This window comes from Telluria antibiotica, from assembly GCF_011682055.1.
Lineage (GTDB): Bacteria > Pseudomonadota > Gammaproteobacteria > Burkholderiales > Burkholderiaceae_D > Telluria > Telluria antibiotica.
Map to the genome: position 1 here is coordinate 1 of NZ_JAAQOM010000007.1, position 57153 is coordinate 57153.

A 57153-nucleotide genomic window follows, 5' to 3' on the forward strand; every position below is an offset into this window, starting at 1 on the left:
TGGATCAAGGCTCTCAAGAAATTCGGTCTGATCGACCAACCTGCCTGAGTCGCGAGCTGCACAATTTTTGATGGCCTACCCCGGCCAGGCATCCGCACGTCTTTTGGATACGTTCTTTCACGTTACGTACTGGAAACTGAAATCGCGTTCGGACTTCCGCGTGGGCACGGGGTGCCCACCCTACGTACTGGAAACTAAAATCGCCTTCCGAATTCCGCGTGGGCACGGGGTGCCCACCCTACGCACTTCGCGCCGGTCGTAGGGTGGGCTCCCCGAGCCCACGCGCGACGTTCGCCATTCGTTGGCGCCAGGTCAGTCCAGCGCCGCCAGCATCGCGAACGGATAGATCCCTCGCCGATGCCCATCGCTGAACGTGAGGTTCAGCCCATACGCACCGACCGGCTCGATGTCCGCCAGGCGCATCGTCGCGTCGACGGCGACTTCGCCCACGTTCCGGCGCAACGCGCGACATGCCGAGCACGGACACACCGCGCGCAGCCGCGCATGCGTAACGCGCGCCTCGCGCCCGTCCGGCCAGCGCAGCGCCAGCACGCCCTGCGCCGCGTGGTTCTCGATGGCTTCCGGGAGCGCCGTCATGCTGCCGTCCCGATCTGCTGGATGGCGAGGCGCACGGACTTGCGCACCTCGGGGTCGGCATCGCTTTCCGCCGCACGCAGCGCGGGCAGGGCGGCGGCAGATCCGATCTCGCCCAGCGCCAGCGCCGCTTCCTTTCTGAGGTTGCTGATCGCGTGCGTGAGCGCCGCCGTCAGGCCGGGCAGCGCATCCCGGCTGCGCAGGCGGCCCAGGCTGCGCGCGGCGCGCAGGCGCACCTGCCAGTAGGCGTCGTCCAGCGCAGCGATCAACGCGGGTGCCGCGTCGGCGAGGCGCAGCTTGCCGAGCGTGGTCGCGGCTTCTTCGCGCACCTGCCAGGCCGTGTCGGACAACGCGGCCAGCAGCGCGGCCAGAACGGCCGGCACCCCGTCCGCGAAACCCAACGCGCCGGCCGCGGCACGCCTTACCTCGGGCTCGGGGTCGTGGACGGCCAGCCGCTTCAGCGCGTCGACGGCATCGAGGCGTTTCAGGTAGCCCAGCACGGCGACGGCTTCGCGCCGCACCAGCGGCTCGGCATCGCCGAGCGCGGCCAGCGCGGGCGCAAAGCTGCCCGGCACGCGCAGCTCGCGCACGCCGCGCAGCGCGGCCGCGCGCGCGAAGGAGTCGCCGGACGCGACGAATGGCAGCAGTTCCTGCGCCGATTCGGGCAGCTTGAGTTCGGAGAGGCTGCGCGCGGCGGCGGCGCGCACGCCGGCGTCGTCGTCCGCCAGCAGGCGCGCGAGGCCGCGCACGATGTCCGGCGATTCGAACGCTTCCAGCGCCTGGGCGACTGCCGCGCGTACGGTCGCGGCATCGTCGTCCAGCGCGGCCAACAGCAGCGGCACGTGGTCATCGCCGTCCAGGTCGGCCAGGGCGAGCACGGCGATGCGGCGCACGGTCGCGTCATCGTCGTGGAGACGCTCGGCCAGCTCGGCGAGGTCGGGGTCGTCGTAAAGATCGGTCGTCACGGTGTGTCCTTGCATGGCAGGTTTCAGGGAGGGCCCAGTGGACTCAGGCGCGCCAGCGGCGTGATGCTGGCCTGCGGGTGCAGCAGGTCCAGGCAGTGCCGCTTCAGGCGCGTGAAGTGGCTCGAGGTCATGAGGTCCGGATGGCGTGGACGCGCGAAGTCGAGGCGGATCTCGTCGATGACGCGGCCCGGGCGGGGGCTCATCACGAGGATGCGGTCGGCGAGGAACAGCGCCTCGTCGATGTCGTGCGTGATGAAGACGATCGTCGTGTTCACGCGCGTCCACACGTCCAGCAGGAGTTCCTGCATTTTCAGGCGCGTCTGCGCGTCGAGGGCGCCGAACGGTTCGTCCATCAGCATCACGCGCGGATGGTTGATGAGGACGCGCGCGATCTCCACGCGCTGCTGCATCCCGCCGGACAGCTGGACCGGGTAGCGGTCCTCGAAGCCGGCGAGGCCCACGAGGCCCAGCAGCGCGCGCGCCCGCTCGCGCCGTTCGCGCCGGGGGACGCCCTGCATCTTGAGGCCGAACGCGACGTTGTCCAGCACTTTCTTCCACGGGAACAGCGTGTGCTGCTGGAAGACGAGGCCGCGGTCCGGATGGGGGCCGGCGACGGGGACGCCGTCGACGTGGATGCTGCCGCGGCTCGGCGTCCAGTGGCCGGCGAGGGCGCCCAGCAGCGTGGACTTGCCGCAGCCCGATGGCCCCAGCACGCAGACGAATTCGCCGGGCGCGATGGACAGCGAGACGTCCTGCACGGCGTCGAACGCCTGGGCGCCTTCGCCGAGGCGGATGCGCAGGTTGTCGATGTCGATGGCGCCGCCCTGCGTGAGGCGCGCGTGCTCGAACGAGGTGGTCTGGTTCATCGCTTGTTCCTTTGCATGTGGTACCAGGGCATGGCGAGGTCGCCGATCTTTTTCACGAGCGCGCTGCTGCCCATGCCGATGACGCCGATGAACAGCATGCCGACGACGATGTCCGGATAGTTCTGGATCGTGTACGCGGCCCACGTGTAGTAGCCGATGCCGAACTGGCCCGAGATCATTTCCGCCGTCACGAGGCAGAACCACGCGGTGCCCATGCCGATCGACAGGCCAGTGACGATGCTGGGCGCGGCGGCCGGCAGGATCACTTCCGAAAAGATGGTCCAGCGGCCTGCGCCGAGGCTGCGCGACGACGCGACGAGGCGCGGGTCGGCGCCTTCCACGCCGTGGATCGTGTTCAGCAGGATGGGGAACAGCGCGCCGATGAACGTGATGAACACCATCGACAGCTCGGACGAGGGGAACATCAGTATCGCCAGCGGGATCCACGCGACGGCCGGGATCGGGCGCAGCATTTCCAGCGGCGGCAGCAGCATGTCTTCGAGCCGGCGCGAGCGGCCGATGACGAGGCCGAGGCCGATGCCGACGATGCCCGCGGCCACGAAGCCGGCGAACACGCGCCCCACGCTGGCCTTCAGGTGCAGCGCCAGCTTCGGAGACTCCAGCAGCGTGGCGGCCGCGTCGAGGACGTCCTGCGGCGACGGCACGTTCTGGAACGTGACGAGGCCCAGGTCGAGGTGGTGCGAAGCGGCCCACTGCCACGACGCCACGCAGGCGACGAGCGACAGCGCGCGCAGCAGCAGGCGGCCCGCGCGGCGCAGCAGGGCCGGGTCAAGGGGGCGGGTGGCGGTGGCGTCCATGGTCAGATCGGCTTGCCCGCTTTGAGCGTGTCGAAATCGACCACCTTACCGTTGACCTTGGCCGCCTGCGTCTGCGCATCCGCCTTCAGCAAATAGGCGCTGACGTCCTTGCCGTTGCTCGCGACGACGAACCACGCGTCGCCGGCCAGCAGCTTCAGGCCCGAGCCCTGGTCGTGGGCATACACCGTACGTACCTTCTTGCCCGCTTGTTCCAGCTTGCGCAGTTCGGCGATGGCCGTCGCCGCCGTCGCATAGTGGCGCACGAGCGGTTCGCCCTGCACCCAGATCTGCGTGAGGTGGCGGAAGTCGGCGATCGGTTTGCCGGTGACCGCATCCTTCGCTTTCAAGGGCAGCTTGTCGTAGTTCTTCAACTGCCGGTCGTAGTCCAGGCCCGCCTGCTTGAACGCGATGCGGATGTAGGTATCGTCGATGAAGCTGTCGACGTCGATGTCGGATTCCGTCCGCTTCAGCAGGCGCAGGGTCTCGATCGACGTTTTCACGGCCTGGCGGTATTCCGGCTTCCACGTGAAGTCGCGCGTCTGCAGGCCGAGCGGGCCGTGGAACAGGTAGTTCACTTCCGCCTCGATGCCGGTGACCTTCGCGATCAGCTCACTGTATTTTTCCGGCTCGGCCGCGATCAGGCGGTCCGCCTCGATGGCCGCGCGCAGGTAGGCGACGACGATCTCCGGGTACTTCTTCGCATAGTCCGCTTCGACGAGGCTGCCGTGCAGCGTGGGCGCCTGGGCTTGCGAACCGTCGTAGATCTTGCGGGCGAAGCCGCGGTGCGGGAACAGTTCCGCGAACGGGACGAAGTCGGCGTGCGCATCGACCTTGCTGCCCTGCAGGGCGGAGCCGGCCACTTCCGGCGCTTGCGTCGTGATGGTCACGTCCTTCTCGGGATCCCAGCCCTGCGCTTTCACCGCGCGCAGCAGCATGCCGTGGGCGGTGGAGGCGAACGGCACGGAGATCGTCTTGCCCTTCAATTCCGCCAGCGATTGCACGGGCGAGTTCTTCGGCACGACGATGCCGTTGCCGGAACCGAGCACGCTGCCCGACAGGACGTTGATGAAGAGGCTCTTCCTGCCCGCCTTGGCGTGCGCGGCGCCGTTGAAGGAACCGGGGAAGTCGGCCATCGCGCCGAGGTCCAGCTTGCCGGCCACCATCTCGTTCGTCAGCGGCGCGCCCGAGGTGAAATTCTTCCACTCGATGTCGTACTTGACGTCCTTGTACTTGCCGTCGTGCGGCAGGTATTTTTCGAGCAGGTGCAATTCGCGGATCAAGAGACCGCCGGTGGCGCAGTTGATGGTCGTGTCCTGGGTGCCGATGGCGACGCGGATCGTTTCGGCGGCGTGGGTGCCGCCTACCGCGAGCAGCAGGGAAAGGCCAAGCAGTGTGTGTTTCATTCTTCTTTTTCTCCAGAGTTAGCGCAGCAAATACGGGATGTCGACATGGACGGCACCGGTCGGGCAGTCCTTTTCGCACGGCATGCAGTACCAGCATTCGTCGAATTTCATGTAGGCCTTGCCCTTGACCATGTCGATGGCCAGTACGTCCAGCGGGCAGACGTCCACGCACACGGTGCAGCCCTTGTGTGCGATGCATTTGTCGTCGTCGACGGTGACGGGGACGCTGGTGATGTTGATGGTGGTCGGCATGGGTTCTCCTGGTCAGGCCGCGAGGGCCTCGGTCTTGTGCACGCGCAGGCGGCGGTAGGCGTCCTTCTCGCTGTCGTCGAGCGGGACGATGTACGGGGCGATCGGGCGTTTGAAGCAGGTCATCTGCCCATCCTGCTTTTGCAGCTGCACGTGCACGAACCAGTCCGCATCGTTGCGCAGTGGGTAATCGACGCGGTTGTGGTACAGGCCCCAGCGGCTCTCCGTGCGGTAGAGCGAGGCGCGCGCGGCCATCTCGGCGCAGTCGCGGATCGCGTGGATCTCCATTGCGCGCATCAACTCGTGCGGGTTGCGTGCCTGCAGGCGATCGAGGTCGGCGCGGATCGTCTCGAAGCGCTGCAGCCCGATCTCCATCTTCTTCGTGACCTTCGGCGGCTGCAGGTAATCGTTGACCATGCGGCGCAGCTTGTACTCGACCTGGTTCGGCGGCAGGCCGTCCTTGCGCGCCAGCGGCGCCCACACGCGCTCGCGCTCGAGGGCGACCTGGGCCTCGTCGACAGCGGGCAGCGCGCGCGCCGCGCAATACGCGGCCGCGCTCTCTCCGGCCAGGCGGCCGTAGACGAAAGCGCCCAGCATGTAGTTGTGCGGGACGCAGGCGAGGTCGCCGGCCGCGTGCAGGCCGGCCACCGTCGTGCGCGCATGCTCGTCGACCCACACGCCGGACGCCGAGTGGCCGCTGCACAGGCCGATCTCCGAGATGTGCATCTCGACCATCTGCGCGCGGTAATCCGTGCCGCGGCCCTCGTGGAAGCGGCCGCGGCTCGGGCGCTCGTTCGTGTGCAGGATCGTCTCGATGGTCTGGATCGTTTCCTCGGCCAGGTGGTTCATCTTGAGGAACACGGGGCCGTTGCCGCCCTGGAGTTCGTCATGGAACTCCTGCATCATCTGGCCGCTCCAGTAATCGCATTCGATGAAGCGCTCGCCCTTCGCATTCGTCGTGTGGCCGCCGAACGGGCCCGTGACGTAGGCGCATGCAGGGCCGTTGTAATCCTTGATCAACGGGTTGATCTGGAAGCACTCGATGCCGGACAGCTCGGCGCCCGCGTGATAGGCCATGCTGTAGCCATCGCCCGCATTGGTCGGGTTCTCGTACGTGCCGAACAGGTAACCGGAGGCCGGCAGGCCGAGGCGGCCCGCCGCACCCGTCGCCAGCACGACGGCCTTCGCGCGGATCACGTGGAAGTCGCCCGTGCGGCAGTCGAAGGCCAGCGCGCCCGCAATGGCGCCGTCTTCCGCCGTGAGCAGACGCGTGGCGACGAGGCGGTTCGTGATCTCGACGCGGGTGCGCTTCAGCCGGCGGTACAGCACCTTCTTGATGTCGTGGCCCTCGGGCATCGGCAGCACGTACGTGCCCATGTGGTGGACCTTGCGCATCGCGTAGTCGCCCGTCTCGTCCTTCTCGAACTTGACGCCCCAGCTGTCCAGCTCCTCGATCATCGCGTAGCTGTTTTGCGCATACGCCATCACGGTGGCCTGGTTGACGATGCCGTCGTTGGCGATGGTGATCTCCTTGACGTACTGCTCGGGCGTCGCGAAGCCCGGCACGACGGCGTTGTTGAGGCCATCCATGCCCATCGAGATGGCGCCGCTGCGCTTCACGTTGGCCTTCTCCAGCAGCAGCACGCGCAGCTGCGGATTCGCTTCCTTGGCTTTGACGGCCGCCATCGGGCCGGCCGTGCCGCCGCCGATCACGAGCACGTCGACGGTTTGAATATGCGTTTCCATATCGGGTTCCTGGTTCGATGAAAGTTCAGGGATGGCGCGGCAGGCGCAGCGCGTATTGAAACGCTTCGCCGCGGACGTACAGGTATTCGAAGTCGAGGGGCACGCCGTCCGCCGTCCACGTCAGGCGCTCGATGCGCAGCAGCGCGGCGCCCCGTTCGACGCGCAGCGCGTCGGCCAGTGCGGCATCGGCGTTGACCGCATCGATCCGGATGTCGGCGTGGCCCAGCGCGATGCCGTAGTCGGCTTCCAGGATCAGGAAGATGTCGCGTTCGGCCAGGTTCTCGCCGCGCAGGCGCTCGCCGATCGTCGTCGGCACGTACGTGATCTCGAACGACACGGGTGCGTGGTCGAGCCGGCGCACCCGGTGGATTTCCGTCACGGACGCACGCGGCGCCAGGTGCAGGCGCGCGGCCACGTCAGGCGGCGCGTCCACTTGTGCGTGCTTCACGACGCGGTTGACGATCCGGTGGCCCTTGCGTGCCATCGCTTCGCCGAAGCCCTCCAGCCGCGCCAGTTCCTGGCTGGGACGCTGCGCCGCGACGAACGTGCCCTTGCCGGGCACCTTGACGATCACGCCTTCCTTCTGCAGGTCGCCCAGCGCCTGGCGCACGGTGATGCGGCTGACTTTCAGCAGCGCGCCGATCTCGTGCTCGGACGGCAGGCGCGCCTGCGGGGCGTAGGTGCCGTCGGCGATGCGTTCGCGCAGGCGCTCGCGCACTTGCGAATACAGCGGGACGGCGGTTGGTTCGATGGCGCGCAACAGGGTCATGGTGTGGTTTCTCCCGTCATGACAAGTCATGATTGCGACGATGGTATCGACGCGCCGGAGCACCTGGAACGAATGGTTTCGTGCTTGGACATGCGGAAAACGCCTGAGTCGGCGGCTGCATATCGATATGCGCGGGATGCGCTAGACTGTGCGGTTTTCAGGGACTCCTACACACGATGGATCCGCTCATCGTTCTGCTGCACGGCCTGGGCCAGGTGCCGGCCGACATGGCGCCGCTGGCAGATAGGGTCGCCGCGCGCGCCCCGCGTGCGCGCGTGGCGGTGCCGGCCGCGACCGACGCCTGCGACCGCGGCGGCGCGGGTTTCCAGTGGTTTTCCGTGGACGGCATCACGGACGACAACCGGGCGGACCGGCTGCGCGCGGCGCTGCCCGCGTTCGTCTCGGCGATCGAGGCACTGCAGCGCGCGCACGGCGCGGCGCCCGAGACGACGGTGCTGGCCGGTTTTTCTCAGGGCGCCGCGATGGCGCTGGCCGCGTGCGAGGAGACCTTCCTCGCGCGCCACGTCGTCGCCATCGCCGGCCGCTGCGCGCCGCCTCGTGCGTGGGCGCACCCCACGGCCGTCACGTTCGTCCACGGCCGCATGGACTGGACCGTGCGCGTGCAGCACAGCGAACGGGCGTTCGAGCGCCTCGCCGCGCTGGGGGCCGACGTGCGTCTGGACGTCGTGCCGCGCGCCGTCCACCTGCTGGCATCGCCGTTGCTGGAACGCGCATGCGACGCCGTGTGCGTACCGCTACCATGACATTATGGCAATGTTAATGACTTGTACTCATCATTTTCGTTTCCAAGCCGCTCAAGTTCGCGTAAATTAGGGTTCTTGCTGAAGGGGAACCACACATGCACGAGCGCGGCGCCAGTGTGCGCGAACTCATCGCCGAGAACGAGGCCTTGCGCCGCCAGTTAGCCAGCCTGATGGACCAGGCCGAGGGTAACCACGCCATCATGATGCGGCACCAGGCGTTCGACCTGGAAATCGTCGGCGCGAGCACATTCCAGGAACTGATCGGCACGATCTTCCGGCTGCTGCCGGTGGTGTCCGACCTGGACGCCGTCACCCTGTCGCTCGTCGACACGGGCGCCGACATCTACACCGTCATGCACAAGCTGGGCGTGGATTTCGAGGCGTTCCCGAACCTGCTGTTCCACGAGAGCTTTGAAGTGCTCGGGTTCGACGTGTCCGGCACCCGGGCGCCGAAGCCGCGCCTCGTGCCGTTCGACGCGGCCACGCAGCGCCATGCGTTTCCCCATCCGCCCGCGGGCCTCGCCAGCGTGGCGATGGTGCCGCTGCTGCGGAATAAGCGGCTGATCGGGAGCCTGAACCTGGGCAGCCGCGATCCGGGCCGCTTCACGCCGCTGCTCGGCACGGACTTCGTCGAGCACATGGCGTCGATCATCGCGATCTGCCTGGAAAACGTGATCAGCAACGAGATGCTGAAGTACATCGGCCTCACCGATGCGCTTACGGGCGTCTACAACCGCCGCTACATGGACCGCCGCCTCGTCGAGGAAATCTCGCGGGCGCGGCGCCAGTCGTACCGGCTGTCGTGCATGTACATCGACATCGACTGGTTCAAGCAGGTGAACGACACGTATGGCCACCTGGCCGGCGACGACGTGCTGCGCGAGGTCGCGGCGCGCATCAAGACGGAGCTGCGCATGACGGATGCGCTGGGCCGTTTCGGCGGCGAGGAATTTGTCGTGCTGCTGATCGACGCCGACCTGGAGAGCGCCAGCATGGTCGCGCAGCGCATCCGCGCCAGCGTGGCCGAGCGGCCGTTCCTGCTGCAGGAGGGGCAGACCCTGGCCGTATCGGTGTCGATCGGCGTGGCGACCCTCGACGATTTCGAGCGCGACCATGCGATCGAGGGCGTGGCGCAGCAGCTCGTCGCGCAGGCCGACCAGGCGTTATACCAAGCGAAAGAGGGCGGACGTAACAGAGTGGTTGCGATGACGTAGGGTGGGCACCCGTGCCCACCCTACCGCAATAACCGGCCTTCGGCGCGGGTCACCGCGTTTCCGGTCCCGCGCAAAACGACCACATCCCCCGCCCGCAGGACCGTCTCCGCCGTCGGCTCGATCCGATCGGTCCCGCGCCGCACGGCCGTGACTTCGGCCCCCACCTCGTCCAGTTCCAGATCCGCGATGCTGCGCCCCACGGCGCCCGCGTCGTCGCGCAGCGACACCGAGTGCAGCCGCACGTAGCTGTGTTCCGTGCCGTCGGCAACGTCGCTGGCGCCGTGGAAGAAACCGCGCAGCGACGCGTAGCGCTCGTCGCGCGCGGCCTGCACGCGGTGCACGACGCGGCGCAGCGGCACGCCCATCACGACGAGCGCGTGCGACGCGAGCATCAGGCTCGATTCCAGCGCCTCCGGCACGACCTCGGTGGCGCCGGCCTTCTTCAGCACGTCGAGCTCGCGGTCATCATGCGCGCGCACGATCACGGGCAGCTTCGGCGCCAGCTCGTGCACGAGGTGCAGCACCTTGACGGCCAGGCGTGTATCGGCGAACGTGATCACGAGCGCGCTGGCGCGGTTGATACCGGCCGCGATCAGCGCTTCGCGCCGCGTGCAGTCGCCATACGACACGTTGATGCCCGCGGTGCGCGCTTCCTGCACGCGCTCGGGGTCGAGGTCGAGCGCGTACCACGGCAGCTTTTCTTCCGACAGCAGGGTGGCGAGCGACTGGCCGCTGCGGCCGAAGCCGGCGATGATCACGTGCTTCTGCGTGGTCATCGTGCGGCTCGCGATCTGCGTCAGCTGCAGCGACTGCAGCATCCATTCGTTCGCCGCGATCTTCATCACGAACTTGTCCATGTTGGCGATGACGAACGGTGCGGCCAGCATCGACAGCACCATCGACGCGAGCACCAGCTGGATCAGGAACGGATCGATCAGCTTCGAGCCCGACGCGAGGTTCAGCAGCACGAAGCCGAATTCGCCCGCCTGCGCGAGCGAGAGGCCCGTGCGCATGGCGACGCCGTCGGACGATCCGAACGCTTTCGCCAGCAGGGCGATCAGCACGAATTTCAACAGCACGGGTAGAAGAAGCAGCATCAGCACGAGCGCCCAGTTCGCGAACACGAGCTTCACGTTCAGGAGCATGCCGATCGTGATGAAGAAGAGGCCCAGCAGCACGTCGCGGAACGGCTTGATGTCCTCTTCCACCTGGTGCTTATAGGGCGTCTCGGAGATCAGCATGCCGGCCACGAACGCGCCCAGCGCCATCGACAGGCCCGCGTGTTCCGTGATCCACGCGGCGCCCAGGGTCACGAGCAGCAGGTTCAGCATGAAGAGTTCCTGCGAGCGGCGCTTGACGACGACGTTGAACCACTTGCGCATCACCTTCTGGCCGAAGAACAGCAGCAGCGCCAGCACGGCCGCCGCCTTCACGCCGGCCCACGCGAGCGTCATCGCGAGTTCCTCGGCGGGCTTGGCCAGCGACGGGATCAGGATCAGCAACGGGACGACGGCGAGGTCCTGGAACAGCAGGATGCCGATGATGCGGCGGCCATGCTCGCTTTCCAGTTCCAGCCGCTCCGTCAGCAGCTTCGAGACGATGGCCGTCGACGACATCGCGAGCGCCCCGCCCAGGCCCAGCGCCGCCTGCCAGCCGATGTGCAGGGGCGGCGGCAGGTAGCGCGTCAGCAGCGACGCCAGCACGGTGATGGCGATCGTGAGCACGACCTGCGCGAGCCCGAGGCCGAACACGATGCGGCGCATGGCGCGCAGCTGGGCCAGCGAGAATTCCAGCCCGATCGAGAACATGAGGAAGACGACGCCGAATTCGGCCAGGCCCTGCGTCGTGGTACCGTTGTCTGCGAGGTTCAGCGCGTTCGGACCGATCAGCACACCCACCGCCAGGTAGCCCAGCATGGGCGGCAAGTGCAGCATGCGGAACGCGACGACGCCGAGGACGGCGCTGCCCAGCAGGAGGAGGGTGAGTTCGAGGCCTGAGGTCATGCGGAGCGACGGCGAGGTCCCGGAAATATGTTGTTTGTTACGTCTGGCAAGTTTTTTGCTTTCTCAATTCGGATATACTTTGCCTATGAGTGTAACCGATGAAAAAATAATGCTGACAAGTTTTAACGACGCCCAGGCGCGCCGGGCGCTGGATCTGGCCCGCGAGGCGCTGGACGTGGAAGGCGAGGCGATCCGCAAGCTGTCCGCGCGCCTCGGCCGCGACGACAGCGTGCCGCGCGCCGTCGCGCTGATGATGGCGTGCAAGGGCCGCGTCGTCGTGTCGGGCATGGGCAAGTCGGGCCACATCGGCCGCAAGATCGCGGCGACCCTGGCCTCGACCGGCACCCCCGCGCTGTTCCTGCACCCGGGCGAAGCGGCGCACGGCGACCTCGGCATGGTGACCGCGCAGGACGTGTTGATCGCCATCTCGTATTCCGGCGAAAGCAGCGAACTGGCCATCGTGATCCCGGCCGTCAAGCGCATGGGCGTGCCCGTGATCGCCATGACGGGCAAGCCGGAATCGAGCCTCGCCCTCGCGGCCGACGTGCACCTGGACGTCTCCGTCGAGAAGGAAGCCTGCCCGCTGAACCTGGCGCCGACCGCCAGCACCACCGCGACCCTCGCACTGGGCGATGCGCTGGCCGTCGCGCTGCTCGAGCTGCGCGGCTTCAAGTCGGACGATTTCGCGCGCTCGCACCCGGGCGGCGCGCTCGGTCGGCGCCTGCTCACGCACGTGCGCGACGTGATGCGCAGCGGCGATGCCGTGCCGCAAGTGAAACCGGACGCGCTCCTCACCGACGCGCTGCTGGAAATCTCGCACAAGGGCATGGGCATGACGGCCATCGTCGACGATGCCGGCCGTCCCGTCGGCGTGTTCACAGACGGCGACCTGCGCCGCCTGATCGAGAAAGTCCAGGATTTCAGCAAGCTCGCGATCCGCGACGTGATGCACGCGAACCCGCGCCGCGTCCATCCGGAACAACTGGCGGTGGATGCCGTCGCCGTGATGGAAGAATTCCGCATCAACCAGATGCTCGTCGTGGACGCCAACGACGTGCTGGTGGGCGCGCTGCACATCCACGACCTCACGCGCGCCAAGGTGATCTGATGGTGACTCCGCTCGCACACATGGAGCGCGCCGCGCGCGTGAAGGTCATGATCTTCGACGTCGACGGCGTGCTTACGGACGGCAGCCTGACCTACGGCCCGGACGGCGAAGTCACGAAGACGTTCTACGTGCTGGACGGCCTCGGCATCCAGTTGCTGAACAAGACGGGCGTGCAGACCGCGATCATCAGCGCGCGCACGTCGCCCATCGTCATCAAGCGCGCCGCCGACCTCGGGATCACGCACGTGTTCCAGGGCCAGCACGACAAGCGCCTCGCGTTCGCCGACCTGCTGGCGAAGACGGGCGTGACGGCGGAAGAATGCGGCTACATCGGCGACGACGTCATCGACCTGCCGCTGTTCACCCGCGTGGGCTTTGCCGTGACGGTGCCGAGCGGCCATCCGGAAGTGCAGTACCGCGCCCATTACGTGACGAAGAACCCGGGCGGCCGTGGCGCCGTGCGCGAAGTCTGCGACATGGTGATGCGCGCCCGCGGCACCTACGAACAGGCGCTCGCGCCTTACTTCGGATAACAGAGATATGGCTCCCGCAAGCTACAAGCGTACCGCGCACCGCTGGCGCCTGCTGCTCCTGATGCTGTTCGCCGTGTTCTGCGCGTTCGGCAGCTTCTGGCTCGTGCAGGTGATGCAGGGCGAGGACAGCACGCCGGGCGCCGGTGCGGGCAACGAGCCGGACTACATCATCGACAACTTCAGCTGGGTGCGCATGTCGGAAGGGGGCAAGCCGCGCTACGTCATTTCGGGCGACCGCCTGACGCACCGCCCGGCCGACAACACGGCCCTCGTCGAGAAGCCGGTCGTGCAGAACCTCACCACCGACCATCCGCCGATGACGATGACGGCGGAGCACGCGCTCGTCAGCCAGAACCGGAACCAGATCGACCTGACGGGCAACGTCGACATCCAGCGCCCCGCCGGCAAGGATTCGCAGCCGCTGCGTATCCGCACGGAGGCGCTGACCGTGCTGCCGGACGAGGACATCGTCAAGACGGACAAGCCCATCGACATGAAGCTGGGTGCGTCGTCCGTCAACGGTGTCGGCATGCTCGCCAATAACGCCACGCAGCAAGTGCACCTGGGCGGACGCGGCCAGATCATCTATCCGCCGCGCGCCTCGCGCTGATGCGCCCTCAATAACAAGGACGAGATCCATGAAAAAATACCTTGCCGTCGCCATCCTGTCGCTCGCCTCGCTGTCCGCGTGGGCCGAGCGCGCGGATTCGCTGAAGCAGGCCATCATCAAGTTCGACACGCTGGACGTGGACGAGGTCAACCAGACGCGCATCCTGACCGGCAACGTCGTGCTCACGCGCGGCACCCTGACGCTGAAGTCGGACAAGGCCGTGCTGAAGGAATCGCCGGAAGGCTATATGAGCGTCGTGCTGACGGCGAACGCGGGCAAGACCGCGAGCTTCCGCCAGAAGCGCGACGGCGGCCCGGACCTGTGGGTCGAAGGCCAGGCCGAACGCATCGAATACGACGAGCGCACGGAAATCGTGAAGCTGTTCTCGAACGCCATCGTCAGGCAGCTCGAGAACGGCCGCCTGTCGAGCGAAGTCGATGGCGCCTTCATCTCCTACGACAACCGCACCGAGGTCGCGAACGTGCGCAACGACGCGAGCGGCCAGACCAAGCCGGGCCAGGGCCGCAACACCCTGATCATCGCGCCGCGCCGCACGACGGCGCCTGCGGGCGGTGCCGCACCGGCAGCACCTGCCGCTCCAGCCGCCGCCGCACCGGCGGGCAAGCAATGAGGGAGGCCGGCACGATGGACGCAAGCACCCAAGCCGCCCCCGCCGAATGCGGCGGCAGCACGCTGGTCGTCAAGGGACTGCAGAAGAGCTACGGCAAGCGCCTCGTGGTGCGCGACGTCTCGCTGCAGGTCGCCTGCGGCGAAGTCGTCGGCCTGCTGGGCCCGAACGGCGCCGGCAAGACGACGTCGTTCTACATGATCGTCGGCCTCGTGCCGTCGGACGCGGGCAACATCGACATCAACGGCAACGACGTCACGAGCCTGCCGATCCACCGGCGCGCGCTGCTCGGACTGTCGTACCTGCCGCAGGAAGCGTCCGTGTTCCGCAAGCTGACGGTGGAAGAGAACATCCGCGCCGTGCTGGAGCTGCAGCGCGAGAACGGCAAGCCGCTGACGAAGGCGCGCATCGCCGAGCGCCTCGATGAGCTGCTGGCCGAGCTGCAGATCGAGAAGCTGCGCGAGAACCCCGCGCTGTCGCTGTCGGGCGGCGAGCGCCGTCGCGTGGAGATCGCTCGCGCGCTCGCGACGAACCCGCGCTTCGTGCTGCTGGACGAGCCGTTCGCCGGCGTCGACCCGATCGCCGTGATCGAGATCCAGCGCATCGTGCGCTTCCTGAAGGAGCGCGGCATCGGCGTGCTGATCACGGACCATAACGTGCGCGAGACGCTGGGCATCTGCGACCGCGCCTACATCATCAACCAGGGCGCGGTGCTCGCGTCGGGCCGGCCCGACGACATCATCGCCAATGAATCGGTCCGCCGCGTCTACCTGGGCGAACACTTCCGAATGTAGTCATGAAACAGACGCTGCAACTCAAGACTTCACAGCACCTCGCACTGACGCCACAGCTGCAGCAGTCGATCCGTCTGCTGCAGCTGTCCACGCTCGAGCTCCACCAGGAAATCGAGCAGGTGCTGAGCGAGAACCCGCTGCTCGAACGGCTCGACGATCCGCTCGACCGCTCGGTGCGCCTGCTGGCCGACGGCGCCATCAACAGCGCGCCGTCTTCGCAGGCGGGCGAGGCGCCCGCGGCGCAGGGCTCGGGCGAGGAGGGCGGTGCGCCCGCCGAGAACGGCAATGGCGACGCGGCCAGCGATGCCGGTGGCGACAGCGGCGCCGAGGGCGGCGGCGACGGCGAGGCCGGCGACTGGGGCGAAGGCAGCCGTAGCGGCAGCAGCGGCGGCGACGACGAGGATGGCCGTCCGCAGTTGGAAGCGAGCCCCGTCACCTTGCGCGAGCACCTGATGGAGCAGGTGCGCATGACGTGCTGCGCCGCGCGCGACTGCGCGCTCGTGGAGCTGGTCGTCGACGCGCTGGACGACAACGGCTACCTGGAAGAGCCGCTGGAAGACATCCACGCGCGCATGCCGGAAGAACTCGAGATCGAGTTCGAGGAATTGCGCACGGCGCTGGCCCTCGTGCAAAGCATGGACCCGCCCGGCGTGGGCGCGCGCAGCGCGGCCGAATGCCTCGCCTTGCAGATCCGCCGCATGCCCGGCGTGCCGCTCGTCACGCGACGCATGGCGCTGACGATCGTCGAAAAATACCTGACGTGGTTCGCGCAGCGCGAGTTCAACAAGCTCAAAAAGGCGCTCGACTGCGACGACGAAGACTTGCGCGAAGCCCAGGCCGTGATCCGCCAGTGCAACCCGCATCCGGGCGCGGAGTTCGCGTCGGACGTGTCCGATTTCGTCGTGCCCGACGTGATCGTGCGGCGCGCCAAGGACGGCTGGAGTGTGCAGCTGAATCCGGAAGTGATGCCGCGCCTGCGCGTGAACAGCCTGTACGCGTCGCTGATGAAGCAGGGGAAATCGGAAAGCCAGCTGGGGGCGCAGTTGCAGGAAGCCAAGTGGCTCATCAAGAACATGCGCCAGCGCTTCGACACGATCCTGCGCGTGGCCCAGGCAATTGTCGATCGCCAGCGCAACTTTTTTTCCCATGGCGCAGTGGCGATGCGGCCCCTTGTTTTACGTGAGATAGCTGATACACTAGGTCTACACGAGAGCACTATTTCTCGGGTCACAACTCAGAAATACATGCTGACCCCGCACGGCATGTTCGAGTTGAAGTATTTCTTCGGGAGTCACGTTGCCACCGAAGCGGGAGGCGAAGCATCGTCGACGGCAATACGGGCTCTCATCGTACAACTCACAGGAGCAGAAGACCCCAAGAACCCTTTATCCGACAGCAAGATCGCGGAGATGCTAGGGGAACAGGGAATGGTTATCGCGCGGCGCACGGTCGCCAAGTACCGTGAGGCGCTGAAGATTCCTCCCGTCAGTCTCCGCAAATCACTGTAGCAAGCTCTTGCAACAACACTGCCCCAGTGCGCTGGATGCGCGCACGGTGGCATGCATCTTCAAAGGAGTGTGTATGAATCTCACAATCAGCGGACATCATCTCGATGTAACCCCAGCAATTCGAGAGTACGTACAGAACAAGCTTGAACGCATCACCCGCCATTTCGATCAAGTGATCGATTCCCATGTCATCCTCTGCATCGACAATCTCACCGAGAAAGAAAAACGCCAGAAAGCGGAGATCAACCTGCGCGTCGCAGGCAAGATCGTCCATGTCGCCAGTGCCGCGCACGATCTGTACGCCGCGATCGACATGCTGATGGATCGCCTCGATCGCCAGGTCGTCAAGTACAAGCAAATGCTCAAGGATCATGACAACGCGTGTATCAAGCGCATGTCCGAAGGGTCCGAAGGAGGAGAGGAAGCTGCCGTCGCGGCGTAAGCCACGCGTGCCGCAGCACCAAGGAGTGAAGGGCGCATTGGCGCCCTTTTCGTTTTTCTGGGCGTTATACAATGCGGTTCTCATTATTCAAACAACAAGAGACATGACCGACTACGTACGCACGCGGGTTGCCAACCGCACCGGCATCATCACCCTGGACCGCCCGAAGGCCCTGAACTCGCTGTCGCTGGACATGGTCCGCGCGCTGACGGGCACGCTGCTCGATTGGCGCGACGACGCGGGCATCGATGCCGTCGTCATCACGAGCACGAGCGAGAAGGCGCTGTGCGCCGGCGGCGACATCCGCTTCTTCCACGAGGCCGGCCGCGCCACGCCGCAGACGGGCAGCCCGCTGCTGGAAGATTTCTTCACCGAGGAATACGCGCTCAATCATTTGATTCATTTTTATCCGAAGCCGTACATCGCGCTGATGGACGGCGTCGTGATGGGTGGCGGCATGGGCATCGCGCAGGGTGGGCCCGGCTGCGGCCTGCGCATCGTGACGGAACGCTCGAAGATCGCCATGCCCGAGGTGAACATCGGCCTGTTCCCGGACGTGGGCGGTAGCCACTTCCTGTCGCATGCGCCGGGCCGTCTCGGCCACTATCTCGGTGTGACCGGCGTGACCATCGGCGCCGCGGATGCGATCTACGTGGGCCTCGCCGACGTATTCGTCCCGGCCGCGCAGCTGGACGCGCTGCGCACCCTGATCGATGCGACGCCGGGTGCCGGGCTGCCTGCCGCGATCCGCGCGTTCGCCGCATCGTTTGCGCCCGAAGCCGGCGAACTCGCGGCGCAGCGCGAGACGATCGACCGCCACTTCGGCGCGGATTCCGTCGCGGCCGTGATGGCGTCGCTGGAAGCGGATCCGAGCCCGTTCGCGCAGAAGACGCTGGCCACGCTGCGCCAGCGCTCGCCGCTGATGATGTCAGTGACGCGCGAGATGCTGGTGCGCGGCGAGAACCTCGGCGTGGCGGACTGCCTGCGCATGGAGCGCTCGCTCGTGCGCCGCACGTTCGAGCATGGCGAAGTGCTGGAGGGTGTGCGCGCGCTCGTCATCGACAAGGACAATGCGCCGCGCTGGGATCCGCCGCAGCTCGCCGACGTCACGCCGGAGATGGTCGCGTCGTTCTTCGCGCCCGTGTGGCCGGCGCACGCGCATCCGCTGCGCGACTTGCGCGACGCGTGATCGGGGCTAATGGCGGGCTTGGGGAATCCACCCTCCGCGATGTCAAACGTAGGGTGGGCACCCCGTGCCCACCGATGCCTGCATTGTGTTGACCATCAGGGCTGTTCGCGGTGCCTGACGACGACCCGTTCCGTGTCGCCGAAATACGCGCCGAGACGCTCCGCCATGTAGACGGACCGGTGCTGCCCGCCCGTGCAGCCGACGGCCACCGTCAGATAGCTGCGGTTGTCCTTCTTGAACGACGGCAGCCACTTGGCGATGAACGCGCGGATGTCGGACAGCAGCTCGGCCGCCTGCGGTTGCGCGTCGAGGAAGGCGATCACGGGGGCGTCCTTGCCGTTCAGCGGGCGCAGCGTCTGGTCGTAATAGGGGTTCGGCAAGGCGCGTACGTCGAACACGAAGTCGGCGTCGAGCGGCACGCCGCGCTTGAACGCGAACGATTCGAAATACAGCGTCAGCGGCGCGTACGTGACTTCGGCCAGTTCCTTGACCCACGCGCGCAGCTTGTTGGCCGACAGTTCGGACGTGTCGATCACGTGGCCCATCTTCTCGATCGGGCCGAGGCGGTCGCGTTCTTCCGAAATGCATTCGATCAGGGTGCGGCGCGACGCCGGATTCTCGCCGGGCCGCAGCTCGTGCGACAGCGGATGGCTGCGGCGCGTCTCGGAAAAGCGCGCGACGAGCGAGTGCGTGCTCGCGGTCAGGAAGATCACCTTGACCTGGTGGCCTTCCTCGCGCAGCGTGGCCACCGTCGTCGGCAGTTCGGCCAGCGATTCGGCACTGCGCGCGTCGACGGCGACGGCGATGCGCTTGGTCTCGCCGCCGTCCATGGTGCCGACGAGGGCCGGCAGCAGCGGGGGCGGCAGGTTGTCGACGCAGTAGTAGCCTGCGTCTTCGAGGACGTTCAGGGCGACGGATTTACCGGAGCCCGAGATACCGGTGATGAGTAGGATGCGCATGCGCCGATGATAGCATCGGCACGTATTTGCCGCATCGCACAAGCCTTACGGTTGAGGTATTTGCAACAGCCGCGTCAGTCGCTGCTCATGGCTTGACGCTGCCGTTCCATGAACTCCTGCAGCGTATCGATCCCGCGCAGCTGCAGGATCGTATTGCGCACTGCAGCTTCCAGCAGCACGGCGATATTGCGGCCGGCCGCGACGGGAATGACGACCTTGCGGATCGGCAGGCCCAGCACGTCCTCGGTGGGGAAGTGGAACGGCAGGCGTTCCACTTCTTCGTCCAGCGCGCCGCGCTTGACGAGGTGGACGATCAGTTTCAGACGCATCTTGCGGCGCACCGCCGTCTCGCCGAAGATCGCCTTGATGTCGAGGAGGCCCAGGCCGCGCACTTCCAGCAGGTTCTGCAGCAGCGGCGGGCAGCGGCCCTCGATCATGTTCGGGGCGATGCGCGAAAACTCCACGGCGTCGTCGGCGACGAGGCCGTGCGAGCGCGAAATCAGTTCCAGGCCCAGCTCGCTCTTGCCGAGGCCGGAATCGCCCGTGATCAGCACGCCCACGCCCAGCACGTCCATGAACACGCCGTGCATGATGACGCGCTGCGCCAGCTTCTTCGACAGGTACACGCGCAGGTAGTCGATCACCTGCGCGGCCGGCAGCGGCGTCGAGAACAGCGGGATGTTCTGCTCGTCGCAGATGGCGAGGATGTCGGGCGGCGTGTCGAGGCCTTGCGCGATGAACAGCGCCGGCGGGCCGCCGGCGATCAGTTCGGAAATCACATGGCTGCGCGAGCCCGATTTCAGGCGTTGGTAATAATTCAGTTCCTGGTGGCCGAACACCTGCATGCGGCCCGGGTGGATCAGGTTCAGGTGGCCGACCTGGTCCGCGGCGGAGACGGCATCACCCGAGATCTGGCGTTCGCCGCCCGGGAATCCGGCAAACCAGCCCAGTTGCAGGCTGTCGCGGTTGTCGTCGTACAGCCGTTGGATGGTCAGCGGGGTTTGCAGCATGGTCGCTTTCGCAGGTCAGCCGAGGGCTTGCAGGCTGGGCTGCCAGTTGATGATGCGTTCGTAGACCGACTTCGGATCGGTGTCCGTCGCCAGCGCCGTGCGGATCGCTTCGTCCGAGAACAGTTCCGCGATCTCCGACAGGATCTCGAGGTGCTGTTGCGTGACGTGGTCCGGGATCAGGAGGAAGAACAGCAGCTTGACCGGCTGCCCGTCCGGCGATTCGAACGGAATCGGCTCGGCCAGGCGCACGAACGCGGCCAGCGGTGCCTTCAGGCTCTTGCTGCCCTTGATGCGGCCGTGCGGCACGGCGACGCCGTGGCCGAGCCCGGTGGACCCGAGGCGCTCGCGCGCGAACAGGTTGTCCGACACGGTGGAGCGGGCGATGCCGCAGTTGTTCTCGAAGATCAGGCCGGCCTGCTCGAAGGCGCGCTTCTTGCTCGACACTTCGAGGTCGAGCTGCACGTTCTCGAGCGAGAGGATTTTGCTTAGATTAGTCATAACACGCTTCTATTGCGGGGCACCCTCAGGTGCTTGCGAGCGGGAATTATAGGCCGGTTTTATGGCCGTGTAATTCGATTTCGCATGTCGGTGGCGCTCGTCAGATTTCGCCCGCCAATGCGGTGCGATCGGGCCGTGCAGCCGGCTACCAGGCATGCGCAATTTCCGCTATGAAATCCCGAGTTTCACGCATGAAACATCCCCCCGGGGCCTCTTTTGCCGATTTTTCTAGCGCTAAGTTATCGCTTCGCATATCCAGCGGCGCTGCCGCGGATGTCGCCGGAAACGTACAGTGTAGATGGGGACAAACGGCAAAAAATCACCCATCCGCACCATTCATTGACGTGCAGCACGCAAATTCGGTGGTTTGCCCGTGCTGAAATTGGCGCGCCATGGGTTGATGTCCAGGCCGCCGCGACGGGTGTAGCGGGCGTAAACGGCGAGCTTGTGAGGCTTGCACTGCCGCAAGATGTCCGTGAAGATGCGCTCGACGCATTGCTCGTGGAATTCGTTGTGCTCGCGGAACCCGATCAGGTAGCGCAGCAGGCTTTCCTGGTCGATCTGCGGACCGGCGTAGCGGATCTGCACGCTGCCCCAGTCCGGCTGGCCGGTGACGAGGCAGTTCGACTTGAGCAGGTGCGACACGAGGGTTTCCTCGACCGCCGCTTCGTCGTGGTTGGCCTTGAGCAGTTCCGGCGAAGGACTGTAGTTGTCGATGTCGACGTCGAGGCGGTCGATCAGCAGGCCGTCCAGCTCGCCCATCTTCAGCGTGCCGAAGTCCTCGGGCAAGGTGAGCGTCGCATGCACGGGCGCGCCGAACGCGGTCGACAAGTCCTCACGCAGCAGCGCGAGCAGGGCATCGGTGTTGGCGAGGCGCGTCTGGTTGAACGAGTTCAGGTACAGCTTGAAGGACTTCGATTCGACGATGTTGGGCGAATCGGCGGGCACGGTGAACGTGGCGATGGCGACTTGCGGCTTGCCGCGCAGGTTCAGCCACGACAGTTCGTAGGCGTTCCAGATATCGACCCCGAAGAAGGGCAGGGTGCCCGTCAGGCCGAGTTCGTCGCGCTTTTGCACGCGCGGGATGGGAAACAGCAGCTCCGGTGCGTACTCGGTCTGGTAGGCCGAGTTTTTGCCGAGAGGCGATTGTTCAGGGGTATTGGTCATGGTGTTTTCTCGATGCCGGCCATGCGACGCGGGGTGGCCGCGCGCATCCCGTGAGGGTAAGTCGATGCCGGTCCGGCGGCGGCAAGGCGGCGTATCGTACACCTTTCCCGCGATCGTTGCGCGCACCGTTAATGGATGCGTTGCGGGTCATGGCGGCCAACGAATGATTCGTAGGGTGGGCTCCCCGAGCCCACGCGGAAGCCAACGCTATGTTGGCGTCACGCGTGGGCACGTGATTCATGCCCCCGGTATCAATCACCCCACCCTGCGCGCTTATGATCCGCAGCGGACGGGTCAGAGGAACAGCTTGTAGACGGGATTCGCGCTCTCGTCCCAATAGCGATAACCGAGCGTCGCGAGGAACTGGCGGAATTCGTCCATCTCGCCGGACGGCACCTGGAGCCCGACGAGGATGCGGCCCACGTCGCCGCCCTGGTTCCGGTAGTGGAACAGCGAGATGTTCCAGTTCGGCGCCATGCTGTCCAGGAAGCGCATCAGCGCGCCCGGGCGTTCCGGGAATTCGAAGCGGTACAGGAGTTCGTCGTGCGCGAGCCCGCTCTTGCCGCCGACGAGGTGGCGCACGTGCTGCTTCGCCAGTTCGTCGTGCGTGAGGTCGAGCGTCTTGAAGCCGTGCTCCTCGAACGTGCGCGCGACGGTGCCCGACTCGCTGCGGCTGCCGATCTGCACGCCGACGAAGACGTGGGCTTCGGCCTCGTCGCTGATGCGGTAGTTGAACTCGGTGACGTTGCGCGGGCCGATCAGCGAACAGAAACGCTTGAAGCTGCCGCGCTGCTCGGGGATCGTCACGGCGAACACGGCTTCGCGCGCCTCGCCCAGTTCGGCGCGTTCGGCGACGAAGCGCAGGCGGTCGAAGTTCATGTTGGCGCCGCACGCGACAGCGACGAGCGTCTCGCCGCGCACCGGATTCTTCGTCATTTGCGAACGCTCCACGTACGCCTTCGCGCCCGCGATGGCCAGCGCGCCCGACGGCTCGACGATGCTGCGCGTGTCCGTGAACACGTCCTTGATGGCGGCGCACAGCGCATCGTTGTCGACGATGATGATCTCGTCGACCAGTTGCTGGCACAGGCGGAACGTCTCGGCGCCGACGAGGCGCACGGCGGTGCCGTCCGCGAACAGGCCGACGTCGGAGAGGGTCACGCGCTCACCGGCCTTCAGGCTGCGCGCCATCGCGTCCGAATCGTTCGTCTGCACGCCGATGATCTTGATGTCGGGACGGATCTGCTTCACGTACGCGGCCACGCCGCTGATCAGGCCACCGCCGCCGATCGCGAGGAAGATCGCGTGGATCGGCGCCGAATGCTGGCGCAGGATCTCGACGCCGATCGTGCCCTGGCCGGCGATGACGTCCGGATCGTCGAACGGGTGCACGAACGCGAGCTTCTGTTCCTTCTCCAGCATCTGCGCATGGTTGAACGCGTCCGTGTACGACTCGCCGTGCAGCACGACTTCCACGTTGCTGCCGCCGAACGCGCGCACCGCGTCGACCTTCACGCTGGGCGTCGTGGTCGGCATGACGATCACGGCGCGGCACTTCAGGCGTGCCGCCGACATGGCGACGCCTTGCGCGTGGTTGCCCGCCGAGGCGCAAATGACGCCGCGGTTCAGTTGCGACTCCGACAGGTTCGCCATCTTGTTGTAGGCGCCGCGCAGCTTGAAGCTGAACACGCTCTGCATGTCCTCGCGCTTCAGGTAAATCTTGTTGTCGGTGCGCTTCGACAGGCTGGGAGCGTATTCCAGCGGGGTTTCGACGGCCACGTCGTAGACGCGCGCGGTGAGGATTTTCTTGAGGTAGTCGGTAGTCATGATCGATGCGGGCTGTTCGGGTTCCGGGGCGACGCTGACTGTCCTGCTTGGTGGGTAACCGAGGCGAGCAGTGCGGCAGCTTGGCTTGGTAGAGCCTGGCGTACCGTGTCGTTGCGAGATGTTTCTCCTCATTATAATGTACTCAACTTATCGTTCCGCCGTCCATCCTTTTTGCCGATGATCGAATCCGCCGTCCTGTGGCTGCTGAAATTCCTCGCCGTGCCCACCGTCGGGCTCACGTCGGTATTCCTCATCGCCTTCGTCTCCGCCACGCTGCTGCCGCTCGGCTCGGAGCCGGCCGTGTTCGCCGTCGTGAAGGCGAATCCCGCCATGTTCTGGCCCGTGATCCTCGTCGCCACGCTGGGGAACACGCTGGGCGGCGTCGTCGACTACTGGATCGGCTACCGCGCCAAGGTCGCCTTCGCGAAGGAACGCACGTCGCGCTGGTTCCACTGGCTGAAGCGCTATGGCGCGAAGACGATGCTGCTGTCGTGGGTGCCCGGCATCGGCGACCCGCTGTGCACGCTGGCCGGCTGGCTGCACCTGCCGTTCTGGCCCAGCGTCATCTATATGGCCATCGGCAAATTCGGGCGCTACGTCTTCATGACGGTGACCTTGCTGTACGTGCCCGACGGGTGGTGGAAGTGGCTCGGGGAGATGGGCAACAAACTGTTCGGATGAGGGCGCATCCGGCGGCGTGGATAAGATGTCCCTTCTCCGGCCACGCCGAGCTTTTGCCGGAAAATCTTGCATTCCGCCAAAACATATTTGCATGAAATCGCGATTTTCCACCGGTTTCTGCTTTTCCCACGTTGCAAAAATCGTTCCTTCCCCAGCGTGGTGCATCGCAATAAGCTAGAATAGACAGTCCTACGCGTCAGTACGACAGTCGATCTCTCCATGAACGCTCCTGCCAATATCCACGCCCTGCTCGAAGAAAACGCGCCGATCCGCCTGCGCGAGATCCCTTATAACTACACGTCGTTCTCCGATCGCGAGATCGTGATCCGACTGCTGGGCGAGTCATCGTGGCAGTTGCTGGACGAATTGCGCGGCGCCCGCCAGACCGGGCGCTCGGCGCGCATGCTGTACGAGGTCCTGGGCGACATCTGGGTCGTGCGCCGCAATCCGTACCTGCAGGACGACCTGCTGGACAACCCGAAGCGTCGCGCCAAGCTGATCGAGGCGCTGCACCACCGCCTCGCGGAAGTCGACAAGCGCCGCCTCACGGTGGACGCGGGCGAATCCGATCCGGCCACGGCGGCACGCCGCAGCGCCGCCGTCGAACAGCTGCTCGTCGCCGCGCGCAAGGCCGTCGACGACTTCGGCAGCGAGTTCCGCCAGACGTACGACCTGCGCAAGCGCGCGAAGGCCGTGCTGGGTCGCTACACGGATAAACGCAACATCCGCTTCGACGGCATGCACCGCACGTCGCACGTGACGGATGCCACCGACTGGCGCGTCGAATACCCGTTCCTCGTCCTCGTGCCGGATTCGGAAGAGGAGATGGCCGGCCTCGTGAAAGGCTGCATCGAACTCGGGCTGACCATCATCCCGCGCGGCGGCGGCACCGGCTACACGGGCGGTGCGATCCCGCTGTCGCCGATGTCGGCCGTGATCAACACGGAAAAGCTGCTGCAGATGGGCGAGGTCGAGATGACGCGCCTGCCCGGTGTCGACCGCGACTACGCGACGATCTACACGGGCGCCGGCGTCGTCACGCAGCGCGTGTCGCAGGCCGCCGAAAAGGCCGGCTTCGTGTTCGCCGTCGACCCGACCTCCGCACACGCCTCCTGCATCGGCGGTAACATCGCGATGAACGCGGGCGGCAAGAAGGCCGTCCTGTGGGGCACGGCGCTGGATAACCTGGCCTCGTGGCGCATGGTCGACCCGAACGGCGACTGGCTCGACGTCACGCGCATCGACCACAACCTGGGCAAGATCCACGATGCGCCCGTCGCCACGTTCAAGCTCGAATGGACGCATCCGTCCGAGAAGGGCGCGCCGAAAGGGGCGCCGTTCCGCACCGAGACGCTCGCCATCGAAGGCCGCCGCTTCCGCAAGGAAGGCCTCGGCAAGGACGTCACCGATAAATTCCTCGCAGGCCTGCCGGGCATCCAGAAAGAGGGCACCGATGGCTTGATCACGTCGTCGCGCTGGATCCTGCACAAGATGCCGAAGTTCACGCGCACCGTCGCGCTGGAATTCTTCGGCCAGGCACGCGATGCGATCCCGTCGATCGTCGAAATCAAGGATTACCTGGACAGCCTGCCGAAGAGCGGCAAGCCGGAATTCGAAAGCCTGCGCCTCGCGGGCCTGGAGCACCTGGACGAGCGTTACCTGCGCGCCGTCGGCTACGCAACGAAGTCCAAGCGCGGCACCTTGCCGAAGATGGCACTGTTCGGTGACATCGTCGGCGACGACGAGAACGCCGTCGCGCTGGCCACGTCGGAAGTCGTGCGCCTCGCGAATACGCGCGTGGGTGAGGGCTTCGTCGCCGTCAGCCCGGAAGCGCGTAAAAAATTCTGGCTCGACCGCTCGCGCACCGCGGCCATCGCGCGCCACACGAACGCTTTCAAGATCAACGAAGACGTCGTCATCCCGCTGAACCGCATGGGCGAGTACACGGACGGCATCGAGCGCATCAACGTCGAACTGTCGATCAAGAACAAGCTGCAACTCGTCGAAGAACTGCACGCGTACTTCGCGTCCGGGAACCTGGACGTGACGAAGGCGGACGACGCGACGGGCGAAGGCGTGTCGAAGGAAGAGATCCTCGGCGACCGTCCGCAGCAGGGCGACGACCTGCTGGCCCGCGTGGCCGCGCGCTGGACCTGGATCCTGGCGAACCTCGACCAGCCGCTGGGCGCCGTGCTCGACAAGCTCGCCGAGGTCGGCCTCGATGGCTTGACCGGCACGTTCCAGGCGCGCCTCGCGCAGCAGCCGCAGGCCACGCTGTTCGACGTCGTGCAGGACCACACCGTGCGCGTCTCGTGGAAGCAGGAGATCCGCGCGCCGCTGCGCCAGATCTTCAACGGCGCAGCCTATGAACCGATCCTCGCCGAAGCCACCGCGATCCACAAGCGCGTGCTGCGCTCGCGCGTGTTCGTCGCGCTGCACATGCACGCGGGCGACGGCAACGTCCACACGAACCTGCCGGTGAACTCGGACGACTACGCGATGCTGCAGGACGCGCACAAGGCCGTCGAGCGCATCATGAAGCTGGCGCGCTCGCTGGACGGCGTCATCTCGGGCGAACACGGCATCGGCATCACGAAGCTGGAATTCCTCACCGACGACGAGATCCGCGACTTCCGCGACTACAAACAGCGCGTCGATCCGGAAGGCCGCTTCAACAAGGGCAAGCTGCTGAACAGCGATACGGCATACGCCGACCTGCGCAACGCGTACACGCCGTCGTTCGGCCTGATGGGCCACGAGTCGCTGATCATGCAGCAGAGCGACATCGGCGAGATCGCCAACAGCGTCAAGGACTGCCTGCGCTGCGGGAAGTGCAAGCCCGTGTGCACGACGCACGTGCCGCAATCGAATTTGCTGTACTCGCCGCGCGACAAGATCCTCGCGACGTCCGCGCTGATCGAAGCGTTCCTGTACGAAGAGCAGACCCGCCGCGGCGTCTCGATCCGCCACTGGGAAGAATTCGAGGACGTGTCCGACCACTGCACCGTGTGCCACAAGTGCGTGACGCCGTGCCCTGTGAACATCGACTTCGGCGACGTTTCGATGAACATGCGTAACCTGCTGCGCAAGATGGACAAGCGCAGCTTCAAGCCGGCGCAGCGCGCGGGCATGTTCTTCCTGAACGCGACCGACCCGACCACGATCAACGCGATGCGCAAGGGGATGATCGACTGGGGCTACAAGGCGCAGCGCCTGGGCGCGACGGTGCTGAAGGCCGTCGCGAAAGAGCAGACGAAGGCACCGCCTCCGACGACGGGCAAGGCGCCGGTCCGCGAGCAGGTGATCCACTTCGTGAACAAGAAGATGCCGGGCAACCTGCCGAAGAAGACGGCGCGCGCGCTGCTGGACATCGAGGACGACAAGGTCATCCCGATCATCCGCAATCCGAAGGTGACGAACGCCGATACGGAAGCCGTGTTCTACTTCCCGGGCTGCGGCTCCGAGCGCCTGTTCTCGCAAGTGGGCCTGGCCACGCAGGCGATGCTGTGGGAAGTGGGCGTGCAGACCGTGCTGCCGCCGGGCTATCTGTGCTGCGGCTATCCGCAGCGCGGCGCCGGCCAGTACGACAAGGCCGACAAGATGATGACGGATAACCGCGTGCTGTTCCACCGCATGGCCAACACGCTGAACTACCTCGACATCAAGACGGTCGTCGTCTCGTGCGGCACCTGCTACGACCAGCTGGCGACGTACGAGTTCGAGAAGATCTTCCCGGGCTGCCGCATCATCGACATCCACGAGTACCTGATGGAGAAGGGCGTCAAGCTGGAAGGTGTCACCGGTACGCGCTACATGTACCACGACCCGTGCCACACGCCGATGAAGCTGCAGGATTCGATCAAGACCGTGAATGCGCTCGTGCAGACGGTCGACAACGTCAAGATCGAGAAGAACGACCGCTGCTGCGGCGAGTCGGGCACGTTCGCCGTGAGCCGTCCGGACATCTCGACCCAGGTCCGCTTCCGCAAGGAGCAGGAGATGGTCAAAGGTGCCGACAAGTTGCGCGAAGACGGCTTCAAGGGCGACGTCAAGATCCTGACGAGCTGCCCGTCCTGCCTGCAGGGTCTGTCGCGCTACAACGACGATTCGGGCACCACGGCCGACTACATCGTCGTCGAGATGGCGCGCCACCTGCTGGGCGAGAACTGGCTGCCGGAGTACGTCGCCAACGCCAACAACGGCGGCATCGAGCGGGTCCTCGTATGACGACGCGCGTGGCCGGCTGCGAGCTGTGCGAGTTGTCGGCGCCTACCGTCGTCGACAACGACAAGTTCGCCGTCATCCTCGTCGACGACGCGAACTACCCCGGCTTCGCGCGCGTGATCTGGAAGGACCACGTGTGCGAAGTGAGCGACCTGCCTGAGGCGGATCGCCTGCTGCTGAACGATGCCGTCTACAAGCTGGAGCTCGCGGTGCGCGACGTGATGCAACCGTTGAAGGTCAATGTGGCGAGCCTGGGCAACGTCGTGCCGCACCTGCACTGGCACGTGATCCCGCGCTACGCCGACGACGCGCACTTTCCCGCGCCCGTGTGGGCGCAGGCGCAGCGCACGACGCCGGACGCGGTGCTGGCCGAGCGCAGGCAGCGCGTGCCGCAACTGGCCGAGGCGATCGCGCGCCGGTTCGCGAGCCGTTAACACGGCGTTCACTCACCTCACATCACACCATGGCCAACCCCACCAACCTCACCATCCGCCAGCAATCGAAGGTACTGGAAATCGCCTTCGACGACGGCGCCGCGTTCTCCATCCCGTTCGAGCTGCTGCGCGTGTACTCGCCGTCGGCCGAAGTGAAGGGCCATGGCCCGGGCCAGGAAGTCCTGCAGGTCGGCAAGCGCGACGTGGGCATCCGCGGCGCCGAACCGGTCGGCAACTACGGCGTCAAGCCGCTGTTCACGGACGGCCACGAGTCCGGCATCTACACGTGGGATTACCTGTACAAGCTGGGCAACGAGCAGGACCGGCTGTGGCAGGACTACATGGGCCGCCTGCACGCGGCAGGGTATGAAGGCGACAGTGGCCGCGACGCGCGCGCCGTGCCGCCGCCCGGCCGGCACGGCGGCGGTTGCGGCGGGCACTGACCGCGCAACGATGGTTGCGAAAACCGATATCCCATCCGCCAGCGCGGTGCGCGCCTTGCAGGCCCGCGCCAACTACTGGGACGCTTATGAGGTCGACGTGCCCGGCCGCGCGCCCTCGGCGTTGCATGCCTACCTGGCATTCGCGCAGCGGACGCCGAAATGGATCGACTTCCTGATGGCGATCCGTAACGGGGCCGTCCGGCTGCTGGCGCTGAAGGACGTCGGCAACCTGGCGGACGTCCCGTCGCCGTCGGCCGCGCCCACTTTGAAGCCGGGCGACCGGGTCGGCATCTTCACGATCCGTTCCGTGTGCGACGACGAGGCTGTCCTCGAGATCATCGATTCGCACCTCGACGTCGTGCTGTCCGTCTACCGCCACGACGGCGCGCCGCAGCGCCTGACCGTCAGCACGCTCGTGTTCTACCACAACGCCGTGGGGCGGCTGTACATGCTGCCCGTGGCCCCGATGCATCGGCTCGTCGTCCGCTCGATCTTGTCCAGTCCTCCCCTGCAGATAGCAACGTAAACGAAAAAAGCGCCGGTGCGATACACGGCGCTTTTTTCTTTGCCGGCCGGGTGGGGCGGCATGATCCGGTCTGCGTCCCGGTCGGGGATTATTGCGGCTGGATGTTCGCCGCCTGCTTGCCTTTCGGGCCGGAGGTGACGTCGAAGCTCACACGCTGGTTTTCAGCCAGCGATTTGAAACCGGCCGAGTTGATGGCCGAGAAGTGCGCGAACAGATCGTCGCCACCATCGTCCGGTTTGATGAAGCCAAAGCCTTTTGCGTCGTTGAACCATTTCACGGTGCCAGTCGCCATGTTTCTCTCTCTCAAGAAATTTTTTTAACAAGTAATGAGGTTTTGCTGGCGGCACATGGTTAAGCGATAAGGCATCCCTGTTCCGAACTGTGCGCAAGCAAAAATCATTATAAGCAGAGTTTTAACGATCGCGATGCACGATTGCTATCGTGTGTGGTAAAGCCGACATCGGTTGTGGACGGGGCGTTTTCGTGGCAGGGCAGCGTCGCGGGCGCGCTAACGTTGGCGCTTACATCGTGCGAGCAGGTGGGGCGAGACCGTGGCTTTCTCCTCCGCCGACTTGTCCCTGTCGCATGCCATGTCGAGCTCGTACGATTCGACCTCGGGATCGAAGTGGGCGATCCTGTCCTGCGGCTGGGTGGTTGTCGCCGACGGCACGTAGGCGCCGTGCGCCTTGAAAAATGCGTAGACCGCTGCCGCCTTCGATCCGGGCGCCCATTTGTCGAGCGGGCGCAAGGTGTTCTTGCCGGTGTCCCACGCGAGGATGCGGTAGCCGGGATACTCGTAGCGCCGGACGTGACGGGAGTACAGAGCCGTGACGATGTAATTGGTGGCGCTGGCTGCGTCATGGATCACGGCCGGTTCCTCGCCGAACAGATAGCGTTCCTGTTCGTCGTCGGCATTGCCGAAACCGAGTTCGTCGGGTTTATTGTCCGGCAGCGTGGCGCCGATGCGCGACCAGCCACTGCTTTTGCCCAGGTAGAGCGTATTGATCGTGTCGTCGTCACCGCCCGTCGACATGGGGGCCGACGCATTGATATACCAATCGCACCAGCCGTCGTTGTTCATGTCGATGCGGGCAAAGGCGAACCAGGAATGGATCGACGAACCGTCGATGCGCTCCCAGCCGTTGCCACCGGCGGATTCGTCATTGCGGGTGACCTGTCGCAACCACGCGAAGTCCTTCCACTTCCTGGCCAGTTGCCTGTATTTCGCCGGCAGTACCGGGCTGGCCGGCATGCGGCATGCGGGAATCTCCGTCGTGAGCCGCATGTCCTGTGCGTGGGCCGCGGCGCAGGCCAGCGCCAGCACGAGGCAGCTCGCGCGACGGTGGCGCAAGTTCATCGTGCCGCCCCCTGGGAGGTGTCCGCGGCCGCGTCGCCCGCCTCGAACTGCAGCGCACGGATGCGGTTGCGCTCGGCCGGCGTCTGTTTGTCTGCCGGCGTACGTGCCGCCAACTGTGCGGCGAGCGTGCGGTAGATCTGGCTTGCACCCTGGTCGACCGGTACCAGTAGATACGCATGGGCCATGGTCGGGTCGTTTGTTTCCCACTGACCGCGCACGTAAGCAGCCGGCATGACGTTGCCGGCGATGTCGTCGATCTCGGTGTCGGGAGCGGCGACAAGATAAGCTTGGCCCGTGCTCGGCGAACGGAGCAGATAGGGGAAGAACTGCAGATCGGTTTCGAATGCCACCCACTTGCCACGGTAGAAGTGCCGGAAGCTGTGCTCGAGCGTACGCGCGCCCCACGAATCGCTGCCGCCCAGCCGTTCGACCCAGAAGTCCATCACGACGCACGTCCCGCTGGCGTCCAGGTCGACGTAGCGGCGCCGGACGTTGTACCGTTGTGCGCCTTCCCGGATGGGTGGCGGCGCGACGACGCGGGGCTTCTTGCATGCGCTCGCATCGGCCAACGCGAGGTCGCCGGGGATGGCGTCCAAGGCTTGTGCGGCGCCAGCGCATGCGCCCAGGAGAGCAAGGCTGGCTGACAGGTGTTTCGTCATTGGGAATGTCATTGGTCGTCTCGACCGTTCAGGAATGTTTTGATGCCAGCGCCATCGTGTTCAGCGCGGTGAATGGCTTCGGTGACCCAGGGCGCGCAGACAAAGATTTCGAGCGGATGATCGGGTTTCTTATCGTCCGGATTCATGAAGTCCTGATTGCTGTAGTTTTTCCCGACACAGTAGCTTTGCTGCCAAAACTTCATGACCGCTGCGAATTCGCTGTTGCCGACCTGTTGGGGAGTGTCCGCCTCGCGGTTCCATTTGTACACCTGGTAGGCATCCCCATCCCCCCAATACTCTGGGAACGCGCTGGAGAGCCCTGCGAAATACGGCACCGGGTCATTGCCGGCATAGGCAACCAGGGGCGGTGCCATGCCGGTGGGCCCGTCCGGTATAACGAGATTGCCAAATTCCTGCGGGTGCTTTTTCCAATACGGCTTCAGGCGCGCGGCGTCTCCAAACGTTCGCGTACCGTTGGCTGTACCCAGCAGGATCGCGTCGCGCACACCGTATTCCTGCCCTTGCGTATTGGTTGGATACGGCAACGGGGTAATCCAGTCGCACCAGCCTTCGCCATTCAGATCGATACTCGTCGAAGGCGTCCCCGCGCTATCCGCGTGCACGGTGTCCTTGGTCCTCGGGGCAGGGCGCCCGGCACCTTTGCACGGGACGGGAGGCGTCAGGCGCAAGGCCGATGCATTGATCGGCTGCGCTTGCGCCGGTCCCAGGGCGGCAAGGAACGAAAGAATGATCAGGCCGGCTTTTTTCATCGATGCTCGTGTCGCTAGCGCTTGCACCGCTTCAGCAGATAGGGCGACAACCCTTCGCCGCCCCGGTCGCATGCCTGCTCCAGCTCGACCGCTTCGACCTGCGGATCGAAGCGCTGGATGGTGTCTTTTGCCGTGCCCATTTTCCCGGAGGGAGTCCACGCGCCATGCGCCTTGAAGAATGCGTATACCTCGGCGGCCTTCGAGCCCGGCTGCCATTTGTCGAGCAAGCGCAATGTCTTCTTGTCGTTATCCCAGGTCATGACGCGATATCCCGGGTGGTCGTCGCGCTGCACGTTGCGGTCGTAAAACCCGGTGATGAAGTAGCTGGTCTTTGCGGCGGCATCGTAGACTGTCGAAATCTCCTCGCCGAACAGGTAGCCGCTTTGTTCATCGTCGGCATCGCCGGCGCCCAACTGATCCGGCTTGTCTTCGGGGATGTGTGCGCCGATCCGCACCCAGCGATTTTTCTGTCCGAGGTAAAGCGTATTAATCGTGTCGCGATCGCCACCTGTCGATAATGGGGCAGATGCATTGACGTACCAGTCGCAATAGCCGTCGTTATTGAGGTCGACCAGAAAAAAATCGAACCAGTTGTACATCGCCGATCCATCGACCCTTTCCCAGCCTTGATGACTGATCCGGCGATCGCCCGGCGCCAATTTCTTGACCCATGCGAATTCCTTGTGTTTTTTCGCCAGCGTCTGGTAGCGCTCCGGCAGTACGGTGCCACCAGGCGTGCGGCATTCTGGAACGTCGGTCGTAAGACGCATGGATTGTGCATTCGTTGCGGTGCAATTGGCGGCCAGCGCTGCGACGCCGAGAGCGAAAAATAATGATTTCATCGAGATCAGTTGAGTTGTAAAGGTTTCATTTCGAGGCCACCGATTCCCTTGCCATTGGTGCCGGGTTTCACGGTATTGGTGCCAAAACTGTCGGTGCAACGGAGGGATTTCCAATCGCCTTTTTTGGTGTAGATATCGATGCCGATGAAGTTTTTCACGTAATCGTAGGAGTCGTGCTTTTTCAGGTCGTCATAGGTCCTGTTCCAGGTCCCGCCATTGTGGGCGCGCGCCACCATCGCGGCCAGGTATTCTTCGGAGGCATTCGGCTGGGCCCGCAACGCGGCATTCATGTTCTTTCGCATCAGCGCATGGCTCATTACCGTAAATTTATCAAAATCCTTGAAGATGCCCATCATGAAGCTCTTCAGATCACTGTTGCTCATGATGGCATCGGTGCCGAATGCCGCCGCGGCATCGCCGGAGAGATCGTCGCCCTTCGAGTTCCTCGGCGGCTGCGTCTTGATGCGTACCATGTCGACATACGCCCGTTCGCCGAGGCCGGTTTCGGTAGTGAATCGGGTACGCTCTGCTGCCGGAAGATTGGCCCAGGCTTGGTTGGCCGCAGCGTAAGTGCTCGCTTTTTTCGTCCTGCGCCACCACTCCGCCATTTTTCTTGCCCGGGTATCGGCATCGCGCAACAGCTGCTGGATACGGGGAGTGAGTCCCAGTTGTGTCAGCACGTCCGCGGGGAAGGTGTTGTAACTGCCGAGCAGCTCTGACACGAGGGTACTGCCGATGAACTGCGAACGGCCGTATGACGGCGTATGCACGGGCTCGGCGGTTTGCGGTGGCCCATAAGCCAATTGGTCGCGCGGCGAAAAGCATTTCGTCGCATCGCAGTAGTAACCGATGCCGGGGCAACCGTCCGCCGAGCAATTTCGGTTGATGCGCGCCGTTTCGTTGACTTCGGCCGCCGCCTCGTATTTCGCGACGCGTCGTTGGTCGACATTGGACGACGATCCCTCGCCGCACGCGAGAATGCGCTCCTTGTGCGCGCCGTTCGCCGTTGCATTCGTCACGTCGATATTCGCTTCGCCCGCCGCAAATTTAATCTGCGGCAGCAGGAGCGAGCGCGCCGGACAGGTGTTGCCCAGCACCTGACGGTCGGCAGCGATGTAACTGGCGATGAGCTTCGTCGCATCGTTGTCGTCCATCGTGATGGTGAACTCCGGGATGCTGATCAGATTACTACCGTAGTGATTCGTGAACATGTCGGCCATGCCATCGCCCCCGGTCCAGGTAGCAGCGGACTGTCCCGCAGCGAGGAAATTACCGTTCACATCGACAAGCACACCAGTACCGTTGCGCGCGTACTCGTTACGTTTTTGGCCGAGCGCGTCGCCACCGATGCCTGCCTGGACGTTATCCACGATGAAGGCCCAGCGCGCGACCGTGTAGCCCTGGTTCGTCCCCAGCGCCGCGCCCTTGGCGCCGCTCGTCGTGATCGCGAAATACCGTATCCGCGCCGCCCCGTCGGGATCGAAGAATTCATCGGGCCGCCCGCCCGCGTACGCGTACAGGTCCAGCAGCAGCGGGGCGGGCACGCCGCTCGTGGCGTCTGCGATGCCAGCCGGGTCGGGGCTCAGGAAGCGGCCGCTGTCCGGGTCGAAAAAGCGGGCACCGTGGTACACGAGGCCGCTCTCGTCATCGTGGTATTGGCCGACGTAACGCAGCGGCTGGTGCACGCCCGTGAACGACACGCTGGCCACGCGCCGCAGCGGCGCCTCCTGCGCGCCGCGGTCGCGCCAGATCGTCTTGCCGTCCTGCGTCATGTCCATGACCTTGCCCGCGCGGTCCGTGTGCAGGTGGCGCACCGGCGCGCCGAACAGCCAGCGCCGCAGGGTGGTCCACCACGACCTGTCGCGCAGGTCGAGCTGTGCCAGCGGGCGCCAGCCGAGATAGGCGTACGCGTACTGCATCCGGCCTTGCGCATCCGTTTCGGCGACGAGCTGGTGGTCGTGATGGAAGAACAGCGTCGCCGCCGCATGGCCCTGTGCATCCGTCACGATGCGCGCGACCCGCTGGCCCTGCGCGTCGTAGACGTAGTGCGTGTTGCCGTCGGCGCGCACGGCGCGCGCCAGGCGTCCGGCCGCGTCCCACGCGAGATGCTGGTCGGCCGTCGCCGTCGTGATCGCGGCGGGGAGGCCGGCGGTGTCGGTGTCGCGGCCGGGCGAGCGGCGCGCACCGCTTCCATCCCCCATGTCCAGGCTCGCTCCCAGGAACCGCGGCGCGTCCGGCGCTGCCGGGGCGACGGTCACGTCGAATGCGTCGACGCTGCCGTCGCCATGCGCGATGCGCGCCGCGAACGGGCCGGTGGGCAGGTCGTTCCAGCCGATGGCGGCGGCGATGACGCGGCCTCCGCCCAATGCGTCCGGCAGCACGCCGTGCGTCGCGATGCGTGTCGTGCGGCCCTGCGCGTCACTGTCTTCACTCAGCTCGGACGTGGCGCCCTGGCCATCGGTGAACGTGCGGGCGACCAACCGGCCGCGCGCGTCGTAGCGCCAGCCGTGGCGCAACGTCACCGGTTGCGCCAGCGCGGCCGCGATACGCGTCGACGGCGTGATCGTCAGCGTTTGTGCGACGAGGCGCCCCTGCGGGTCGAACTCGTTGCGTGTGAGGCGCGTGCCGTCGGCATCGGCGATTTCCAGCTCGCGCGGCAGTGAACCCGTGTAGCGGTAGGTGACGGTCTGCTCCGCGGCGCTCGCGCCGGGCGCGTAGCGGACGAGCTTCAGCAGGCGTCCGCCCGCATCCCATTCCGCGTGCTGGCGTGCGCCGCGCGGGTCGATGCTGTCGACGATGCGCCCTGCCGCGTCGTGCTGCCCGACCTGCCAACCCTGGCCGGGATTGCGGATCGCGACGACGCGTCCGAAGTCGTCGACCAGGCGCTCTGCGCGCGCACTGCCCGCGCTGATCGCGAGCAGCGACGCCTGCGCCGCCGTGCCGGGCGCGCCCCAGTCCGTGCGCACGGCAACAGCGCCGCCCGCGTCATGCCAGGCGACGGGGCGGCTCTGCGGATCACGATCGACGGCGGTGCCGGCCAGCGCCGCATCGAGTGAGGGCTGGATGTCCGGCGCGGGCACGTCATCCGCGTCGAGCGGCCGGCCGTTCACGTCGTAGCGATGGCGCACGGGCGGCGCGCCCGCGATCTCGACCTGCTCCGGCTGGCCGCGCCAGTTCAGCGCGAGCGTCACGGTGCGCACGCGGTCGCCGTCGGTGATGCGCACGACGCGGGGGCGCAGCGCAGCATCCCGTTGCAGCACCTCTTCCATGCGATTGCCGGGATGGACGATGCGCACGGGGAGCTTCGTGACCGGATCGAAATCGGTGCGCGTGATGTCGCTGTTGGCCGCCGTGGCGCCGAGCGAGGCGTTGGCCAGCGGCCCGTCGATCTTGGTCACTTCGCCGTTGGCGGCGTAGCGATAGTCCAAAGTGCGGGTGATGGTCGCGGCAGGCAGGTGCGGGTCCGTCGACGGCACGAACCCGTCTTCGCGGACGGATATCGGCTTGCCTGCCGCCGCACCCGTCTCGGCATAGGTGATGGTGACGATGGCCTGCTTGCCCGCGACGACGCTGGGCCGCAGCACGCGCGCAGGCTGCGTCGCCGCGCCCGCGTACTCGTAGCGCGTCTGCCATTGCGGCGCGCCGGGGCGGCCGCCTTCGTAGTCGATGCGGCTCACCGACGCGGGCCGTCCGCGCGCGTCGAAGTCCGTGCGCATGCCTGCCAGCGGCGTGCCCGCAGCATCGAGCGTCGTCGTCTCGGCCAGCCGACCCTGCGCGTCGTAGCGATAGCGGACGTTCGACGGGCCGCAGTTCGCGCAGCCGGGACCGCGCACTTCCAGCAACCGGTATTCGCCGCCGATGACGGCGTGGCGGAACACGGTGGCCTGGCCCTGTTCGTTGGTGACGGTCGTTTGTCCGCCCTTGGAGAAATCGAGCGTGACCTGGTCGATGCCGGTGCCTGCGACGAGTCGCGCCGGACGCGGGATCGCACCGAGCGCGTCGCGCGCGAGCGCGGCCGCCCGCCCGCGCACGGACAGGTTGCCCTTGCCGTCGGCATCGTAGCCGTACGTGGACACGCGCTGCCATGCCAAATGGCCGCCCGTGTCCGTGGCCAGTTCGCTGATCCCCGTCACCAGCGTGGGAAAGCGGGCGTCCTCGTAGTGGTAGTAGCGGCTGCCGGTGGGCATGTCGACGCGGACGAGGTTCGCCAGCAGGAGCTGCTTGTCGATCTGCGCCCCTTTCGGCATCGGGCTGCCGTAGTGATACGTGAACCTGCCGACCGGGCTCGTGATGCTCTGCACGCCACGGAACGCATCGCCCGCGCGGGCGCTAGCCTTGTCGAGATAGGTCAGGTTCAGGCTGCGGCCCTGCGGGTCGGTGACCTTCACGAGCAGCCCCGCACTGTCGTGCTGCAGGCTGACGAACTGGCCGCCCGGTGCCAGGATCTGCGTCAGGTGGCCGTGCGTGTCGAAGCGCAGTTCGCGTCCGTTCGTCCAGCGCCACACGTACTCGTCGCCGTGCGCGCCCTTGACGATCTCGATCGTGCCGTGGGCCGGATCGGCGCTGGCGCACAGGCTCGGGTCGCGCGGATCGCGGCTGAAGATGATGCGCGTGCCGTCCGCCTGTACGACCTGCAAGGTGCGTCCGGCGGCATACAGCTCGGTCTCGTACGACAGCTTCCAGCCGCGCCCCACGAGGTTCGTCGACGCGCCGGGCCGGCTGGACGTGCTGTTGTAGTGACGGACGATCTCGAGGCCCAGCGTGCCGGGCAGTGGCGCCATGTCGACTTCGCGCTGGTACTTGTTGCCGTTGATGACGTTGACCGGATTGCCCGCGCCGACGTTGACGCCGGTGCCGCTGCCCAGTGTGGCCGGTCCCGCCCCGCCGCACGTGGCGCCGCCGTTGCCCGGGCCGCACGTGCCGGGCGGCGTGATGGGCGGCGTGCCCGGCGCGCAGCTGCTGTTGGGCGGGCAGGCAGGCGCTGGCGTCGGGAACAGCGGCAGGTCCGCATGGGCGGGTCTTGCCGTCAGCAGGAATGCGAGAACGCAGGGCAGGGCGGCCAGTCGGGACCATCGGCTGGGCATGGAGATTTCCTTATTCAGTTACGTTGCGGACGACGTGGGTTGACTAAGCATGCGCAGCACGTACCACACGTTTGCAATGATGAACGGTGCGAATGCGAACAGCGCGGTTACCGGCTGCGCGGCGAGCCGGATGAACTGGTCCCGCGTGTCGGCGATCAGGCCGGGCGAGCGGTGCAGATAAATCGGCGCTGCCACCAGCGCCGCAACACCGTAATGCAGCGCCAGCAAAGCGAGGCCCGCGCACCGTCGCCGCGCCAGCGCCATATACGCGTACGTGCCGTACATCGCCATCGCGACCAGCGGCGACAGCGCTGCAGTGAAAGGTGCGTAGCTGAAGAACAGCGCACCCACCAGCGCGTTGCCGATGTTGTAGTGCCCTTGCGCGTGCGACGGCGGGGGAATGACCATGTCGGCCACGAACAGATAGAGAGCGAACGCGGCGCCCGTCAACGCGGCAAGCGCTGGGGTGCGGACGGGGCTTTGCGTCGGTCGTGTCGCCATGAATCTGTGCCGTGTCCGCGTCACGGATTGATGCGGTAACTGCTCGCACCGACCTGTTCGACCCGCTGGTCAAAGCCTTCGAACGTATTGCCTTCCAACCGCACGTCGGCCGAATCGATCAGGCGTATCGCGGGCGGCGCTTTCTTGAACCAGCCTTTGAAGATGAAACGGTTGTTGCGGATCACCGCGCCGTTGCCGTCCCACAGTACGATCGCGCCATCGTCGGATGTCGCGTCGCCTTTGCCGTGCACGATGATCGTGTTGTTCTCGATCTTGCTGCCGGGGCCGAACAGGGCGATGGCGCCGCGGCTGTCGACCTCGATCACGCTGTCGCGTAGGGTGTTGCCGATACCGACCATTTGCACTCCGAGGTGACCCGCACGGACGTTGACTTTTTCGACGACGTGTTCGGTCCTGCGGTAGGGCGGCGCCTTTTGATGCACCGACGGTCCGTCCATGCACGTCGTTTGCGATGCTTTACAGTTGGGGCGGGCATAGGTTTCGCGGGGACTCGACATGGCCTGCAAATCGATGCCGATATTGTGTTCGTCAGTTCCCGGGACGTGGATGGTTCCGTTGTGAACATAAAGGTGTTCACTCGGGATCCTATCTAGTATCCCAGTCATATCGTCAGGTTCCGCGATGAGTTCGTGCCCCTGTAGATCGATCTCGGTAATTTCTCCAGTGGAGAAATCCGGCGTCCGCCCTGGACTCGGGTAAAGAATGTTCAGTAGGGGAACGCCTTCATATGTTAAGAATCGCCCGGCATGGATGTCGAACTCCTTGAATTGTTTAAGGTCGATATTAAGACAATACTTTCCGATAGGCACAACGCGTCCGCGAAACCCTGAGCCAACCGGGCGTGTCTCGATTGGATGGCAGCTTTGCGCAAAACAATATGGATGAGCGATACCCACCAATCCAGCCAGTAGCACCGCATTAACTATCGCTGGGCCAGTTCGGCGGCGGCGTTTGCCGGCGCCGGCATTGCGGAAGAATAGTTCCCTGATATTTTTTTTGATCAAGTGCGTCACCATTTGCATCGCAAAGAAATTTATTCCTATTAATTTCGCCCTGATCGGCGTCAAACCTATATGCTGCATTTTGGTCCCCAGTCCAGTTTACTCCGCTCGCGATTTTTCCTTCATTGACCCATTGATCCAGCATCGCCTGAAGGTGCTTTATCTTCGAGCTGTTCCTGGGATTTGTTTCGTTATAACCGGCCCCCTCATGTTCAGGAATGGCGTTGAACTCCTTTAGTGTCGCCTCAAAATCGTCGAAAGGAATAGCCTTGCTGGGGTCGCCCCATGCAGTCAGCTTTGCATACACTTCGCGCTCCATCTGAAGGGTACGCTCCTCATTATGGGTCCAATGGTAGGTCGTTCCCACGTGTGCAACGTTCTGCGCGTCGTGCACGTAGGTAAAGTCCGGATCGCTGTCGTAGTAGGCGTGACCTAAACCCACATACAGAGGAAATGGATGATTGTCCGGATCCCGATGGGCGAACGTGTCTTCGAACGAATGCAGATATTCACCCATCAGCTGCAGGCGTGTACCACGGCAGTCGACGAGGTTCGTTTCCGTTTGCGCCAACTGGACCGCATGATAAAGACGCTGTAGCTGAGGATTCTCTGGAATGTTGGCGTAAGCCGTGCTCGTCGTCGGCGTACCGTAATTAAAGCCGCTCAGTTTGCCGGTGTTCAGATCGACGACGGAAGGCACCATCGTAAAGTGGTAAGACAGCAGCCGAACGATATGGTTGCCATACGCAAGCTGGATGTTCAGCGGCCTCGTATCGTTGTTTTCGTCGACGAACTGAGCCGCGAGCGCCAGGGTAAAGGCATCGTCGTTTGTCATGCCTGCCGCAATTCCCAGGAACATCGTCATGTAGAAGTGGATGTCGCTTTGGTACAGCCCCAACGGGTCGATGCCCGTCAGCGGATTGTTGTTCACGTACGCGAAAGGATTGACGCCGCCGTCCACCCCCATCGGATCCGGCGTCGTGTAGCGTCCCAGCGCCGGGTCGTAGTCCCGGAAATAGTTCTGGTTCAGGCCGGTTTCGCTGTCGAAGACCTGACCCGGGAGCCGCAGTGTCAGGTCGAATGCTTTGCCCGTTTCGGCGGAAGCACGCGCATGGACGATCTTCGCCTGTCCGAACGGCGATATCCTGGCTTGCCAGACGATGTCCTGGTGTTCGTCCGTCACTGCCTGGGGCGTGCCCAGATGGTCGGTCTGGATGGCGTAGATCGTCGCGACGGTGGCGGAAGCGGCCGGCTGTTTTTCTTGTGCGGTGCCGATCGCACGAAGGCGTTGCCACAGCCGGCTGACCGGATTGCGGTTTTGCCTCATGTCGATCCGGGCGACTGACTTATCGTCGAGATAAACGTAATGAGCGGTGATATGGCCCTCGCTGTCGGCTTCGGCCGCGAGCTGATGGTCACGGTACAGGCTGTAGGTCGTCACCCGTTTGCCGTCGTCCGACAGCGCCGTACGCACGACGCCGCTCGTCGGAGAGGACGGCGCGAAGACGGTCTTCGCGATGCGCTCGCCTCGCGTGTTGTAGGCGTAGGACGCGACGAGCCGGTCGCTGGCGTCGTACACGGCCATCGGGCGGTTGGCGTCGTCGTAGACGATGCGTCGGCTCGACGCGGGTGTGCGGACGTCCTTCGATGCCGATCCGGGTGCGGCGAAGCCGATACGGGCGAACGGGGCGCCGCTCGCGCGGTAAAACCACGCGCTGTCGAACAGCCTGCCCATGCTCGCTGCCGGTTGCGCGTCGTTGGCCGATGCACTGCCGAGACTAGCGCGCGTCAGCCCGACGAGGCGATTGCTGCCCGGGGCGTAAAGGTAGAGACGTGTGCCCGCCTGCGCCTCACCATTGGACGACACGCGCACGGCTGTCGCCTCGTGCGTCTCCCGAGTCCGATTCCCCCCTTTGTCGTAGGCATACTGGACAGCGGGGCCATCGTCCGCGCGGATGCGCGTGAGTCGGTCGAGCGCATCGTAGTCATAGTTTTCGGTCGTGCGCCGGACGGGCATCGTGCCTGCTTGGCCCAGTTCGCGGCCGATCTTCACCAACCGTCCGCCATCGTCGTAGTCGTTGTACTGTGCGTAGATCGTCCGCGATCCCGCACTGGAGCCCGTTGCACCGCCGAACCAGCCGCGAAGGCGCGCCAGCCATCCGCGAGACGGCGGCGTGGACGCAGTCGCGCGCACGGTCTTGATCTGGCCGCGCGGGTCGCGCTCGATCAGTTCGCGCACGCCGTTCATGTTCGTGAACCCGGCGAGACCAGCCGGTCCACGGGCGATGTTGGAGACGAGCGGCTCGTCGTCGAAGAGGACGGCGGCGAGGCCGCCTGCAGGCGCATACCGGTACGCCAGCTGGTGGCCGTCCGGCAGGCGCCGGGTGCTCAGGCGCCCGGCTTCGTCATAGGTGTCGGTGGTGACGAACGTCAGCCCGGTCTTGTCATCTTTCACGTCGACGCGGGCGAGCCAGCGTTCTTCTTCCAGCGTTCGCCCGAACGCGTCGTACCGATAGCGGGTGCGCTCGCGCGCATGCGCCGGGTTGCCGTCGGTCGTGCCGACGACTTCGATCAAGCGCCGGCCCAGGTAGCGGAAACGCGTGAGTTCAGGATGCGCCGTCGTGCCGGCGGCAATCAGATGGCCTTGCACGTCGTAACGATAGCGGGTGTCATTGCCGCGTCCGTCCGACCGCACCGCCATGCGGCCGGCCTCGTCGTAATAAAACAGTGTGACACCGCGGTCGGGGCTCACTTCCAGCATGGGGCGGCCGAAGTCGTCGAAGCGGCGCACGGTGGCGACGCCGTTGGCGTCAGTCAGCCTGACCCGGTTGCCGTGTGCATCGTAGGCGAAGCCGATCGATGCAGCGTCCGGCGTATCGGGTGCGCTGGTGCGCGCCGCGAGCATCCCGTCGTCGCCGTAGCTGAACCGGGTCGCGATTCCGAGCGCGTTCGTGAGCTCAGCGATGGTGCCTGCCGGCGTAAAACTGGCGCGCGCGACGACGCCCTGGTCGTCCGTCATGCCCGCCACGCGGCCGGCGGCGTCGATGCGGTAGTGCGCAGCCGTCGCGCGCCGGCCATCGGCGTCTTGCAGCACCGCATCGGTCTGGCGTCCTTCCGTGTCAAACGCTGCGGTCACGACGCTGCCATCGGGCAGATCCTTGCGGGTCGTGCGGCCGGCGGCGTCGTACACGAAACGGTTCGTCAACCCGCCCGGCTGGACGATGCCTGTCAGCTTGCCATTGAGGTCATAGTTGTAGTGGACCGTCTGCGACAGCGCGGGGCCGCCGTCCGTGGGCGTGCCGTCCACACGTAGTTCCTCGGGTTGTCCACGCCAGTTGTAGCGTACCCGGACGACCTGGACCGCCGCGGCATCGGTGAAACGTGTCACGGTAGGGCGCAAGGCCGCATCGCGTTCGACGACTTCGGTGACTACGCCACCCGGCGCCTCCGTACGCACCGGCAGCTTGGCCCGCGCATCGTAGCGCACCCGCGTGATGTCGCTGTTCTGCGGCCCCGGATCGGCCGCCGCATTCGCCAGCGGACCGTCGATCTCCACGCGCTGGCCGTAGCCGTCGTAGCGGTAGCGCAGCGTGCGCGTGATCGTGCCGGCCGCGCCCGTGCCTTCCAGCGTCGGCAAATAACCCTGCTCCGTGATCTCGGCCGGCAGCCCGGCCAGCGCGCCGTCGCCGGCATACCGGAACGCGGTGACGTAGAAGCGGCCCGGCACGACGCTCGGGCGGACGATCCGCGCCGGGTAGACGCCGTCATCGTCGTATTCGTAGCGCAGCTTCAGGCGCGCGGGCAGGGCCTTGCCGTGCGCGTAGGCCTGCGTGCTGACGGACGCCAGGCGCCCGCGGCGGTCGTATTGCTGGTGTTCGGCCGACAGCGGCTCGCCCGCGGCGGACAGGCGCGTCGTCGTCTCGAGGCGCGCGAGGTTGTCGTAGGTGTAGCGGACGTTCGTCTCGCCGCAGGCCGAGCAGCCCGCGCCACGCACCTCGAGCAGGCGGTATTCGCCGGCCAGCACGGCGTGGCGGTACAGCGTCTTCTGGCCCAGGCTGTTGGTCACGATCGTCTGGCCCGCCCCGAATTCGAGCGTGACCTGGCCGATGCCCGTGCCGGGGACGAGCCGCGCGGGCTGCAGCGGCTTGCCGTCCTTGCCGAGCGCGAGGCGGGCCGGCCGGCCGCGCACGGACAGATTGGCCTTGCCGTCGTGATCGTAGGCGTACGTGCTGACGCGCTGCCACGCCGGCTTGCCGTCCGCGCCCGTGACCAGTTCGCTGATCCCCGTGAGGAACGTGGGGAACTCGGCCTGCTCGTAGTGATAGGTGCGCGCACCAGCCGGCATCTCGACCTTGACGAGGTTGGCCAGCAGCAGGCGCTTGTCGATGTCGGCGCCGGCCGGCTTCGGGCTGCCGTAGCGGTAGACGAAGCGCCCGACCGGGCTCGCGATGCTCTGCACGCCGCGGAAGGCATCCTGCGAGCGTGCCTGTTCCTTGTCCGGATACGCCAGGTCGAGGCTGCGGCCCTGCGGATCGGTGACGCGGGTCAGCAAGCCCGCGGGGCTGTAGCGCAGGGCGACGAACTGCCCACCCGGCGCGAGGATCTGCGTCAGGTGGCCTTTGTTATCGAACGTCAGCTCGCGCCCGTTGGTCCAGCGCCAGACGTACTCGTCGCCGCGCGCGGTCTTGACGATGCTGACCGTGCCATTGGCCGGATCGTTGCTCGCGCACAGGCTCGCATCGTGCGGGTCGCGGTTGAAGATGATGCGCGTGCCGTCCGCCTCGATGATCTGCAAGGTGCGGCCGACGGCATACAGCTCGGTCTCGTACGACAGCTTCCAGCCGCGCCCGATCAGATTCGTCGATGCGCCCGGGCGGCTGAACGCGCTGTTGTAGTACCGGACGATCTCCAGGCCCAGCGTGCCGGGCAGCGGCGCCATGTCGACTTCGCGCTGGTACTTGTTGCCGTTGATGACGTTGATCGGATTGCCGGCGCCGATGTTGATGCCGCTGCCGTTGCCGTTCGTGGCCGGCCCGCCGCCGCCGCACGTCGAACCCGCGTGGCCGGGGCCGCAGGTGCCCGGCGGCGTGGGCGGTGTGGTGGGCGGCGTCCCGGGTGCGCAGCTACTGTTGGGCGGGCAGGGTTGCGGCGGGAACAGCGGCAGGTCCGCACGCGCGGGGGCGGGCAGGCCGGCCGCGATCAGCAGGCCGCACAACGTGGCGGCCAGGCGTGTCGATGTCGTCAGCATGTCGTTCTTTCGTTTTCTTCAACCACCCGAGCACACGGGACAATCGTTCCCCGTGCAGGGCGTTCCCGGATCGACGGGGTCATGGGGCATGCAGCCGATGCCCGTGCAGGTCGGCGGCGGGTTCTGGCTCACGGGCGGGTCGCCGGGGTTCGTCGGCGTGCCGTTGTTGCCCGCGCCCGGCGCGCTTTCCGGCGTCTGTTCGATCGCGTCGGACTGCATGTGCATCGTGACGTTGATCGTCAGTGGGATGCGTCCCGCCTGCACAAGGGCCGTGTACTCCGGGTCGTTGCCCGGGTCCATGGCCTTCAGGTAGGCGACGAACACGGTGCTCGCGACCGGGATCTTCGGCAGGTAGCCGTGCAGGATGCGCAGCTTGAGCAGGTTGGCGTCGTAGATCGTCTGGCCGGAATTCGGTTTGATTTGCTGGTCCTTGGAACTCAGGTTGGCGTTCGGGATCACGCGCTTGCCGCCCGTGTTGTACTTCACCGCCAGCTTCGGCTCCTTCCAGTCCTCGAAGCTTTCGGCGGTCGGGTTGAGCATCCTGATCCGCGCAACGTTGTTGGCGTTGATGTCGTTGGTTGCCTTGGCCAGCGACGCGGCGATCTCGTCGGGACTCGTCCCACCGCCGTACATCGGCACGAGCGCCTTGAGGTATTCGGCCTTGATCGTGGCGAGGTTGGCGTGATCCATGGTCCCCGCGCGCGCCGCCATGAACGTCGCGTGGTTCACCTGGTTCTTGGCGAAGAAGATCATCGCGTACTGCAGGATGCCCAGCCCGATCAGCGTGAGCATCGGCCCGGCCACGATGAATTCGACCATCGCGATGCCGCTCTGCGCGTGCGCGCGCAGGCGCGGCGCATTCCTGCGCGCGAGGCCGGGGTGCGCCAGGCGGTCGCCCGTACGGATACCCAGGCGGTCGATGGCGCCCGCCGCCAGTTCGAGCGTGTGGCGCGCGCCGCGGTGCGCGCTCGCGCGCCACGGCCGCAGGCGCGGCACGCACGCGAGGACGACGCCGTCCGCGTCCAGGTACACGACGTCGATGGCCTGGCGCATGAAGGCGCAGTGCACGCTGGCGCAGCGGGTCAGCAGGAGGCCGGCGTTTGGCGCGAGCGGCGGCACCAGCATCAGGCCGCGCAGGCGCGACCAGAAACCGTCCGCGAGCGCGATCTCGAGCGGGTGCGCACCGCTGGCCGTGTGCAGAAGGATCGTACGGTCCGTCATGGTCTTACAGTCCCTCCTGCATGAATTTCATCGCGATGGGGAAGAACAGCACGATGAACGTGCACGGGAAAATGAAGGCGATCAGCGGGAACAGCAGCTTGACCGGCGCTTCCATCGCCAGCTTCTCGGCGCGCAGGAAGCGCTCGCTGCGGCGCTGGTCGGCCTGGGCGCGCAGCACGGGGCCCAGGCTCATGCCCATGCTCTCCGCCTGGATCACGGCGCCCGTGAACGTGCTGACGCCCGGTTCGTTGAGGCGCTCGGCCATCGTGCGCAGCGCTTCGGCGCGGCTGCGGCCCGCGCGGATGTCGCGCAGCACGCGCTGCAGCTCGTCGCGCAAGATGCCCTTGGGGCCGCGCGCGACGGCCTGGCTCAATGCGCCTTGCAGGTTCAGCCCGGCCTCCACGCACAGGGTGATGATGTCCAGGTAGAAGGGCAGGCTCTTGAGCAGTTCGCCGCGGCGGAGCGTGACGCGGTCGCGCAGCCAGATCGCCGGATACGCGTAGCCGAACAGCGCGCCGGCCGCGGCGACCTCGAGGTACACCGTCGCGCTGGCGCCGTTGGCGAACATGTCGGGGCGGTCGAACGACCCGAGCAGCCACCAGCACAGCAGCGCGACCAGCATGGCGGTGACGAGGCGCGCGCCGAGGAACTGGCTGGGCGTCAGCGCGTAATCGAGGCCGGCCTTGCGCAGCTTGGCCAGCGTGTCGCGGTGCGATTTGTCCGACAGCAGCGGGTCGATGAAATAGGCGGTCCAGTGGATCGGCCACCATACCGCGCGAAACGCGGGCGGCGGCGGGTCCTTGAAGGCGCGGTCTTCCTGCGGCACGTCGGCCACCGTGCGGCTCAGGAGCCAGCCGGCCAGCGCGGCCGCCAGGCCGATAACCACGGCCAGCAGCATGAGTACGAAGTCGGGATGCTTGAGTAAATAGGTCAACATGGCGTCCTCACACGTCGATGGCAACGATCCGGCGGATCACGTAGATGCCCAGGCCCTCGAACACCGCGAGCACGGCGAGCGTGGCCCAGCCGATCCGTTCGTTCCACAGATGCGACATGGCCTCCGGCTCCATCCGGTTCAGCACGAGCATCAGCGCTACCGGCAGGGCGCCGACGACCCAGGCCTGCAGCTTGCCCTGCGCCGTCAGCGCGCGGATCTTGCCTTCCATTTGCAGGCGGCTGCGGATCGTGTTGGCCGTGCGTTCGAGCGTCTCGGCCAGGCTGCCGCCCGTCTCGGTGGCAATGCGCATTGCCGACACCACCAAGGTCGTGGTCTGCGTCGGCACGCGCCGCGCGAGATTGGCGAGACTCTGCTCCAGCGGCAGGCCGAGGCGCTGCTCGCGCAGCAGCAGCGAGAATTCCTGGCCTAGCGGCGCCGGCGCCTCCGCGACCAGCTGGACCATCGCGGCGTTCAGGCCGATACCGGCGCGCATGCCGCCCGCCAGCATCATCAGGGCGTCCGGCAGCTGTTCCTCGAACTTGTGCATGCGCCGGTTGCGCATCCACGCGTACAGCGCACGCGGGAAGAGGCCCATCATCAGCAGCACGGGCAGCGCGAGCATCATGCTGCCGGAGGCCATCCACACCAGCAGCGGCACCAGCGCCACCACGGCCATGTTGGCGGCGAACAGCTTGCGCGGGTCGATGAACAGGAAGAATTCGCGGGCCTGGAAGTTGGCGCGCTTGGTGAAGCTGGTGCGGTAGCGCTTCAGTGTCGCGGTGCCCATGTCGATCACGAACCAGGTCAGCACGGCGGCCGCCAGGGCGATCACGACGCTGAACGACATCAGGACGGTGCTACTGTTCATCGCCGCGCCTCCGCCTGCAGGTGGGTGACGCGGCCGTCGTCGGCGTCGTCGCGCTCGTCGGGGTGCGGCGTGAACAGCCCCATGTCGAGCTGCGCACCCGTCGCGCGCAGCTCCTCGTAGAACGTGGGCACCATGCCGCAGCCCGTGAAATAGCCCTGGATGCGGTGCGAGCCGCGCTCGCCCGCATAGCCGCGGCTGACGAAGCGGAACACGTCCTGCAGCTGGATCTTGCCGCTCTCCATGCCGGTGATCTCCGTGATGCACGTGACCTTGCGCGAGCCGCACGAGAAGCGGGTCTGCTGCACGATGATGTCGACGGCCGACGCGATCTGCTCGCGGATCGCGGTCAGCGGCAGGTCCATGCCGGCCATCAGCACCATCGTCTCCAGGCGCGCGAGGCCGTCGCGCGGCGTGTTCGCGTGCAAGGTGGTGAGCGAACCTTCGTGGCCCGTGTTCATCGCCTGCAGCATGTCGAGCGCCTCGGCGCCGCGGCATTCGCCCACGACGATGCGGTCGGGGCGCATCCGCAGCGTGTTGCGCACCAGGTCGCGGATGGCGACGGAGCCTTTGCCTTCCACGTTCGCGGGCCGCGATTCGAGACTGATCAGGTGGTCGTGGTGCAGCTGCAGCTCGGCCGCATCCTCGACCGTGATGATGCGTTCGCCGTCCGGAATGAAGTTCGACAGGATGTTGAGCAAGGTGGTCTTGCCCGAGCCCGTGCCGCCGGAGACGATGATGTTCTTGCGCGCCTCGACGCACACCTGCAGGAATTCCGCCATCTCGGGACTGATGGCGTCGAAGTCGACGAGGTCGGACGCGCTCAGTTTGCGCTTGGCGAATTTACGTATCGTGAGCGTCGGGCCCTTCAGCGCCAGCGGCGGGATGATGGCGTTCACGCGCGAGCCGTCCTTCAGGCGCGCGTCGACCATCGGCGACGATTCGTCGATGCGGCGGCCCAGCGGCGCCACGATGCGCTCGATCACGCCCAGCACGGCGCGGTCGCCGGTGAACGTGAGCGGATGGCGCTGCAGGCGGCCCTTGCGTTCCACGTAGATCTGGTCGTAGCGGTTGACCATGATCTCCGAGATGCTGTCGTCGTCGAGCAGTTCTTCCAGCGGGCCCAGGCCGATGGCTTCGTTCAGCACCTGGCGGCTCAACTGGGCCGGGTCGAGTTCGCGCGGCAGCTCACCGGCCAGTTCCTCCATGATGGCGTCGATGAGGGCGCCCGTTTCGTTGCGCAGCTGCGCGTCCGACATGGCCGACACGTCGCGCCGGCGCAGGTCGATGGCGTCGAGCAGCTTGTTGTGGATGCGCTTGCGCCATTCGAATTCGAGTTCCTTGACCGGCGTGGCCGCCACGACGACGGGGAACCCGTCGGCGGTCGCATCGTCCGCGCGCGTGCGCAGCACCTCTTCCTGCGCCTGCACGGCCTGTTGGCGCGAGGCGAGGAGCGCGTCGCTGGCGTTCTGGTTGCGCTGCGTGGCGGTGCTCGAGCGCGAGCCCGGCGCCGCGGCCTGCGCGAAGCCGGCCGATGCGACTTCCAGCACGCGCAGGCGGTATGGGCCGATGGCGATCACGTCGTTGCCGCGCAAGGGGCCGTGCTGCACGGCGATGCGGGCCTCGTTGACGAACACGCCGCCGAACGCGCCCATGTCTTCCAGCAGCACGCCGCCGGGCGTGCGGAACAGGCGCGCGTGCTCGCGGCCGACGCGCCAGCTGTCGAGCCGGACCTCGCTGTCGCGGCCCTTGCCGATGACGCAATCGTCCGGCGCCTGCACGAGGCGGCGCGCGCCGTCCGGGTCGGTGATCTCGATCTGTAGCATGGTTCCTCCTCGCGCTTTACTCGGTTGCGGTATCCGTCTGCGCACGCGCGGCGGGCGGCGCGGGCGGCAGCGCCGGCACGGCCTGGTTGATTCTTTCGGCCGGACGGCCCGGCTGCAGCGGATCGCTCAGGTGCGGCGGCCCGTCGAGCCGTTCGGACAGGCGCTCGTTCGTGCGCTGCACTCGGTCCACGAGGCCAGGCGTGCGGGAGTCGACGATGGTCGGGGTCACGAACACGACGAGCTCCGTCTCCTTGTTCTGGTAGCGCTTCGAGCGGAACAGCGGGCCCAGGACGGGCAGGCTGCCGAGGAAGGGCACCTTGTCGATGTCGCTGCTGATGTTGCGCTGGAGGAGGCCGGACAGCACGATCGTCTCGCCATCGTGCGTGTTGAACTCGGTCTTCGTGCGGCGGGTCAGCAGCGCCGGACCCGCGGCCGTCGTGACCGAGGGGTCGATCGAGCTCACTTCCGATTCGATCACGGCGCGGATGACGCCGTCGCGCCCGATCTTCGGTTCGATGTCGAGCTTGATGCCGTACTGTTTGAACAGGATCGTCACGCCCTGCTGCGATGCGACGGAATACGGGAACTCGCCACCCGCGAGAAAGCTGGCCTTGAAGCCGCTGCGCGCCGACAGCTGCGGCTCGGCGAGGACGCTCGCGGTGCCTTTCTGTTCCAGCAGGTTCAGTTGGGCCGCGAGGCCCATGTTCACGCCGCCGAGGATGTTCAGTGCCGATGGCAGCGTCGCCGTCGTGCCGCTGCCGCCACCGGGCTGCTTGTCGGTGATGGGCAGGCCGTTGCCGGCGCCACTGGCAGGGATGTCGATCGAGTATGGACCGTCGGTGCCGCGCCGGATCGGGCGCCAGATGCCGGCCAGCGCGGCGCCGCCCGTGGACGTCCATTTCATGCCGATCTCGCTCAGCTGCGTCTTCGGAAATTCCACGACCTTCACGTCCATCATGACCATCTTTTCCCAGCCGACGGCGCTGGTGAAGTTGACGATCTGCGGATAGCGCTTGGCCAGTTCGGCCACCTTGTCGCGGTCTTCGTCGGACAACGCGTTGCCCTCGACGATCACCTTGTCGCCGACGACGGAGGTCTTGACGTTCGGGATCGTGGCCAGGAAGGTGGCCACTTCGCGCGCGACGCGCGCCATGTCGCCCGGCACGATGTGGACCTTCACGCGCTGGTAGCGGCCATTGCCGTTCCAGACGAACAGTGTCGTCGTGCCGGGCCCGTTGGCGAACAGGATCACTTCGCGGTCGTCGAGCGCCGACGCGGACAGGATGTTGCCATTGCCGACCGCGATCCGGGCCAGTCCCGGCGCCGGGAACACACGCGACTCGCCGACGAACATCTCCACGTCCGGCACCATCGCGTCATCGGCGCTGTCCGCCTTGCCGATCGGCGCATATGGCATGTCCGCGGCGGCGCCGCGGCGCGCGGCCGGGCGGGCGCGTCCGACGTCGTCCAGCACGTTGCGGCGCGTTTCGGACGCAGGCGCAGGCGCGGCGGCCGGTGCGGCGGCGGGCGCGGGCACGGCCGCGACGGGGCCGGCCTGGGCGGACGGGATGGACGGGGCGGTGGCGCAGGCGAGGGCCACGCAGGCGGCGAGGACGCCGCGCAGCGGCGGACGGGTCGTTGTCGGTACGGTCGATGTCATAAAGGTTGTGCTGGGAAGTTGGCGCCGCCGCGGTGGGCGGCCGCGGATCGTTCAAAACGCTGGCGGCAATTCAAAAACGGCGGACGGTCACGGTGCGCCGGCGGCTTGCGCGGCCGCGCTGCCTGGTGCCGGCGCCCGCTCCGGCGCGACGTCGGCCGTGTCCGCGCCGGAGCGGGGCGCGAGGCGCAGCGCTTCCGGCGGCAGGTTCTTCATGCTGCCGCCGTACAGGACCGGCACCTCGCGCCGGCCGCGGCCACCGTTGCGCACGGGGGCCGCGCCGCCGAGGCCCAGCAGGGCGGCCACGTCGTATTTGCCGGCGAGCGGCTGCTTGTCCTGCGGGTTGCGCAGCAGCGCGGTCATACGGCCAGCGTCGCGCGCCGCGATCAGGAGGCGCGCCTCGTCCGGACTTGTGTTGATGGTGACGGTCGAGTACTGGCGCGGCCCGCCGGACTTCGGATCGTCCAGCGAGCGCTGGCCGGTCGCCATCACGGCCACGTTCTGCATGACGGGGAACGTCGACTTCTTCCCATCGCGCTCGACCGTGACGAGCAGGTCGATCGTGTCGCCCGGTTCCAGCATCCCGGAGATGGAGTTGATCTCGTCGACGGGGACCGTCATCGCGCGCCGGCCCGCTTCCACGCGGGCGGAGAACGTGGGCATGCGCTGCGTCTCCATCAGGCCCCACAGGATCATCTCGCCGCTCTTGACGGGATACGCGAGGCGCTGGCCGTCGACGCGCTCGAAGTCGTCGGGCTGCAGCGCGGCCGAATGCGCGTATTCGGCCGGGATCGGACGCAGCGCCATGTTTTCGGCGGACAGCGTCCCACCTTGCGGGATGTCGTGCTTGGCCACGATGACGGTGACGGTCTTGCCTTTCGACGTGGCCTCGATGGCCTGCATCTGGCGCGTGAGGTAGCTGCGCGCGGCCAGTGCGGCGAGCACGCCGATGGTCAGCGCGACGCCCAGCAGGATCCAGGTGCGGTTGGGACGGAATTGGCGGACGCGTGTAACGGTGGCTTTGGCAGTGGAGTTCATGGCATGACTTATTACTTACGAGGGCAGCGAAAGGGCGTAGCTGAAACGGTCATAGGCTTTATGGAAGCCGTCGAGCAGGATCTGGACGGCCGTGCGCGGCGCGCCGGCGTCGCCCGTGTCGCCAAGGCCGGGCAGGGGGACGAACAGCGCCAGCGCCAGCGCGGCGCAGACGACGACGTATTCCATCAACGATTGGCCGCGCTGGCGCGCCAGGCGTATTGGGTTCATTTGATTGCCTCCACGAGGTTGGTGGTCTGGATCACGATGCTGGTGTAACCCTCTTTGATGGCGGGGCGGATGACGGCCATCGCTTCCTTGTTCTTCCCCTTGAAGAACAGCGTGCGTCCGGCCGCCAGCGTTGCCGGCAGCGCGGATGCCTGCGCCGTGTCGGCGCGCGCTTCGCGTTCGAGGACATAGCCTTCCGCCTGCAGTTTTTCGACGACGTAGTCGCGGTTGAGCTGCAGGCTCTGGCCGTTCTCCGCCAAGACGTAGGCCGTGGCCTTGCCGCGCTCCGTCGACGTCATCTGGTTCACGAGGCGCGTACCGTACGGCAGGCGCGCGAGCAGGCGTTCGTTGACGGCGCGCGTCGCGTCGCGGCGGTCGTAGGCCGTCTTCAGGTCCGACACGGTGACCGTGCCGTGTGTGCCGGCGCGCCCGTTCGGCAGCGCTTCCAGCATTACCGAGACGTAGTAATCGCCGCGGGCCTGGCCCAGCACCAGCTTGTCCTGCACGACGTCTTCGACGAGCGGCTGGCCCAGGCTGCGGCGGAACCAGTCGGCCGTCTCGAGCGGCGCCGTGTTGGTCACGAAGCCCTGCAGCCGCATGGGAAAGCCGCCGACGGAGAGTTGTTCGCCGATCTGGAATGGCTTGGCACCGGACGGCAGCGCCACGCTTGGCCACGACGCGGCCGGCGCGGCGGTGCAGGCGCCCGCCAGCGCCAGCGCGGCGGCGAGCGCGCACGCGCGGGCGGCGAACGAACGGCGGAGGGAAGTCGCGTGCGTCATGGCGTCAGTGGGCGAGACGATCCGTCGGCACTTCCTCGCGCCAGTAATCGAGCTGGCCGATCTGCGGGCCGCAAGTCATGCAGACTCCGCCGGGCAATTCCATCAGCCCGACGGCGGGATCGATGATCGGCTTTAACCATCCGAGCGCGGCGCCCGGGTTGACCAGCGGGTCGTCGATGTGGCTGATGACGTCGTTGGGGTCCCGTGCGGTCCACGCGTCCGGTACAAGGTCCACGTGGCGCCGGAGCACCAGGTTGATCGCCTTCAGGCCGTCGTAGCTGTGCGTTGGGCCGTTCAGCGTCGCCGGCAGGTTGGCGACCGTCACGCTCACGTTGCCGCGGAAGATGCCGCGCGCATGCAGGTCCAGTGCACCGTGGTTGACGAAAACCGTGTCGTCGGACGCGCCGCGGAACCCGGCGGCGCGGTTCGTGCTCGCGGTCTCGCCGAAGCTCACGCCCACGTCGTTGCCGAAGCTGCGGATCAGGGAATTGTTCAACGGATCGCGCCAGAACAGGTTCTGGTGCGCCATGAAGTCGCCAGGCACGTCGTTGGTCTTGATGGGCGCCGTCGGATTGCTGAAGAACCGGCGCCGCACCTCGCCCGCGAGTTGGGCGTCCGGCTTCCAGCCGCCGTTCGCGGCGTCGTTGCGGATGGTCGCGTCGAACGCGACGTAGCGCGCGGCCATCTCCGTCGCATGCACCATGTCCTGGTATTTCGCGATCATCGGCAGCAGCAGCAATATGGGGACCAGGACCAGCGCCAGGCCGAGGAATTCGACCAGCGCCTGGCCGCGCGCGGCGCGTTGGTGAAGGTGCCGCGGGCTCATTGGTCGCGTCCCGACGTGATCGTGTAGCCGCCGGAGAGGTAAGGCGTGAAGATGGCGGGATCGACCGGCATGTCGAACTTGGCGTCGACCGCCTTGATCTTGTCCTTGCCAAAGATCTCCATCAGCACGACGCCCTCGGTGCCGGCGGCGGGAATGAAGCTGCCTTCCTTGCTGACGCAGGCGCCCGCGCCGCCGGGTGTGGGTTGCACGACCTCGCAGACGTGGCCGGCGATGGTCTGCCGCTCGGCCGCCGCCGCTGCTCCCGGTGCGAGGCCGGTCAGCTGGCGCACGGCGTTCATCCGTTCCGCCAGGCGCGGATCGGCCGCGAGCGCCGCGGTGGTGGCATCGTACTGCGCGCGCGTGGGGGCGCGCGGGCGGGGCGCGGCGTTCGCATGGCCCGTCGCGTCGCATTCGCCTTCGGCTTTTTTGGCGACGAGGTCGATGCGGCATTCGCCTTTGGTGGAGGTCAGCACCGCGCCGCGCCGCTCGCTCTCGATCAAGCTGCAGTCTTCGGCCATCTGGACGTCGTAGCTCACCGAATAGACGATGTTGCGGTTCGGCGCCGAATAGTCGAAATTGTTGACACGCAGGGTCTGGTCCGGGAACGCAGCGGGGGGATGCGCGGGGCGGCCCAGGCGCCGGTTGCCTTCGACGCACACCGCGACCGCATGCTTGATGGTCTCCCGCAGGCTGCGGAAGCGCGGGCTGTTCGCATACTCGTCCTTGCGATGGACGTAGTGAACGGTGATCGGCTTGGCGGTGCGTCCGAGCGCCGAGTGGGGCGCGCTGGCGGCGTCGACTTGCCGTTCGACGGCGGTCATGGCGGGTGCCAGCGGTGCGGCGAGCGTGAGAATGAGTGCCGCGCAGGCGCGGGAACGGACGTGATTCATGGGGTTGCGACTCCTTGCAGCGCAGTTGCGGCGGCCACGACGGCGGTGGAGTTGCCGACGAGGTGGACTTGCCAATACGGGTTGAACAGGCTGCCCAGTTCGGTAGTGCCGTTGATTTGTTCGTGGTCGAAATAGACTTCGGACGTCGCGACGGCGGCCAGCACGCCGCCGGCTGCGGCGCCGTCGAACATGTGCAGGCGGCCGCCCGGCTTGACGGCCGACGTGCCCGCCGACGTCCTCGTCTGGTTCATGGCGCGCGTGACGCGGATGGCGAACTGCAGCCGCGGATCGGGGCGGCTCGACCCCGTCGGCGTGTAGTTGAGCGCCGCGTTGGACAGTTCGTAGAAATCGGGCACGCCGCTGTAGTACCAGGCGCTGCCAGGTGTCGATGTCGTCTTGCGATGGCCGTTGCCGAGCGAGTAATAGCCGGTCTGCACACAACGGAGGCTCAAGCCGCGGAATCTCTTTTTGCGGATCTCGAAGTGGGCCTGGTCGCGGGCTTCCCACGAGTTATAGCCGTTGAGTACGGTGCCGCCGGAGCGGTCCGCCGTGCCGGCCGGGACAACCGGGTTGCAAGGCCAGGGTGACGACGATGACCATGACCTGTTCCGCACGAAAGCGTCCTGATTGACGACGTTGACGATGAGGTCGCGCATGCGCTGACGCTGGTTGCCCGTATGACGGGAAATGAACGTACCGCCGCCCTGGAACGACGTCCAGTCGTCCTTCAGCGGCAAGGGCGTGACGGACACGCTGCCGTCGTTGCGATAGTTGGCGTCCGCGACCTCCTGGACCAGGGCGGTGCGCGCGAACAGGAAACCGGCGAACATGGTCGCCTGCATGAGCTTGAGTTCCGCTTTGGCGGTCTCGGCGGCCGCCACGACGATGGCGCCTCCACCCACGCCCCCGCCGGCACCGTTGAAAGCAGTGTCGGCGTAGTTCACCACCGTGTAGCCGGCAGGATAGGACAGGGCATAGCACAGCGGTACATAGGTAAGCGTGGCCAGTCCGACCGGCACCGAATATTGCGAATAACAGTACAGCGGCGGTACACCCTGCACATGGCCTTTCGAGTACTGCAGCCACGACGAAATGCTGACCATCTGCGCAATGGTCGCCTCGTTGGCAATCAGCGCACGGTTCGTGTACGCGTCGAAATTGAGCGCGCGCGCATGCATGACGCCGGCGCTGTACGCCACCGCGTCGGCCGTGTTCACGAGCTTGGTCTTCTCGGCTGTCAATTGTCCGGTGTTAAAAACATAAAACGTCGCGGCGGCCGCGCCCAGCAGGACCGCGATCCCGAAAACCAATGCCTGACCGCGCTGCCGGAGGGGCAGGCGCGGATGGCGTGCGGATGATGTGAAGTCGGGCATGGTTGAATCGGTTGTTACTGGCCGTCATGCCGCTGCCGGAGCGGCGGCGTTCGGGCTGGGT

Annotated in this window: 49 protein-coding genes; 15 read left to right on the forward strand and 34 right to left on the reverse strand. The window is 66.2% G+C overall.

Annotation, left to right across the window (positions count from 1 at the left end; all coding sequences use genetic code 11):
* Window positions 1–312: 312 nt before the first annotated feature.
* The 8 genes from HAV22_RS12555 to HAV22_RS12590 are packed head-to-tail and all read right to left on the reverse strand — an operon-like array spanning window position 313 to window position 7410.
* Window positions 313–597 carry a DUF971 domain-containing protein gene (locus tag HAV22_RS12555; protein WP_166859430.1) on the reverse strand — a complete coding sequence of 95 codons (285 nt, stop codon included), beginning with the start codon at window positions 595–597 and terminating at the stop codon, window positions 313–315.
* Complete coding sequence (locus HAV22_RS12560; RefSeq protein WP_166859431.1) at window positions 594–1574, reverse strand: HEAT repeat domain-containing protein; 981 nt, start codon at window positions 1572–1574, stop codon at window positions 594–596. The genes HAV22_RS12555 and HAV22_RS12560 overlap by 4 nt, the downstream gene beginning before the upstream one ends.
* A gap of 8 nt (window positions 1575–1582) precedes the next feature.
* The gene (locus tag HAV22_RS12565; protein WP_166859432.1) at window positions 1583–2425 is read right to left on the reverse strand and encodes an ABC transporter ATP-binding protein; all 843 of its coding nucleotides are present in this window, start codon (window positions 2423–2425) and stop codon (window positions 1583–1585) included.
* Window positions 2422–3243 carry an ABC transporter permease gene (locus tag HAV22_RS12570; RefSeq protein WP_166859433.1) on the reverse strand — a complete coding sequence of 274 codons (822 nt, stop codon included), beginning with the start codon at window positions 3241–3243 and terminating at the stop codon, window positions 2422–2424. The genes HAV22_RS12565 and HAV22_RS12570 overlap by 4 nt, the downstream gene beginning before the upstream one ends.
* A 2-nt stretch (window positions 3244–3245) precedes the next feature.
* A complete protein-coding gene (locus HAV22_RS12575; RefSeq protein ID WP_166859434.1) occupies window positions 3246–4646 on the reverse strand; it encodes an ABC transporter substrate-binding protein in 1401 nt (466 codons plus the stop codon).
* An 18-nt stretch (window positions 4647–4664) separates the two neighbouring features.
* Window positions 4665–4898 (reverse strand): 4Fe-4S dicluster domain-containing protein, encoded by a 234-nt coding sequence (locus tag HAV22_RS12580; protein ID WP_075794293.1) that lies wholly within the window; start codon window positions 4896–4898, stop codon window positions 4665–4667.
* A gap of 12 nt (window positions 4899–4910) precedes the next feature.
* Complete coding sequence (locus HAV22_RS12585) at window positions 4911–6641, reverse strand: fumarate reductase/succinate dehydrogenase flavoprotein subunit (protein WP_166859435.1); 1731 nt, start codon at window positions 6639–6641, stop codon at window positions 4911–4913.
* A gap of 25 nt (window positions 6642–6666) precedes the next feature.
* Complete coding sequence (locus HAV22_RS12590) at window positions 6667–7410, reverse strand: GntR family transcriptional regulator (RefSeq protein WP_166859436.1); 744 nt, start codon at window positions 7408–7410, stop codon at window positions 6667–6669.
* Window positions 7411–7586: 176 nt separating this feature from the next.
* On the opposite strand from HAV22_RS12590, the gene HAV22_RS12595 reads away from it, so the two are divergent.
* Both HAV22_RS12595 and HAV22_RS12600 read left to right on the forward strand, forming a co-directional pair.
* Window positions 7587–8174 carry an alpha/beta hydrolase family protein gene (locus tag HAV22_RS12595; protein ID WP_166859437.1) on the forward strand — a complete coding sequence of 196 codons (588 nt, stop codon included), beginning with the start codon at window positions 7587–7589 and terminating at the stop codon, window positions 8172–8174.
* A gap of 95 nt (window positions 8175–8269) precedes the next feature.
* Complete coding sequence (locus tag HAV22_RS12600) at window positions 8270–9388, forward strand: GGDEF domain-containing protein (RefSeq protein WP_166859438.1); 1119 nt, start codon at window positions 8270–8272, stop codon at window positions 9386–9388.
* A 20-nt stretch (window positions 9389–9408) separates the two neighbouring features.
* On the opposite strand, the gene HAV22_RS12605 is transcribed toward HAV22_RS12600, so the two are convergent.
* Window positions 9409–11391, reverse strand: a complete 1983-nt coding sequence (locus HAV22_RS12605) for a monovalent cation:proton antiporter family protein (protein ID WP_166859439.1) — start codon at window positions 11389–11391, stop codon at window positions 9409–9411.
* Between the two features lie 85 nt (window positions 11392–11476).
* Between HAV22_RS12605 and HAV22_RS12610 the strand changes: the two genes are divergently transcribed.
* From HAV22_RS12610 to HAV22_RS12645, 8 genes are all read left to right on the forward strand, one after another.
* Complete coding sequence (locus HAV22_RS12610) at window positions 11477–12499, forward strand: KpsF/GutQ family sugar-phosphate isomerase (RefSeq protein ID WP_166859440.1); 1023 nt, start codon at window positions 11477–11479, stop codon at window positions 12497–12499.
* A complete protein-coding gene (locus HAV22_RS12615; RefSeq protein ID WP_229421210.1) occupies window positions 12499–13032 on the forward strand; it encodes a KdsC family phosphatase in 534 nt (177 codons plus the stop codon). Before HAV22_RS12610 ends, HAV22_RS12615 begins: the two co-directional genes overlap by 1 nt.
* Window positions 13033–13039: 7 nt before the next feature.
* The gene (lptC, locus tag HAV22_RS12620; RefSeq protein WP_166859441.1) at window positions 13040–13642 is read left to right on the forward strand and encodes an LPS export ABC transporter periplasmic protein LptC; all 603 of its coding nucleotides are present in this window, start codon (window positions 13040–13042) and stop codon (window positions 13640–13642) included.
* A gap of 28 nt (window positions 13643–13670) precedes the next feature.
* Window positions 13671–14273: a lipopolysaccharide transport periplasmic protein LptA gene (gene lptA / locus HAV22_RS12625; protein ID WP_166859442.1), complete on the forward strand. Its 603-nt coding sequence runs from the start codon at window positions 13671–13673 to the stop codon at window positions 14271–14273.
* Between the two features lie 14 nt (window positions 14274–14287).
* Window positions 14288–15064 carry an LPS export ABC transporter ATP-binding protein gene (gene lptB, locus HAV22_RS12630; RefSeq protein WP_166859443.1) on the forward strand — a complete coding sequence of 259 codons (777 nt, stop codon included), beginning with the start codon at window positions 14288–14290 and terminating at the stop codon, window positions 15062–15064.
* A 2-nt stretch (window positions 15065–15066) separates the two neighbouring features.
* Window positions 15067–16572: an RNA polymerase factor sigma-54 gene (locus tag HAV22_RS12635; RefSeq protein WP_166859444.1), complete on the forward strand. Its 1506-nt coding sequence runs from the start codon at window positions 15067–15069 to the stop codon at window positions 16570–16572.
* A gap of 73 nt (window positions 16573–16645) precedes the next feature.
* Window positions 16646–17014: a ribosome hibernation-promoting factor, HPF/YfiA family gene (gene hpf, locus HAV22_RS12640; RefSeq protein WP_166859445.1), complete on the forward strand. Its 369-nt coding sequence runs from the start codon at window positions 16646–16648 to the stop codon at window positions 17012–17014.
* A gap of 103 nt (window positions 17015–17117) precedes the next feature.
* Window positions 17118–18203: an enoyl-CoA hydratase/isomerase family protein gene (locus HAV22_RS12645; protein ID WP_166859446.1), complete on the forward strand. Its 1086-nt coding sequence runs from the start codon at window positions 17118–17120 to the stop codon at window positions 18201–18203.
* A gap of 95 nt (window positions 18204–18298) precedes the next feature.
* Here the strand turns inward: HAV22_RS12645 and rapZ are convergent, their stop codons facing one another.
* From rapZ to ilvA, 5 genes are all read right to left on the reverse strand, one after another.
* Complete coding sequence (rapZ, locus tag HAV22_RS12650; RefSeq protein ID WP_166859447.1) at window positions 18299–19162, reverse strand: RNase adapter RapZ; 864 nt, start codon at window positions 19160–19162, stop codon at window positions 18299–18301.
* 74 nt (window positions 19163–19236) lie between these two features.
* Entirely contained in the window at window positions 19237–20172 is a 936-nt protein-coding gene (hprK, locus tag HAV22_RS12655; RefSeq protein ID WP_166859448.1) for an HPr(Ser) kinase/phosphatase, read from the reverse strand.
* Window positions 20173–20187: 15 nt separating this feature from the next.
* Complete coding sequence (locus HAV22_RS12660; protein WP_166859449.1) at window positions 20188–20670, reverse strand: PTS sugar transporter subunit IIA; 483 nt, start codon at window positions 20668–20670, stop codon at window positions 20188–20190.
* A gap of 336 nt (window positions 20671–21006) precedes the next feature.
* The gene (queF, locus tag HAV22_RS12665) at window positions 21007–21837 is read right to left on the reverse strand and encodes an NADPH-dependent 7-cyano-7-deazaguanine reductase QueF (protein WP_166859450.1); all 831 of its coding nucleotides are present in this window, start codon (window positions 21835–21837) and stop codon (window positions 21007–21009) included.
* 294 nt (window positions 21838–22131) lie between these two features.
* On the reverse strand, window positions 22132–23796 hold the full coding sequence (ilvA, locus tag HAV22_RS12670; protein WP_166859451.1) for a threonine ammonia-lyase, biosynthetic: 1665 nt from the start codon (window positions 23794–23796) through the stop codon (window positions 22132–22134).
* 45 nt (window positions 23797–23841) lie between these two features.
* Between ilvA and HAV22_RS12675 the strand changes: the two genes are divergently transcribed.
* The 5 genes from HAV22_RS12675 (at window position 23842) to HAV22_RS12695 (ending at window position 29972) form a co-directional block, all read left to right on the forward strand.
* A complete protein-coding gene (locus tag HAV22_RS12675; RefSeq protein ID WP_166859452.1) occupies window positions 23842–24345 on the forward strand; it encodes a YqaA family protein in 504 nt (167 codons plus the stop codon).
* Between the two features lie 219 nt (window positions 24346–24564).
* The gene (locus HAV22_RS12680) at window positions 24565–28572 is read left to right on the forward strand and encodes a DUF3683 domain-containing protein (RefSeq protein ID WP_166859453.1); all 4008 of its coding nucleotides are present in this window, start codon (window positions 24565–24567) and stop codon (window positions 28570–28572) included.
* Entirely contained in the window at window positions 28569–29003 is a 435-nt protein-coding gene (locus tag HAV22_RS12685; RefSeq protein ID WP_166859454.1) for an HIT family protein, read from the forward strand. Before HAV22_RS12680 ends, HAV22_RS12685 begins: the two co-directional genes overlap by 4 nt.
* Before the next feature lie 29 nt (window positions 29004–29032).
* Window positions 29033–29446 (forward strand): gamma-butyrobetaine hydroxylase family protein, encoded by a 414-nt coding sequence (locus HAV22_RS12690; RefSeq protein ID WP_166859455.1) that lies wholly within the window; start codon window positions 29033–29035, stop codon window positions 29444–29446.
* 10 nt (window positions 29447–29456) lie between these two features.
* Window positions 29457–29972: a DUF2867 domain-containing protein gene (locus tag HAV22_RS12695; RefSeq protein ID WP_166859456.1), complete on the forward strand. Its 516-nt coding sequence runs from the start codon at window positions 29457–29459 to the stop codon at window positions 29970–29972.
* Between the two features lie 88 nt (window positions 29973–30060).
* Here HAV22_RS12695 and HAV22_RS12700 read toward each other — a convergent pair whose 3' ends face one another.
* The 20 genes from HAV22_RS12700 to HAV22_RS12795 all read right to left on the reverse strand — a co-directional run bounded on the left by HAV22_RS12700 (window position 30061) and on the right by HAV22_RS12795 (window position 57092).
* Complete coding sequence (locus tag HAV22_RS12700; protein ID WP_056448893.1) at window positions 30061–30264, reverse strand: cold-shock protein; 204 nt, start codon at window positions 30262–30264, stop codon at window positions 30061–30063.
* 216 nt (window positions 30265–30480) lie between these two features.
* On the reverse strand, window positions 30481–31296 hold the full coding sequence (locus tag HAV22_RS12705; protein ID WP_166859457.1) for a hypothetical protein: 816 nt from the start codon (window positions 31294–31296) through the stop codon (window positions 30481–30483).
* Window positions 31297–31325: 29 nt separating this feature from the next.
* On the reverse strand, window positions 31326–31988 hold the full coding sequence (locus HAV22_RS12710) for a hypothetical protein (protein WP_166859458.1): 663 nt from the start codon (window positions 31986–31988) through the stop codon (window positions 31326–31328).
* 8 nt (window positions 31989–31996) lie between these two features.
* The gene (locus HAV22_RS12715; RefSeq protein WP_166859459.1) at window positions 31997–32758 is read right to left on the reverse strand and encodes a hypothetical protein; all 762 of its coding nucleotides are present in this window, start codon (window positions 32756–32758) and stop codon (window positions 31997–31999) included.
* Between the two features lie 14 nt (window positions 32759–32772).
* Window positions 32773–33600 (reverse strand): hypothetical protein, encoded by an 828-nt coding sequence (locus tag HAV22_RS12720; protein ID WP_166859460.1) that lies wholly within the window; start codon window positions 33598–33600, stop codon window positions 32773–32775.
* A gap of 5 nt (window positions 33601–33605) precedes the next feature.
* Window positions 33606–38684, reverse strand: a complete 5079-nt coding sequence (locus tag HAV22_RS12725) for an RHS repeat domain-containing protein (protein WP_166859461.1) — start codon at window positions 38682–38684, stop codon at window positions 33606–33608.
* Between the two features lie 18 nt (window positions 38685–38702).
* Window positions 38703–39185: a hypothetical protein gene (locus tag HAV22_RS12730; RefSeq protein ID WP_166859462.1), complete on the reverse strand. Its 483-nt coding sequence runs from the start codon at window positions 39183–39185 to the stop codon at window positions 38703–38705.
* A 20-nt stretch (window positions 39186–39205) separates the two neighbouring features.
* On the reverse strand, window positions 39206–40210 hold the full coding sequence (locus HAV22_RS12735) for a right-handed parallel beta-helix repeat-containing protein (protein WP_166859463.1): 1005 nt from the start codon (window positions 40208–40210) through the stop codon (window positions 39206–39208).
* Window positions 40125–45455 (reverse strand): DUF6765 family protein, encoded by a 5331-nt coding sequence (locus tag HAV22_RS12740; RefSeq protein ID WP_166859464.1) that lies wholly within the window; start codon window positions 45453–45455, stop codon window positions 40125–40127. Before HAV22_RS12740 ends, HAV22_RS12735 begins: the two co-directional genes overlap by 86 nt.
* An 18-nt stretch (window positions 45456–45473) precedes the next feature.
* Complete coding sequence (locus tag HAV22_RS12745) at window positions 45474–46676, reverse strand: DUF192 domain-containing protein (protein ID WP_166859465.1); 1203 nt, start codon at window positions 46674–46676, stop codon at window positions 45474–45476.
* 4 nt (window positions 46677–46680) lie between these two features.
* Window positions 46681–47613, reverse strand: a complete 933-nt coding sequence (locus HAV22_RS12750; RefSeq protein ID WP_166859466.1) for a type II secretion system F family protein — start codon at window positions 47611–47613, stop codon at window positions 46681–46683.
* Between the two features lie 7 nt (window positions 47614–47620).
* Window positions 47621–48481, reverse strand: a complete 861-nt coding sequence (locus HAV22_RS12755; protein WP_166859467.1) for a type II secretion system F family protein — start codon at window positions 48479–48481, stop codon at window positions 47621–47623.
* Entirely contained in the window at window positions 48478–50304 is a 1827-nt protein-coding gene (locus tag HAV22_RS12760) for a TadA family conjugal transfer-associated ATPase (RefSeq protein WP_166859468.1), read from the reverse strand. Before HAV22_RS12760 ends, HAV22_RS12755 begins: the two co-directional genes overlap by 4 nt.
* 16 nt (window positions 50305–50320) lie before the next feature.
* Window positions 50321–51964, reverse strand: coding sequence for a type II and III secretion system protein family protein (locus HAV22_RS12765; protein ID WP_166859469.1), 1644 nt, complete (start codon window positions 51962–51964; stop codon window positions 50321–50323).
* 87 nt (window positions 51965–52051) lie between these two features.
* Entirely contained in the window at window positions 52052–52999 is a 948-nt protein-coding gene (cpaB, locus tag HAV22_RS12770) for a Flp pilus assembly protein CpaB (protein WP_166859470.1), read from the reverse strand.
* Window positions 53000–53014: 15 nt separating this feature from the next.
* Window positions 53015–53227, reverse strand: a complete 213-nt coding sequence (locus HAV22_RS12775) for a hypothetical protein (RefSeq protein ID WP_166859471.1) — start codon at window positions 53225–53227, stop codon at window positions 53015–53017.
* Window positions 53224–54003 (reverse strand): hypothetical protein, encoded by a 780-nt coding sequence (locus HAV22_RS12780; protein ID WP_166859472.1) that lies wholly within the window; start codon window positions 54001–54003, stop codon window positions 53224–53226. Before HAV22_RS12780 ends, HAV22_RS12775 begins: the two co-directional genes overlap by 4 nt.
* A 4-nt stretch (window positions 54004–54007) precedes the next feature.
* A complete protein-coding gene (locus HAV22_RS12785; RefSeq protein WP_166859473.1) occupies window positions 54008–54829 on the reverse strand; it encodes a hypothetical protein in 822 nt (273 codons plus the stop codon).
* Complete coding sequence (locus tag HAV22_RS12790; protein ID WP_166859474.1) at window positions 54826–55719, reverse strand: hypothetical protein; 894 nt, start codon at window positions 55717–55719, stop codon at window positions 54826–54828. The genes HAV22_RS12785 and HAV22_RS12790 overlap by 4 nt, the downstream gene beginning before the upstream one ends.
* Window positions 55716–57092 (reverse strand): pilus assembly protein TadG-related protein, encoded by a 1377-nt coding sequence (locus HAV22_RS12795; RefSeq protein ID WP_166859475.1) that lies wholly within the window; start codon window positions 57090–57092, stop codon window positions 55716–55718. The genes HAV22_RS12790 and HAV22_RS12795 overlap by 4 nt, the downstream gene beginning before the upstream one ends.
* Window positions 57093–57153 lie beyond the last annotated feature (61 nt).

What these genes read in the sequence shown, in the direction of transcription:
- HAV22_RS12555 (WP_166859430.1), bottom strand. Translation starts at nt 597, where the DNA reads ATGACGGCGCTCCCGGAAGCCATCGAGAACCACGCGGCGCAGGGCGTG.
- HAV22_RS12560 (WP_166859431.1), bottom strand. Translation starts at nt 1,574, where the DNA reads ATGCAAGGACACACCGTGACGACCGATCTTTACGACGACCCCGACCTC.
- HAV22_RS12565 (WP_166859432.1), bottom strand. Translation starts at nt 2,425, where the DNA reads ATGAACCAGACCACCTCGTTCGAGCACGCGCGCCTCACGCAGGGCGGC.
- HAV22_RS12570 (WP_166859433.1), bottom strand. Translation starts at nt 3,243, where the DNA reads ATGGACGCCACCGCCACCCGCCCCCTTGACCCGGCCCTGCTGCGCCGC.
- HAV22_RS12575 (WP_166859434.1), bottom strand. Translation starts at nt 4,646, where the DNA reads ATGAAACACACACTGCTTGGCCTTTCCCTGCTGCTCGCGGTAGGCGGC.
- HAV22_RS12580 (WP_075794293.1), bottom strand. Translation starts at nt 4,898, where the DNA reads ATGCCGACCACCATCAACATCACCAGCGTCCCCGTCACCGTCGACGAC.
- HAV22_RS12585 (WP_166859435.1), bottom strand. Translation starts at nt 6,641, where the DNA reads ATGGAAACGCATATTCAAACCGTCGACGTGCTCGTGATCGGCGGCGGC.
- HAV22_RS12590 (WP_166859436.1), bottom strand. Translation starts at nt 7,410, where the DNA reads ATGACCCTGTTGCGCGCCATCGAACCAACCGCCGTCCCGCTGTATTCG.
- HAV22_RS12595 (WP_166859437.1), top strand. Translation starts at nt 7,587, where the DNA reads ATGGATCCGCTCATCGTTCTGCTGCACGGCCTGGGCCAGGTGCCGGCC.
- HAV22_RS12600 (WP_166859438.1), top strand. Translation starts at nt 8,270, where the DNA reads ATGCACGAGCGCGGCGCCAGTGTGCGCGAACTCATCGCCGAGAACGAG.
- HAV22_RS12605 (WP_166859439.1), bottom strand. Translation starts at nt 11,391, where the DNA reads ATGACCTCAGGCCTCGAACTCACCCTCCTCCTGCTGGGCAGCGCCGTC.
- HAV22_RS12610 (WP_166859440.1), top strand. Translation starts at nt 11,477, where the DNA reads ATGAGTGTAACCGATGAAAAAATAATGCTGACAAGTTTTAACGACGCC.
- HAV22_RS12615 (WP_229421210.1), top strand. Translation starts at nt 12,499, where the DNA reads ATGGTGACTCCGCTCGCACACATGGAGCGCGCCGCGCGCGTGAAGGTC.
- lptC (WP_166859441.1), top strand. Translation starts at nt 13,040, where the DNA reads ATGGCTCCCGCAAGCTACAAGCGTACCGCGCACCGCTGGCGCCTGCTG.
- lptA (WP_166859442.1), top strand. Translation starts at nt 13,671, where the DNA reads ATGAAAAAATACCTTGCCGTCGCCATCCTGTCGCTCGCCTCGCTGTCC.
- lptB (WP_166859443.1), top strand. Translation starts at nt 14,288, where the DNA reads ATGGACGCAAGCACCCAAGCCGCCCCCGCCGAATGCGGCGGCAGCACG.
- HAV22_RS12635 (WP_166859444.1), top strand. Translation starts at nt 15,067, where the DNA reads ATGAAACAGACGCTGCAACTCAAGACTTCACAGCACCTCGCACTGACG.
- hpf (WP_166859445.1), top strand. Translation starts at nt 16,646, where the DNA reads ATGAATCTCACAATCAGCGGACATCATCTCGATGTAACCCCAGCAATT.
- HAV22_RS12645 (WP_166859446.1), top strand. Translation starts at nt 17,118, where the DNA reads ATGACCGACTACGTACGCACGCGGGTTGCCAACCGCACCGGCATCATC.
- rapZ (WP_166859447.1), bottom strand. Translation starts at nt 19,162, where the DNA reads ATGCGCATCCTACTCATCACCGGTATCTCGGGCTCCGGTAAATCCGTC.
- hprK (WP_166859448.1), bottom strand. Translation starts at nt 20,172, where the DNA reads ATGCTGCAAACCCCGCTGACCATCCAACGGCTGTACGACGACAACCGC.
- HAV22_RS12660 (WP_166859449.1), bottom strand. Translation starts at nt 20,670, where the DNA reads ATGACTAATCTAAGCAAAATCCTCTCGCTCGAGAACGTGCAGCTCGAC.
- queF (WP_166859450.1), bottom strand. Translation starts at nt 21,837, where the DNA reads ATGACCAATACCCCTGAACAATCGCCTCTCGGCAAAAACTCGGCCTAC.
- ilvA (WP_166859451.1), bottom strand. Translation starts at nt 23,796, where the DNA reads ATGAGGAGAAACATCTCGCAACGACACGGTACGCCAGGCTCTACCAAG.
- HAV22_RS12675 (WP_166859452.1), top strand. Translation starts at nt 23,842, where the DNA reads ATGATCGAATCCGCCGTCCTGTGGCTGCTGAAATTCCTCGCCGTGCCC.
- HAV22_RS12680 (WP_166859453.1), top strand. Translation starts at nt 24,565, where the DNA reads ATGAACGCTCCTGCCAATATCCACGCCCTGCTCGAAGAAAACGCGCCG.
- HAV22_RS12685 (WP_166859454.1), top strand. Translation starts at nt 28,569, where the DNA reads ATGACGACGCGCGTGGCCGGCTGCGAGCTGTGCGAGTTGTCGGCGCCT.
- HAV22_RS12690 (WP_166859455.1), top strand. Translation starts at nt 29,033, where the DNA reads ATGGCCAACCCCACCAACCTCACCATCCGCCAGCAATCGAAGGTACTG.
- HAV22_RS12695 (WP_166859456.1), top strand. Translation starts at nt 29,457, where the DNA reads ATGGTTGCGAAAACCGATATCCCATCCGCCAGCGCGGTGCGCGCCTTG.
- HAV22_RS12700 (WP_056448893.1), bottom strand. Translation starts at nt 30,264, where the DNA reads ATGGCGACTGGCACCGTGAAATGGTTCAACGACGCAAAAGGCTTTGGC.
- HAV22_RS12710 (WP_166859458.1), bottom strand. Translation starts at nt 31,988, where the DNA reads ATGACGAAACACCTGTCAGCCAGCCTTGCTCTCCTGGGCGCATGCGCT.
- HAV22_RS12715 (WP_166859459.1), bottom strand. Translation starts at nt 32,758, where the DNA reads ATGAAAAAAGCCGGCCTGATCATTCTTTCGTTCCTTGCCGCCCTGGGA.
- HAV22_RS12720 (WP_166859460.1), bottom strand. Translation starts at nt 33,600, where the DNA reads ATGAAATCATTATTTTTCGCTCTCGGCGTCGCAGCGCTGGCCGCCAAT.
- HAV22_RS12725 (WP_166859461.1), bottom strand. Translation starts at nt 38,684, where the DNA reads ATGCCCAGCCGATGGTCCCGACTGGCCGCCCTGCCCTGCGTTCTCGCA.
- HAV22_RS12730 (WP_166859462.1), bottom strand. Translation starts at nt 39,185, where the DNA reads ATGGCGACACGACCGACGCAAAGCCCCGTCCGCACCCCAGCGCTTGCC.
- HAV22_RS12740 (WP_166859464.1), bottom strand. Translation starts at nt 45,455, where the DNA reads ATGCTGACGACATCGACACGCCTGGCCGCCACGTTGTGCGGCCTGCTG.
- HAV22_RS12745 (WP_166859465.1), bottom strand. Translation starts at nt 46,676, where the DNA reads ATGACGGACCGTACGATCCTTCTGCACACGGCCAGCGGTGCGCACCCG.
- HAV22_RS12750 (WP_166859466.1), bottom strand. Translation starts at nt 47,613, where the DNA reads ATGTTGACCTATTTACTCAAGCATCCCGACTTCGTACTCATGCTGCTG.
- HAV22_RS12755 (WP_166859467.1), bottom strand. Translation starts at nt 48,481, where the DNA reads ATGAACAGTAGCACCGTCCTGATGTCGTTCAGCGTCGTGATCGCCCTG.
- HAV22_RS12760 (WP_166859468.1), bottom strand. Translation starts at nt 50,304, where the DNA reads ATGCTACAGATCGAGATCACCGACCCGGACGGCGCGCGCCGCCTCGTG.
- HAV22_RS12765 (WP_166859469.1), bottom strand. Translation starts at nt 51,964, where the DNA reads ATGACATCGACCGTACCGACAACGACCCGTCCGCCGCTGCGCGGCGTC.
- cpaB (WP_166859470.1), bottom strand. Translation starts at nt 52,999, where the DNA reads ATGAACTCCACTGCCAAAGCCACCGTTACACGCGTCCGCCAATTCCGT.
- HAV22_RS12775 (WP_166859471.1), bottom strand. Translation starts at nt 53,227, where the DNA reads ATGAACCCAATACGCCTGGCGCGCCAGCGCGGCCAATCGTTGATGGAA.
- HAV22_RS12780 (WP_166859472.1), bottom strand. Translation starts at nt 54,003, where the DNA reads ATGACGCACGCGACTTCCCTCCGCCGTTCGTTCGCCGCCCGCGCGTGC.
- HAV22_RS12785 (WP_166859473.1), bottom strand. Translation starts at nt 54,829, where the DNA reads ATGAGCCCGCGGCACCTTCACCAACGCGCCGCGCGCGGCCAGGCGCTG.
- HAV22_RS12790 (WP_166859474.1), bottom strand. Translation starts at nt 55,719, where the DNA reads ATGAATCACGTCCGTTCCCGCGCCTGCGCGGCACTCATTCTCACGCTC.
- HAV22_RS12795 (WP_166859475.1), bottom strand. Translation starts at nt 57,092, where the DNA reads ATGCCCGACTTCACATCATCCGCACGCCATCCGCGCCTGCCCCTCCGG.